The following is a 57,671-nucleotide window of genomic DNA, read 5'->3' on the forward strand; positions in this document are numbered from 1 at the left end:
GGAGCGGGTGTTCGAGACTCCTGCGGGAAAAGCGCGTCTAGGGGAGACCCCGCAGGCGAAAGCCGAGGAGGCTCCCCAACCGCCCGCGGAAAGCGAGTGCCTTACGTTCCAATCAACGGCCAAATTGTACAACTCATAAAAAATAGACAAACTCAATTTTCATCGAGTTTGTCTACAGTCTGAAACAGCCCTAAGGCTGTTTTTTTGATTGGAGGGAGGAGGTATGGAAATTACTATACATATTTTTTGTTATATATCTGTACCTAAAAATTTTTTGCGCGAAAATGAGTCATGTAAATTGAGAATTACACAGTTTTGACAATGATTTAATTCCTTTAACGTAATTTGGTATGTTATAATAATTTCTGGAAAAAGGAGTGATGAAGATATGACACCTGCTCTGCAAAAAATGTGGATATCCTTTATAGCTATGGGCTTTATGGTTATCTCTATATTTCTAATCTACATAAGCCGTTATAAATTAAAAGGTTTTTGGAGAGGCTTGACAGCAATTATCGCATACATACTTATGATTCTAGCCGGCTTGATCATCCTTATCGTTGTTCTTAGCGGGCCAACCACTTAATAGGTGAGGAGAAATGATGAAAAATTTTTTCAAAATATTATGTTTATTATGCATTGCCGTATCATTATCTGGCTGTTTATATCCAGAGAAGCAAAAAATGCAAAACCAACTGCCTTATAAAGAGCAGATACAATCCGTACAAAGTGCAGTCGATCAATTTCAGAAAGATGAAGGCGGCATACTGCCCATTGTTACAAAAGATGCAGAAACACCGATTTATCAAAAATATGTTATAAAGTTTTCTAAGATCTCACCGAGGTATCTGGCTGAACCGCCGGACAATGCCTTTGAATCAGGGGGCGTCTTTCAATACATCCTCGTTAATGCTGAAAAAGATCCGACTGTAAAGCTGTTGGATGTCAGGATGGCACAGAAGATTCAGGATGTTTCCTTGAGATTGACTGCTTATCAGCAAAGCAACGGATATCCGCCATTTAGGGAAAGGTTATCCGATAATGTCTTTACACTTGATTATGAAAAAATGGGCCTGAAGGAAGCTCCTACGGTCACGAGTCCATTTTCACAAAAAGACTTATACCTTGTAGTTGATGGTCAAGGTGATATTTTTGTTGATTATACCCCGGATTTACTTGAGGCATTGAAGAAGCATGATGGGGAAATCAAGCCAGGTGATGATATCCGGGACTTGCTAGTGCAGAGTTCGGAGTTCGTCCCTGCCTATTCATTGCCATATACAATTGATGAAAAAACAAATAATCCAATATTTCTTACAAAATAGGCATAACCCTTCTTCTGCAAAATATATTGTAGGGGAAGGGTTATTTCTTTATCTTTATTTCATCCTACATTTTAAATAACAACCCTTATATAAAATTTCTGGTGGAGGAAGGGATTGAACCAGGGAAATAATTGGAATAAATTTTTAGGACAACATCATAGATATATAGTGTCCTAAATAAAATCAAATGGATAAACGAAATCCCAAAACTCTAATTCGGGAGGGGATACCTTGGAAAAGGTAGATATTTTTAAAGATATAGCTGAGCGGACCGGTGGCGATATATATTTGGGGGTTGTCGGTGCCGTCAGGACTGGGAAATCCACATTTATTAAAAAATTCATGGAGTTAGTCGTTATTCCGAATATCCCGTCAGAGGCGGACCGTGCCAGGGCACAGGATGAATTGCCTCAAAGTGCTGCTGGAAAGACGATCATGACTACAGAACCAAAATTCGTACCGAATCAGGCAGCATCGATTCAGGTAGCTGAAGGTCTCGACGTGAACATCCGTTTAGTCGATTGTGTCGGTTATACAATACCTGGGGCTAAAGGGTATGAAGATGAAAATGGTCCCCGCATGATTCATACGCCTTGGTATGAAGAGCCGATTCCGTTCAATGAAGCGGCTGAGATCGGTACTCGCAAAGTAATACAGGATCATTCCACATTAGGCGTAGTCGTCACGACGGATGGATCAATAGGAGAAATTCCGCGAAGTGATTATTTAGATGCCGAGGAAAGGGTTGTTGAAGAATTGAAGGAGGTTGGCAAGCCATTTATCATGATTGTCAATTCCGTTCAGCCTCACCACCCAAATACGGTCGCACTGAAGGAATCCTTGCAGGAAAAGTATGATATCCCTGTATTGGCCATGAGTGTCGAAGGAATGCGGGAATCGGATGTTTACAGCGTACTTCGTGAGGCCCTGTACGAATTCCCTGTTCTCGAAGTCAATGTTAATCTCCCGAGTTGGGTAATGGTTCTGCGAGAGGATCATTGGTTAAGGGAAAGTTACCAGGAAGCGGTTAAAGAGACAGTTAAGGACATTAAACGCCTGAGGGATGTAGATCGTGTAGTCGGTCATTTCAATGAATTCGAGTTCATTGACCGTGCCGCGCTTGCAGGCATTGAGATGGGGCAGGGTGTTGCAGAAATCGACCTATACGCCCCAGATGAACTCTATGATGATATTCTGAAGGAAATTGTCGGTGTGGAGATTCGGGGCAAGGATCATCTGTTATCTTTGATGCAGGACTTTGCGTATGCGAAAGCAGAATATGATCAGGTGGCCGATGCATTGAGAATGGTCAAACAAACTGGATATGGTGTCGCAGCCCCTTCCCTTAACGATATGAGTCTTGATGAACCGGAAATCATCCGTCAGGGAGCCAGGTTCGGTGTCAGGCTAAAAGCTGTAGCTCCTTCCATCCACATGATCAAGGTCGATGTCGAATCCGAATTCTCGCCAATCATCGGAACGGAAAAGCAAAGTGAAGAATTGGTCCGTTATCTGATGCAGGATTTCGAAGACAATCCACTTTCCATATGGAACTCTGATATTTTTGGCAGAAGCCTAAGTTCCTATGTAAGGGAAGGCATACAGGTGAAATTAGCGATGATGCCAGACAATGCACGCTATAAATTGAAAGAGACACTGGAGAGGATTATTAATGAGGGCAGTGGGGGATTGATTGCCATCATCTTATAAAAAACGTTTTAAAGCTGGACCAACTCCATTAATGGATTGGTCTTTTTGCATGCTATGGACGGAAGGGTCACAAATAAAATATCACTTGCGGAGGCTTATAGTTGAAAAAAACTATTGTTTTTTAGTATAATCTTGAAAAAACCCTGTGGTTAAGCGATTTTCAGTAATATAATAAGTTTAATTTCTATAAAAAAGGGAAATGATGAATAGCGAAAGACAAAATTTATAATATATACAATTATTTATGAAAAGATTCCCATTATTTTTTGAATTCCCTTGCTAAGCTAATAGGATTTGTGATAATCTACATACAGAAAACGCGTTATAACAGCGATTTCAACCTATTTTTAAATTTATGGATGCATTATTTGGAAATTAATTCGGCTAGGTAATCCTTGATTTCCAGGGAATGAAAATTTGTAAACCGAAACTAATATCAAATCACTATTATAGTGTTGTAATAATGATTTTTTATAAAGAATCCTTTTGGGAGGAGGTGAATGGCATGAACAAAACAGAATTAATTAATGAAGTTGTGACAGCAACTGAAATTTCTAAGAAAGACGCTACAAAAGCTGTTGATGCTGTTTTTGATACAATCTTAGAAGCGCTAAAAAACGGTGATAAAGTCCAATTGATTGGTTTTGGTAACTTTGAAGTTCGTGAACGTGCGGCTCGTAAAGGTCGTAACCCACAAACTGGTGACGAAATCGAAATTGCAGCTAGCAAAGTGCCAGCTTTCAAACCTGGTAAAGCACTGAAAGATGCAGTGAAGTAATTCTACCATTACATACGGGTGCTTAACCGAAAAGGGCCGCGTGAAAACGCGGTCCTTTTTTTGCTTCTTAATTTCTATCTGTGATAATATAAAAGACAGTGAATATTTTAGAAACGCTGTAAATGGTGAATTTGTCATCAGTAAATAATCAGTAAGAAAAAACCGTTTCCGGCGAAGCTGCGTTTCTTGGGCTTGTCATTGCTGGAGGTAATGGGCCGCTTTAATTATAGGAAATATGGATATCAGGGTGTAATGCCTTGAATTTCTGAATACATAATATTAATGAATTTTTAGGAGGTACTATAAATGGCTAATGTTAATCATGCCAAAATAGAAGAAGCGGTTAAAATGCTTCTTGAGGCTGTAGGGGAAGACCCTACGAGGGAAGGACTGCTTGATACTCCTGGCCGTGTAGCCAGAATGTATGAAGAAATTTTTTCTGGACTTAATCAGGATCCAAAGGAATATTTCGAAACAGTTTTTGGAGAAGACCATGAAGAACTCGTACTTGTAAAGGATATTCCATTTTACTCTGTCTGTGAACATCATTTAGTCCCTTTTTACGGAAAAGCCCATGTAGCATATATACCGAAAAACGGTAGAGTAACCGGTTTAAGTAAATTGGCAAGGGCGGTTGAGGCTGTATCGAAGCGTCCACAACTTCAAGAGCGCATAACTTCAACAGTGGCTGACTCGATCATGGAAAAGCTTGAGCCTCATGGTGTAATGGTTGTAGTGGAAGCTGAACATATGTGCATGACCATGCGAGGTGTAAAAAAGCCGGGATCTAAAACAGTGACTTCTGCTGTAAGGGGAACGTTTGCGAAGGATCACCGTACTAGAGCTGAAGTGTTGGCATTCATTAAAGACTAAGGACTTGGGGGCAAGGGAAAATGAATGAAAAAAAGATTCTGAATGATTTTGTCGTAATCAAAGCCATTGAGGATAGTGTGAATGTCATCGGGTTAACAAGAGGAACCGACACCAAGTTTCATCACTCTGAAAAACTTGACTCAGGAGAGGTTATGATCGCACAATTCACGGAGCACACCTCGGCGATAAAAATCAGGGGACATGCAAAAGTTTATACTCCATTCGGGGAGATAGAAAGTGATTCTAAAAAGAATGCATCTGACAAATGATAGCTTATCTTTAATGGGTTAAATATTAAATCAATCATCTGATATCGCGTTTAACAAGCTGTAAATTTCCCGCATCCATTTTTTTGAAGAACAAAAGACGATGGTTTCCTTAGTTTTGGAAGTTTCTTTTTATAAACGTTGTCCATTTCATCTGGTTGTTTTTATGGTATAATAATGTGTATTTTACACGGACAGAAACCAATATGTATGAAAAAAATTATCTTTCGGGGATGCAAGGGTGATCTCAATTGTTAAACATAACGGACGACATAAGGCAATTAAAACGATTAATAGAAACGAAAGCTCAACATCCATATTTATTGAAGTATATACAAAAGCCAAGCTTAGATGAAGATAAACTGTTATTGCTTTGGGGATTGTTTAGCGATTTGGACGTTTTAAGCGAAAAACGGAATCAATACATCATTTCAACAATGTTAGTGCAAATAGCTCTGGATACCCATGAAATCGTATCGAATTCTGGTGAAGGAGTCGAGTTGCCTGAGGTTTTGAAAAATCGCCAACTACAAGTGCTTGCTGGCGATTACTATAGTGGCTTATACTATCAAGGGCTTGCCAGTGTAGGTAATGTTGATATGATCCGTATCCTTTCAAGCGCGATAAAAAAAATAAATGATAATAAAATCATCCTTTATCAACAAGGGTCCATTAATGATGTGCCAACGCTTTTAAAGACGATAAAAGCGATCGAGGCTTCGCTGATTCATAAACTGGCGGATTACTATAATCAGCCTGACTGGATAGACATATCGGAAGATCTGCTGCTTTTGAATCGGTTGCTTGCCGAGAAGAGGAGTTATCTGAAGTCGGGTCAATCGATAGTTTTTGATGTCCTAAGGGAAATGCCTTTTGATGACTCGATTAGTGGAACCATGCTGATATCAGAAAAAGAAGAACGGGTACGGACCCAATTCGACAAGTGCCTAAGGGATGCCAGGCAATCCGTACAGTGCTCGATGCGGAAGCTGTCTAAATTGGGTGATGAACTTCAGGAAAGAATGAATGTCATCTTGGAGCAAACAGAGAGTATAGCAAATTCATATGTGAAAGAAGGGTGAGTCATGGAGCAGTCTAAAGAGCAAAAAGTTCATCATGTCTTTGAAAAGATCTATGGAAACTATGACAAGATGAATTCCCTCATCAGCTTTAAACAGCATCTTAAATGGCGGAAGGCTACAATGGCCATCATGAATGTCCCAAAAGGCGCCCATGCACTTGATGTATGCTGTGGAACAGCGGACTGGACCATTGCCCTTGCTAACGAAGTAGGACCAGAAGGAAAGGTTGTTGGTTTGGATTTTAGTAAGAACATGCTGAAAATCGGCGAACAAAAGGTGAATGAACTCAATTTAGATCAAGTGTCCCTAAGGCATGGGAATGCAATGGAACTGCCTTTTGAGGACAATAGCTTTGATTATGTCACGATCGGTTTCGGGCTGCGGAATGTCCCTGATTACATGCAAGTGCTTAAAGAGTTAAACCGGGTAGCCAAGCCGGGTGGAATGGTCGTTTGCCTGGATACTTCACAGCCGACTATGCTTGGTTTTAAACAGGGCTATTATTTTTATTTCCGTTTCATCATGCCCATGTTCGGCAAATTATTCGCAAAAAGCTATAGCGAATATTCATGGTTGCAGGAGTCAGCTCGAGATTTCCCAGGCATGAAAAAGCTTGAAAGCATGTTCAAGCAGGCTGGAATGGAAAATGTCAGTTACAAGGCACATTTCGGCGGTGTTGCAGCAACACATTTCGGGTACAAGCCTTCAAAATAAGCATAATAGCAATGGACAAAGCTGGGTGGAATGTATGAAATTTAAAATGATGTATTCATTTTTGAATGCAGATTTGCAATTAATAGAAAAAGAACTAGAGGCCGCAATTGAAGCGGATTCCACTGTTTTAAGGGAAGCTTCCCTGCATTTACTGCAATCCGGTGGAAAGCGGATCCGTCCGGTATTCGTCCTATTGGGTGCGAAGTTTGGCAGTTATGATATCCATGTCGTAAAGCATGTTGCAGCGACATTGGAACTGATTCATACGGCTTCCCTTGTACATGATGATGTTGTGGATGATGCGGATTTACGCAGGGGATCTGCGACCATTAAATCAAAATGGGATAATCGTGTCGCCATGTATACAGGCGACTTCATTTTTGCTCGTGCACTGGAAATGATGGCGGTGATCGAGTCTCCTCTTGCGCATCAAATTCTCGCTGATACTATGGTTGAACTATGTCTTGGGGAAATTGAACAAATAAAAGATAAATACAATTTCGAACAGAATTGGCGGATATACCTTAGAAGGATCAAACGAAAAACGGCATTACTGATTGCATCCAGCTGCCAGTTGGGAGCAATTTCAGCGGGGGTTGAAGAGAAAGTTCACCAAAAGCTATTTAAATTCGGATATTATGTCGGTATGTCTTATCAAATCACAGATGATATATTGGATTTTACGGCTTCGGAAGAAGAGCTTGGGAAACCAGCCGGAAGTGATTTGATTCAAGGGAATATCACTTTACCCGTTTTGATTGCAATGGAAGATCTAAAGTTGAAAAAACTTATCGAAACAGTTCGGGAAGATACGCCAAAAGACGAAATGTCGCATATAATCAATGTGATAAAATCTTCCGGGGCCATTGAACAGGCAGCGAGAATCAGTGATATGTATTTAGAAAAGGCTTTTACTGAGTTGAAAGGTCTTCCTGCTATTAAAGCCAGAAAAACTTTATCCGATATCGCAAAAAATATCGGAAAAAGAAAGTTTTGATACTAGGAGTTGCGAAACTCATCAAACAATGGTAATATTCTAAAAGGATTGCCTTATAAAGGCAAATAACAATGATACATATTAGGAGTGACATTCATGGAAAGAACATTTTTAATGGTAAAGCCTGACGGCGTTCAACGCAATTTAATCGGTGAAATCGTTTCCCGTTTTGAAAAGAAAGGCTTCCTTCTTGCAGGAGCAAAATTAATGGTCATTTCCCAGGAATTGGCTGAGCAACATTACGGCGAGCACAAAGAACGTCCTTTCTTTGGCGAATTAGTGGACTTCATTACTTCAGGTCCTGTCTTCGCAATGGTTTGGGAAGGTGAAAATGTAATCGCTACTGCACGTCAAATGATGGGTGCTACTAACCCTAAAGATGCAGCAGCAGCAACAATTCGTGGTGATTTTGCCGTAACTGTTGGCAAGAACATCATTCACGGATCTGATTCAGCTGAAAGTGCTGTACGTGAAATTGGTTTATTCTTCAAAGAAGAAGAGCTTGTTGAGTATTCAAAACTTGTTAACGAGTGGGTTTATTAATTAATAAGATCATTATATAAAAAGCGGGTTCCATCGACATTATGCGATGGAATCCGCTTTTTTTGAATTGCTTTTTTATTTTGGCTCTTTTCGTAAAGATTGTTGTTTTTAAAACGAAACTATTTAAGGTTGATTGGAGCGGAAGTGCGAGACTCCTGCGGGAGCAGCGGGACAGGTGAGACCCCACAGGAGTTTACGCCGAGGAGGCTCACCGCCCGCCCCGCGGAAAGCGAGCATCTGGAGGGGAAATCAACCACAGCTCACTACCTGGTAAATAGCTACAAAGTATGTGAAAACAGCCTTTATTTTAGGGCTGCAATCGTAAGGGAATATTTTCAGTTTAAAGAAAATATGGCACTCTCCGATATATAAAGAGAAGAACCACTTAAAATAATTATGTACAGGGGAGTCGTAGGAATGCCTCAAGAATATGAAGAGTTCATTCGTAATATCAAAATGTTGACAGGCATTGATTTGGCATCATATAAGGAAGGGCAAATGAAAAGGCGACTAACATCTCTATATGAAAAAAGAGGTTATCATTCATTTCGTGAATACTATAAAGACATTCAAACCTGTCCCGGAGTTTTAAATGAGTTTTTGGATAGAATGACAATCAATGTTTCCGAATTTTATAGAAATCCGAAAAGATGGGAAGTGCTAGAGCGGAAAATCCTTCCCGGGCTATTAGGAAGCAAAAAAAAGTTGAAAATTTGGAGTGCGGCCTGTTCAACGGGTGAGGAACCATATACCATTGCAATGATATTATCGAATCTCGTTCCACTTAGCCAGATAGAGATTTTGGCGACGGATTTGGATGAAAATGTATTGGCGCGTGCGGTATTGGGGATTTATCCTGAACGGTCCTTAACTGAAGTGCCGGAAGAAATAAAAAGGAAATACTTTGAAAAAGAAGGGAGTTTTTATCGTGTCAATGATGAAATCAAGAAGAGAGTGACATTTGAAAAGCAAAATCTTCTTGCGGATCGGTGCGATCAGGAGTTCGATTTAGTCGTTTGCCGCAATGTTTTAATTTATTTCACTGAAGAAGCCAAAAGTTTATTATATGAAAAATTCAGTGCGTCTCTAAAAAGCGGCGGGATATTCTTTGTAGGAAGTACTGAGCAAATATTCACTCCTGGAAAATATCAATTTGAAACGGTCGACACATTTTTTTATAAGAAAAAGTAAATACTTGTTAAAAGGGGCTGAACCTGCATGCGCATTCAGTCCCTTTTCGTTTGCCATGGAATCAGGCAAACGTAGGACCCATGAATCGGAAAGATTAAACTATATCGAAAATGTTGGTGAACATGTAAAATAGAATGAAAAGTGATAAAATTCAAACAATATAGTTTTTACGTTTTACATATACCCACAACTCATAAAATTGTGGTATATTGATACATATACACTTTAAAGTGCTAAAAGGGGGCTGGAAGATGAGATATTTAACAGCGGGAGAATCGCATGGTCCGCAACTTACTACTATTATTGAGGGATTACCGGCAGGAATGCCGATTACGACTGAGGATATAAATCAAGAATTAGGACGCCGGCAAAAAGGGCATGGGCGTGGACGAAGGATGCAGATCGAGAAAGATCAAGCTTTTATATCTTCGGGAATCAGACACGGCTACACACTAGGATCACCGGTGGCTTTAGTGGTTGAGAACGACGACTGGAAGCATTGGACGAAGATCATGGGAAGTGAAGGGCTTTCAGAGGAAGAAGCTGAAGAAATCAAACGTAAAATCACCCGGCCTCGCCCTGGTCATGCTGATTTGAACGGTGGGATTAAGTACGGGCACCGCGATTTAAGAAATGTTTTGGAACGGTCTTCAGCCCGTGAAACGACCGTAAGGGTAGCAGCAGGGGCTGTCGCTAAAAAGCTTTTGTCTTTATTGGGGATAGAAGTGGCATCACATGTTTTGGAAATTGGTGGAGTGAAGGCAGAACCGCTAAAGTACGAAACGATTCAGCAATTGCAGCAGGTGACAGAAGAATCATCTGTTAGATGTTTTGATAAAAACGTAGAGCAGCAGATGAAGGACGCAATTGATGAGGCGAAACAAAAAGGGGATTCCATCGGCGGCATCGTTGAAGTCATTGTAGAAGGAATGCCGGTGGGTGTAGGAAGTTATGTGCATTATGACCGTAAGCTTGATGCAAAACTTGCCGCTGCGATAATGAGCATCAATGCATTTAAAGGGGTAGAAATTGGTCTTGGGTTTGAAGCGGCCCATCGATTTGGCAGTGATGTCCATGATGAGATCGCATGGGATGAAGAACAGGGTTATTACCGGAAAACCAATCGCCTTGGCGGTTTTGAAGGCGGTATGACTACTGGAATGCCGATAGTTGTGCGCGGTGTAATGAAGCCGATCCCTACTTTATATAAACCTTTGAAAAGTGTTGATATTGATACGAAGGAAGTGTTCGAAGCAAGTGTCGAACGTTCTGATAGTTGTGCAGTTCCTGCCGCAGCAGTGGTTGCTGAGGCAGTAGTGGCATGGGAACTGGCGGCTGCGATCGTTGAGCAATTCCCTTCAGATCGTTATGAGCAATTAGCAGAATACATTAGATCATATCGGAAAGAAGTAAAGGGGTTTTAAATCATGGAATCCATCCAAATAAAAACGGCTTCCAAGCAATATCCGGTTTTAATTGGCAAGAAGGCGATAAATGAATTACCCGAATTAATAACACAGGAATTAAATCATTTAAACAAGATTCTGATCATAACTGATGAGAAAGTGGCGGAATTGCATTTGCAAACCGTGAAAAACACCCTGATCAAGACGGGGAAACCGGTCCTGCATCATGTAGTGCCAGAGGGGGAGCATGCTAAAACATTCGATGTGTTTTATGAATGCCAAAGTTACTGCTTATCACAACAGATTAATCGAAAGTCGCTGATTATCGCCCTTGGTGGTGGTGCAGTCGGCGACTTGGCTGGATTTGTTGCGGCTACTTTTATGAGAGGGATTCCATTTATACAGGTTCCGACGACTTTGCTCGCTCACGATAGTGCGGTGGGCGGCAAGGTTGCCATCAATCACCCACTAGGAAAAAATATGATTGGTGCCTTTCATCAACCTGAAGCGGTCATATATGATCTTGAATTTTTAAAAACCCTGCCTCTTAAAGAATTAAGGTCAGGTTTTGCTGAAGTCATTAAACATTCCTTGATAGCCGATAATGAGTTTTATCTATGGTTAAAGTCGAATATTATGGATTTGAATGATATAACGGATGAGCAATTCCTAACAATGATTACAAAAGGGATTGGCATTAAAGCTAAAATTGTCGAAGAGGATGAGAAGGAAAACGGCATTCGTGCCTTTTTGAATTTTGGTCATACGCTTGGACATGCAGTGGAAGGTTCAATGGGATATGGAAACTTTACGCATGGGGAATCCATTTTAATCGGAATGGTATATGCTCTTAAATTAAGCAAAAAGAAAGAGGATCTCGATTTTAAACTAGATGAGTTTATTAATTGGGTATCTTCTTTAGGTTATCAAGTTACCATTCCAACCCGACTGGAAAGTGCAATTTTACTTAATTTAATGAAAACAGACAAAAAGTCAGTCAATGATGCAGCTACCTTTGTCTTGCTAAAGCAAGTGGGATCACCACTATTAATGGATATAGCCGACTCTGAGCTGATAGAGGAAATGGTTGATATGATATAGGGTTCAGGATAAGGGGGAACTATGTGTGATAAGAGGAATAAGGGGTGCCACAACAGTAGAAAAAGACTCAGAAATGGAAGTGATTGCCGCTGTCGAAAAGTTGATGGCAGAAATCATTCAGGTCAACGAGATTGACCCCGATATGGTGGCTTCTGTATTTTTTTCTGCTACGGATGAGATTCGTTCTGTCTTCCCTGCCAAAGCCTTGAGGAAATTCGAAGGCTGGACCTATGTACCGGTCACATGCATGAAAGAAATACCGGTGAGCAATTCCTTGCCATTTTGCATCCGGGTTATGATCCATGTAAATACGGCGAAATCTCAAAAAGAAATACAGCATGTATACCAGGCAGGGGCTACCGTATTACGACCAGATTTAAAACAAAAAAGATAGATATAAGATGATTTTAATATATGAATATGAATACGATTCTAACACTTTCTTACATTAAGTGAAAAAATATAGAGGTGATTGACATGAAATGGAATGAAGCGGTCCTATCCTTGAAGTCTTATCAACCGGGAAAATCCACTGATGAAGTGAAAAAATTATACGGGCTGGAAAAAATAACGAAATTGGCTTCAAATGAAAATCCTTTTGGCTGTTCTGAAAAGGTCAAGGAATCCGTTAGGAATTCAACCCATTCTTTTGCCATCTATCCGGATGGATATGCAACGATGCTTAGGGAAGCTGTTGCAAAACATACAGGTGTGAAAGAAACTCAGCTTATTTTTGGGAATGGATCTGATGAGAACATTCAAATCATTTCCAGAAGCCTATTGGGAGCTGGAAAGAATACGGTCATGGCAACAGGCACATTTTCGCAGTATCGCCATAATGCCACGCTAGAAGGTGCGGAAATAAGGGAAGTTCCTCATATAGACGGAGCTCATGATCTAGAAGGAATGCTAAAAGTTATAGATGAAAAAACGGCTGTTGTCTGGATTTGTACACCCAATAATCCTACTGGTAAATACATTTCGGAACAGGACTTATTATCGTTCATCGAAAAAGTGCCGGAAGATGTTCTTATCGTTCTGGATGAAGCTTATTGTGAGTATGCAACGGCTGAGGATTACCCGAGAACGAATCAATGGATTAATAAATTTAAAAACTTGATCATACTTCGTACATTTTCAAAAATTTATGGGCTTGCAAGTTTTAGGGTAGGGTACGGTTTGGCAGATGAGGATATTATTCAGAAACTAGATCCATCCCGGGAACCATTCAATGTCAACACATTCGCACAGAATATTGCTATCGTCGCTTTGGAAGATCAAGCTTTCATTGAAAAATGCAAGGAAGAAAATCAAAAAGGGCTCAAGCGGTACTATGAATTTTGCAATATGGAAAATTTAGCTTATTACCCGTCACAAGGTAATTTTATCTTTATCCATTTTAAACAGGATGCCGATGTGGTGTTTCAATATTTGCTTGAGCGCGGATACATTGCAAGATCGGGGAAATCCTTCGGCTTTCCTAACAGCCTAAGGGTAACGATTGGATCTACTGAAGAAAATGAAGGAATGATTAACGCTATTAAAACTTTCTTGAATGAAGTTGAGGCACCTTCTGATTCGCTGCTTTAACGTTTTTATCAAACCTAGAGGAGCATAAAAGATGCGGGGGAGAGAAGAGTGAAGGGAAAGGTTTTTGTAATAGGTCTAGGTCTAATTGGCGGATCATTGGCCATGGCCATACGCCATGCACATCCTGAAGCCGTGATTGTTGGTACGGACCTAAGTGAAAAGAATATTCAACTATCGATGCTATTGGGGATCATTGATGATTCTGTATCATCTCTAGAAGCGGGAGCATGTGAAGCTGATTTGATTCTACTTGCTGTGCCTGTCAATGAAACCGTCAAGATTTTAGCTCAATTAGCTAATATGGATTTAAAAAGCAATGTCATCATATCGGATGCAGGAAGTACGAAGGATACAGTGGTTAAGGCAGCAAAACCATTGATAGATAAAGGGGTGGCCTTCATTGGGGGGCACCCTATGGCTGGTTCACATAAAAGCGGCGCCGGGGCAGCCAAACTGCATTTATTTGAACATGCGTTTTATTTGCTAACTCCTGGAGATTCAATTGACGAAGAAAAAGTTGAGCAATTGAAAGAGTGGTTACAAGGGACAAGAGCGAACTTTTTGGTTGTCACCCCTGCTACACATGATAAGCTGACTGGAGTCATCAGTCATTTTCCGCATATTGTCGCATCAGGGCTGGTCAAGCAGGCAGAAAATTATAGTAAGGAAAATAAGTTGATTTCAAGGCTTGCAGCTGGTGGCTTTCGGGATATTACAAGAATTGCTTCAAGCAGTCCGGAAATGTGGCGTGACATTTTGTTACATAACCGCGATGTATTACTTGAATTAATGAATGATTGGCTGAATGAAATGGAGCATATAAAAGGGTTGGTAGCAAATGAAGATAGTGAAGAAATCCTTCGATTCTTTACTGATGCCAAGATTTTCAGGGATGATTTACCAACCGATGCGAAAGGCGCCATACCAGCGTTTTATGATTTATATATCGATATACCGGATTATGCCGGAATAATTTCTGAGATTACCGGATATTTGGCACAAGAAGGTATCAGCATTACAAACATAAGGATCATAGAAACAAGGGAAGAGATATATGGTGTGCTGGTCATCAGCTTCCAAACGGATGTAGATCGCATAAAAGCCGCAGATTGTATCTCAAGACATACAGATTATGAAACGATCCTGGCATAATATAATAAGGAAGGATGGTTGTATGAATACAAAAAAATTACAAACGAACATCCAATCATTACGTGGTTCGATTGCCATACCGGGAGACAAGTCCATCTCCCATCGTTCGGTAATGTTCGGAGCCCTTGCCGAGGGGGAAACGACAGTCACTAATTTTCTTCCAGGAGCCGATTGTTTAAGTACGATTTCCTGTTTTAAGCAGCTTGGAGTCCATATTGAACAAGAAGGCCAGCACGTCAGAATTGAAGGCAAAGGTTTTAATGGATTAAAGGAACCGGAAGAAGTGCTGGATGTCGGAAATTCTGGTACCACAATAAGGTTAATGATGGGGATCTTGGCAGGGCAGGATTTTTCGGCCGTGCTGGCAGGGGACGAATCGATAGCCAAACGTCCTATGACACGGGTAGTAAACCCTCTTCGTCAGATGGGAGCGGTCATTGATGGCCGTAAAGGAGCCGAATATACCCCGCTCTTCATAAGAGGAGGCAAGTTACAAGGGTTTCGCTATGAATTGCCTGTGGCAAGTGCGCAGGTCAAATCAGCAATAATCTTGGCAGGCTTACAGGCTGAAGGGGAAACGGTCATTATCGAACCAGAGGAGACCCGTGACCATACTGAACGAATGATCCAAGAGTTTGGCGGGAAAATCGAAAAGGACGGTCAAACGATCAAAGTAAGCGGAAATCAAGTCTTCAAAGGAACCACCATCCATGTGCCGGGTGATATTTCTTCAGCGGCTTTCTTCATGGTGGCTGCAGCGATTACGGAAAATAGTGAAGTAGTATTAAAGAATGTGGGCCTTAATTCGACAAGGACTGGAATCATCGAAGTCATGAAATCGATGGGGGCAGATATTACGATAGAGAAGAAGACGAGTGAAGGTGAACCTGCAGGAGATATCACTGTCAGAAGCTCCCGCTTACAAGGAACCACCATCAGCGGTGAACTAATTCCCCGTCTCATCGATGAAATACCGGTAATTGCACTTCTTGCAACACAGGCTGAAGGGATAACGACAATCAAGGATGCAGCAGAACTTAAAGTGAAAGAGACCAATAGAATTGATACGGTCGCAAATGAGCTTTCCATCCTGGGGGCAGATATAACTCCGACAGCAGATGGATTGATTATCAATGGACGTAAAGCCCTCAATGGGGGCAAGGTTACAAGTCATGGAGATCATCGTATCGGGATGATGCTCGCTGTCGCGGCTTTAATAACGGATGGGGAAGTGGAACTTGCTGACCCTGATGCCATAGATGTATCATACCCACAATTTTTTGGGCATTTGACACAATTGATAAAGTAAATATATAAAAAGTTTACAAACCTTATTTGGTTTGTAAACTTTTTTTTACTTGCTTGAAAGTGTTGAAAGCGCTAACATACAGGCTTTTATGCCTCTATTATTCAAGAAAATTATGAAAAAGGGGTCCCTGATCAAAAAGGAGATTGACCGTAGAATGGAGAATTAACTAGTAACCTTTTTTTAATGAGAATGGAGGGGACTTCATCAATGGAATACAGGGCTACAGTATGGTAAACTAATGAATACTGTTTACTATGCATCTCACGATTACAAGGGTATTTGGTTCTTTATGGCAGAGAAGATGACATTATGGCGTGAGTGTGTATGACTAGAAACCAAGTCTATCATGCAAAAGGAAGGAATCAACAATGAACACAGTGGAACAAGTTGTACAGCATTTAAAAAAAGGGGAATTAACTGAAGCTCTTAAACATATAAATCGAATTAAATCATCAGAGTCAGCAGAGGACATATTGATGCTGGCCGAGGAAATGCTCCAGCTTGGTTTTGTGGAGGAGGCAAAGGATCTATTTGAACATCTATTGGAACTTTATCCTGATGAAGGAGAATTGATTGTTTCGTTGGCGGAAATCCTGATTGACATGGACCAGGAAGATGAAGCGATGCTAATGCTTGAAAAAGTGAGTGTAGATGATGAAGTATATCCAAGTGCTTTACTTTTAGAAGCGGACCTTTATCAATTACAGGGGATGGATGAGGTCAGTGAACGAAAATTGCTTCAGGCCAAGGAAATACTTCCAGATGAAGTCATCATTGATTTTGCGCTAGGTGAACTGTACTTTCATCAAGGAAGGGATCAGGAAGCCATTGCAAATTACATAAGGGTTTTGGAACAGGAACAAGAAATCGCAGGAGTCAATGTCAATCAGAGACTTGCTGAAGCATTAAGCAGCTCCGGAAAGTTCGAGGAGGCCCTTCCGCACTTTGAAAAGGCCTTAAATGAGGGACTTGAAATCAATACCCTATTTGAATATGCATTTACAGCATTTCAGGCAGGCCTTTACGAGACATCCGTTCGTAAGTTTACAGAACTGAAAGAAATGGATCATGAATACCATTCCCTATATTTATATCTGGCAAAGAGTTATGAACATCTTGAAGATTTGGAAAATGCCTTGAAAGTGGTCAAAGAAGGAATCAAGGCTGATGAATTCAATAAGGAACTTTACTTCTTCGGCGGAAAGATAGCCTTGAAAAGCGGACTTGAAGAAGAGGCGGAAAATCTATTTAAAGAAGCTCTTGCCATAGATCCAGGTTATTTGGAAGCTGCACTCACCCTCTTGAAATTGTATATGCATCATGAAAGGTATGAAGATGTATTGGAGTGTATTGGTGAAGTTAGGAGATATGGAGAGGATGATCCGCAGTTTGAATGGATCGCTGCTGTATCTTATCAACACACCGAACAATTTAAAGAGTCATTAACCAGCTATCATAAAGCATATAATTCATTCAAGGACAATCAAGATTTCCTGGAAGACTATGGTTTCTTTTTAATTGAAGAAGGAGACAGAGCCACATCTAGAGAAATATTTAATAAGCTGCTTGAGATAAACCCAGCGAATGATGAGTATGTGATGATTTTGGAGCGGCTAGGTGAAAGTACAGATGGAATGTAGATAAGGGAAATAAAACTAAATCTAGACAGAGGAGGGAATTCATGGTGGCTGCCCCTGTTTCTGTGAATGAGAAGAAGGATTTTATTCGGTGGTTTTTAAATCATTATCAACTGAAACGAAGAGAATGCGTGTGGATATTGAATTACTTAATGAGTCATGATCAACTAATGAAAAAGGTTCATTTTGTAGAAAATGCCCAATATTGCCCACGTGGACTAATAATGTCGACACATTGTGTGGATGAGGTCCCTTTCAGGTTCTATAAGTCTAATATCATGACGACCGATGCAGAGAAATCTTTTCACGATATCCGCTTAAATCGGGATGAAGATATTTATATTCAGCTCAACTTTAAATCATCTTACTCTTCCTATCAATATGCAGCGGTACTGGAAAGCAATCCCTTCATGCCGAAATCTACGGCAGCGAACGAAAAGGATCAGCTGCTAGCTGAACAATTTTTAGAAAGAAGCATGTTGTATTTTCAGAGGGACCGCCTGCTTAAGGAAATCGATGAAGCACTTGATAAGCATGATGAACAAGCATTTAAAAACTTAACAGAGCAATTGAATCAATTAAAAGTACTTGGATGAAATAAAATGACCTTTCCGTAATCAGGAAAGGTTTTTATTTTTTATAAAAGATAGATAAAATCAACATTTTTGTAAAGACTATGGGTATATGGTAAAGATGTTATAAAAATAATGGTAAAATGATAAGGAGTTGATTTGAAAAATCGGGAGTGAAGAAAAAACATGAAATGGACAGCAAAAGATCTTGACATGTATATAAAGTCAAAAGAGTATGTGGATACTGTTTTAATTCCTTTGGTTCCCTTATCTTTTGGGGGGCAAATGAAGCAAACGGGCTCAATGAATGAATTTCTTACCATTTTAAGCTTGGAAATTGAAAAGCAGATGAAAGGGAGAATTCTTTTATTGCCAACATTCCATTATTTAAGTGATGAAATGGATAAGGTAGAGCGGTTAAATCGTTGGGCCAAGGAAGTGAAAGAAAAAGATTTCAAGCATATTTTTTTCCTAACTTCAGATTTTGAGTGGAAAAAGGAAGAGAGGGAATTGGAAAATAATTTAGTATGGATTCCTGCCATCCCCCTGGAGAGTCTTGAAACTGAACAAGCAAGGGAAATGATTAACCAGCAGGTTCTCCAAATCCTTGATGTTTTCACTTATAATTGGAAAAATGAAAAAAAGTAGGATTTTTCGCATTATTTGACACATAGTTGCCACCTTTTGGGTTTTACAAATATTGACCTTGGTAAATTATTGAGATATCATGGAAATGTCCTAGTTTTATAGTGTTGCTATTTATTGGTCCTTTGGGCTCTCAGTATAGTAATAGAGGGGGGGAAAACGCATGAGCAAGCATAATGTTTCACGACGTCAATTCCTTAATTACACACTTACTGGCGTTGGTGGATTTATGGCGGCCGGTATGTTGATGCCTATGGTTAGGTTTGCAATTGATCCTGTATTATCAGCAGATAAAGGCGGGGATTATATTGCAACTAAACAGAAGGTTAGTGAACTGACTACCGAACCGACCCGTGTCGACTTTACTTTTAAGCAGGTCGATGGGTGGTATGAGTCTGAAGAAACAAATACAGCTTGGGTTTACAAAATGGATGATGGTACTATCGTTGCTTTATCTCCAATCTGTAAGCATTTAGGCTGTACGGTAGCGTGGAATACGGATAAGTCTAATCCGAATCAATTTTTCTGTCCTTGCCATTATGGCAGGTATACGAAAGATGGAGTGAACGTGAAAGGGACACCGCCGGTTAAACCATTGGATGTCTATGCCACGAAAGAAAAAGATGGAATTCTTTATTTGGGTCAACTAAAACCGCATGGGGAGGCGTAAACATTGCTAACAAAGTTATATGACTGGGTGGACGAGCGTTTAGATATTACGCCATTATGGCGGGATATTGCTGACCATGAGGTTCCTGAACATGTTAACCCCGCACATCATTTTTCTGCATTCGTATATTGTTTTGGCGGGTTAACTTTCTTTATTACGGTCATCCAAATCTTGTCGGGCATGTTCTTGACGATGTACTATGTCCCGGACATTAAAAACGCTTGGGAATCTGTTTATTATTTACAAAATGAAGTTGCCTTCGGTCAAATTGTCCGTGGTATGCATCACTGGGGAGCAAGTCTAGTTATTGTTATGATGTTTTTACATACTCTTCGTGTCTTCTTCCAGGGAGCATACAAAAAACCGCGCGAATTGAACTGGATGGTCGGCGTATTGATTTTCTTCATCATGCTGGCATTAGGGTTGACCGGTTATTTATTGCCATGGGATATGAAAGCGCTATTCGCAACGAAAGTTACTTTGACAATCGTCGAATCGGTACCGTTAATGGGACCGGCACTAAAGACATTGATAGCAGGAGATCCAACCATCGTTGGAGCACAGACATTGACACGATTCTTTGCAATTCATGTATTCTTCCTGCCTGCAGCATTATTTGCTTTACTAGCGGCTCATTTCCTAATGATCCGAAAACAAGGTATTTCAGGTCCACTATAAAAGAATTATGAACCAAGATCCAAAAAAACCTTTTCATAAAGGAGGGGAATTGTTCAATGCATCGTGGGAAAGGTATGAAATTCGTAGGTGACTCGCGTATCTCCGCAGACCGTAAACCGAATATTCCGAAAGATTATTCAGAGTATCCTGGGAAAACTGAAGCATTTTGGCCTAATTTCCTTTTAAAAGAATGGATGGTCGGAGCTGTATTTCTTGTAGGTTATCTATGCCTGACAATCGCACATCCGTCACCATTGGAAAGGATAGCAGACCCTACGGATACAGCTTATGTTCCGCTGCCGGACTGGTATTTCCTTTTCCTTTACCAATTACTTAAGTATACTTATGCTTCAGGACCTTATAATGCAATAGGGTCCATGGTAATACCTGGTTTGGCTTTCGGGGCATTGCTCTTGGCACCTTTTTTAGACCGTGGCCCAGACCGGAGCCCCGCGAAACGTCCTTTTGCTGTAGGCTTCATGCTATTGGCAATGGCAGGGGTATTCTATTTAACATGGGAGTCCGCAGCCCATCACGATTGGGAAGCTTCTAAGAAGCAAGGAGCAATTGTGGAAGGTGCAGACATTGATAAAGAGAGCGATGGGTATAAATTGATGGATTCCAATGGCTGCATTAGTTGTCACGGAGCAGAATTAACTGGTGGAGCTGGAGCGCCAAGCTTAATTGACACTGGATTAAAGCCAGAAGAAATCTCTAAAATCGCTGTCAAAGGACAGGGTGCCATGCCAGCTGGCATGTTCAAAGGTACAGATGAGGAATTGGCAACATTAGCTGAATTTGTATCTGGATTATCAGCAAAATAATATAACCATCAACAGCATTTTCTTTCATATGCTGCAAATGAAAAGCTGACGACTACGGTTGTCGGCTTTTTTATTGGTAAATTGAAGCGTAAAAGAAAATAATTTGAAATGAAGCTTGGTTTTCAAGTTGATGACCTGTAAAATGAGTGTACATAAGAATGTAAGAGAGGGTTAAAGAATGAATGTTATCTACAGCTGGCTTGCGAATCGGCAAATGCTCGTTTTGTTATTAGTAATAAATATATTTGGAACCGCTTTTGGATATTATTGGTACGGCAGTCAATTGGAAAATACTCCGGCCATTTTTTTGGCATTTGTACCGGACAGCCCGACAGCAAGCCTATTTTTTGTATTTGTATTATTGGCGTTCCTATTAAAAAGAAATTTTGGACTTATGGAAGCGTTGGCGATAATAACACTTTTCAAATATGGTATATGGGCAGTCGTTATGAATTTACTGACCTTGGTGACAACAGGATCATTGCCATGGGAAGGCTATATGCTAATGGCTTCTCATTTGGGGATGGCGATTCAAGGGATATTATATGCACCATTTTATCGAATAAAACCATGGCATTTGATAGTGGCAGGGATTTGGACCATACATAATGACATAATCGATTATGTTTTTGAAATGATGCCTATATACCGTGATCTATTGGTATATATGAATTCGATTGGTTATTTTACATTCTGGCTCAGCATACTTTCCATTTTTGTCGGCTGGTACTTTGGGTATAGAAAAAAGCGGATCACCCTATCCTTCATCCATTAAAAAGTTAACCCCGCGTATAGCTTTGTAAAAGCGGGGTTAACTTTTTTATGTTGAACGAGGTCTACTCATGTTTTTTCTTTCATATCGTTTTAGTAGAGATATGAGGAGGGACGAGTAGCATGTTGAAAAAATTCATATTAACCATTGCTGTTTTATTTGTCGTCTTACATTTCCCTGTCTATGCAGAATCCTCTTCAAGTTTGGAGCAATTAGATAACATTTCCGATAGAGCCTTGGAAATGACCAAGTTGAAGCGATATGGAGATTCGGAAAAGATGCTGACGTTTTTTTCTGATCGGTTTTTAAAAGAGACAGCGAAAGAGCAGATACTTGACATGGACGAACTTCGAATTATCACTGTAGCTCATAACGAGGCGTTGATGACAATAAAGGATATGAATAAGGGAGACTCCGAAAAGATTAATTCTGTCACAAAGTTCCGGCTTGTTGTCGATGCGGTAAAGTCTACCCATCAGCCCCTTTGGACAGAGATGGAGGATCAAATGATGAATTCTTTCCAGCAGACAAAGGATGCCGCAATCAATCAAGACACAATTACATTCAATAGCCAATTGAACTTATTCCTTTCACAATATGAAATGATATATCCAAGCTTGAAAGTCGACCTTTCTAAAGAAACGATGCAGCAACTGGACACGAGAATTCAATACATCAACCAATACCGCCCGGAAGTGATCAGAGATGAAGAAAGTCAAAAGGAACTTGATGCGTTACAAAACGAACTAACCTCCATTTTTGATGATATGGGAGAAGATGATGCGGATCCTTCCCTTTGGTGGGTCATCATATCAACAGGCAGCATCATTATCATGACGCTTTCTTATGTAGGCTGGAGAAAATATAAAGGTGATAGGGAAAAGCCAAGGAAAGGACATAATGATTAAAAAGACATGGGAAGAGAACACTATATTTGACAGGGGTTCCTTCATTCCATAGAATTAAGAGTAATAATAGTTATAGGAGGATACCATGTATTTCATTTATTTGGCGATTATCATTTTAATCCCGATTTATGCACAAATGAAAGTGAAAAGCACGTATAAAAAATATTCAAAAGTACAGGCTTCTTCTGGTATGAATGGTGCTGAGACGGCACGGGCCATTTTGGATCAAAATGGACTGTTTAATGTCAGGGTCGAAGAGACACCTGGAATGCTATCGGACCATTATGATCCAAGGGATAAAACGGTGCGTTTATCAACGGATAACTATCACGGCCATTCAGTTGCAGGTGTAGCTGTTGCAGCCCATGAAGTGGGACATGCGATTCAAGATAAAGAAGCATATGCATTCTTACGTTTCCGTCATGCTTTAGTGCCTGTCGCTAACTTCGGTTCCAATATATCTTGGATCTTAATTTTAATCGGGGTGTTAGCCAGAATTCCAGGCTTACTAATAGCAGGTATCGTATTTATGGCAGCAGCAGTATTATTTCAAGTAATCACTCTGCCAGTGGAGTTCAATGCTTCCTCTCGGGCAATGGATCAACTCGTTTCTGTAGGAGTTATCCGTAATGACGAAGAACGGGAAACGAAAAAAGTATTAAGTGCAGCTGCGATGACTTATGTTGCTGCCGCTCTAGTTGCCGTACTGGAACTAGTTCGTCTTCTGCTTATGTATTCAGGAATGAGAGAAGAGGATTAATTTAGAAGGAGGACGCCATCATTATGGCGTCCTCACAGACTGTAGACAAACTCGATGAAAATCGAGTTTGTCTACATTTTTTTTGAGGGTTTTAAAAATTCGAACGTTGATTAGAACGTAGGGCACTCGCTTTCCGCGGGCGGTCCGGGATATCGTGAGTATAAATCTCCCAAACACCATTTGTAAGACATGTTCATTTTTATCACAGTGTACAGAAAGCAAAGACCATCAAAAAGTGGTGACGCGCCATATCTGGGAAGAAAATATGGAAGAAGCAGATCACCTGAGTCATCATCAAGATGTAAAAACTATCTATGCGAAACGCAAGGAAACGATTGAGCGTGTATTCGCAGATGCAAAAGAAAAGCATGGTATGCGTTGGACAACTTTAAGGGGACTTAAAAAATTGTCGATGCAGGCGATGCTTACTTTCGCTGCCATGAATGTAAAGAAGATGGCCAATTGGACATGGCAAGGTCCAAAAATGGCCTAACATAGTGGGCTCGTAGAGACCCAAGCTCTTAATCTTGAGCAAAATTCCAAGAAAATATCAAAAGGGGTTCGGAATTAATACATTCCGAACCCCTTTTGTCGACAGCCTGAGGACGCCATAATTATGGCGTCCTTTTTTAAATTAATATGCGTTTTTAAAAACCTATAAAAATATTTGTTGTACACTGCTTATAAAATTCAGTATTCGGGGAAACATTCAAAAGGATTACATTCAATTCGGTAATGCCTCTGCCAATCGATTATCTTTCAATCGGGTTCTTATTCTCATCAAGGGTAAAGCCCTCACCTAATACGTCATGCACTTCACTTACAGATACGAATGCATGGGGGTCAACCGATGTTATGGCATTTTTTAAGCGGACAAGCTCATTTTTCCCAACAACACAATAGAGCACTTCCCGGTCATTGCGTGTAAAGGACCCATATCCCCTTAATACTGTTACGCCCCGCTCCATATCATTCATGATTTTTTCTGCAATTTCCTTGTTTTTCTCACTAATGATCATGGCACCTCTAGCGGCATAAGCTCCTTCTTGCATAAAGTCGATTACTCTAGCACCTATAAATACGGCAACGAGGGTATACATCGCTTGCCGGTAATCCAGGTAGGTAAGGATGGACAGGCCGATAACTACGGCATCAAAGATGAACATGGTTCGTCCCATGCCAATTCCCAAGTACCGGTGGGCAAAACGGGCAATGATATCTACACCGCCTGTAGTCCCCCCGTAACGAAAGATGATGCCCAACCCGACACCAACAAATACCCCGGCAAACAATGCCACCAGCATCAAATCGTTTCCGAGATTGATTTCGATTTGATATTTCTCGAAAACCCATAACCAGACGGAGAGGCCAACCGTTCCGATAATCGTATAAAAGAAAGATGTGCGACCTAAATATTTCCAGCCTATTGCAAATAAGGGAATATTCAAAACCAAATTAGAATAAGAAGGATTTATCCCAATAAGTTGATATATAATCAAGGTGAGACCGGTGAATCCGCCTTCGGCCAAATGGTTCTGCATGTTAAAGTGCACAAGTCCAAAGGCGAAGATTCCAGCCCCAAAAAGGATGAATATAGTATTTTTCAATTTTAAGCCCAAAAGCATGTCCATACCTCCAAAGGTTTGCATATCATCAATTTACTAATTATAACTAATTAACCAACTATGAGCAATTTTGATTCTCGAACGTATCTGTTGTCATATGTTTCACTTTTAGCTAACATGGAGAAGGTATAATGTGTGAAAACGAAAATCAAGAATGGGTGATTATATGGAAAATCACAAGACGATCCAACAAATGCAAGCGGAAGTCGACCAATACATAGGACAGTTCAAAGAAGGATATTTCAGCCCACTGGCCATGCTCGCACGGATGTCTGAAGAACTTGGGGAATTGGCCAGGGAAGTCAATCATTATCATGGCGAAAAACCAAAGAAAGCAACTGAGGAAGAGAATACCGTAGAAGCGGAATTGGGGGACATGCTTTTTGTTTTAATTTGTTTTGCCAATTCTTTAGGGATTGACCTTCAAAGCTCACATGATAAGGTCATGCATAAGTTTACAACCCGTGATAAAGATAGATGGACAAAAAAAGAAGAGAAAATGGAGGGTGAAGGTAAAGATGAGTAAAGTAAAAGTGATTGTGGCTGGTCCTTGTGGCAGAATGGGAAATGAAGCGGTGAAGCTTGTACATAGGACAGAAGGATTTGAATTGGCAGCTGTCATAGATCGTAAGCATAACGGGGTAAGCCTCTCCACAATAGAAGGTTTTCAAGGTATTGAAGCACCTGTTTATTCGGATATAAATGAATGTTTTTCTTCTGTAAAAGCTGACGTATTGATTGATTTAACCACACCTGAAGTGGGGATGTTTCATACCGAAATGGCACTTAACCATGGCATCCGGCCTGTAGTGGGAACGACAGGTTTTACAAAGGAAGATTTAACGAAGCTGGATTCTTTAACAAAAGAAAAGGGCATCGGTTGCATCATCGCGCCAAACTTTGCAATTGGAGCCATTTTGATGATGAAGTTTTCACAAATGGCTGCAAAGTATTTCCCGGATGTGGAAATTATAGAAATGCATCATGATCAAAAACTGGATGCACCTTCGGGGACTGCTTCCAAAACGGCAGATATGATTGCTGCTGTACGTGAAATGAAACAACAGGGGCACCCTGATGAAAAAGAAACCATTCAGGGGGCAAGAGGGGCAAATGTAGATGGCATGCATATCCATAGCGTACGGCTTCCGGGACTGGTTGCTCATCAACAGGTGCTTTTCGGTAGTGATGGAGAGCTATTGACGGTTCGGCATGATTCCTTTAATCGGGCATCCTTCATGTCAGGGGTCAAACTCGCGGTCGATACCGTCATGAAATTGGATATTCTTGTATACGGCCTGGAAAATATTATCGAATAGGGATGGGAGATATACGATGAGGATTGCCTTAATTGCCCATGATAAGAAAAAGGAAGATATCATTCAATTTGTAACAGCTTATAAAGCTGTATTCGAGCAGCATGAATTATTTGCTACAGGTACGACCGGAAAACGAATTATGGAAGAAGTATCACTGCCTGTCCATCGCTTTCATTCGGGACCTCTTGGTGGAGATCAGGAAATAGGTGCAATGATTGCACGCGGAGAAATGGATATGATCCTATTTTTCCGCGACCCTTTGACATCACAGCCACATGAACCTGATGTATCAGCGCTTATACGCCTTTCCGATGTCTATGAAATCCCCTTAGCGACCAATATGGGCACGGCAGAAGTACTGATACAAGGTTTGAAACATGGGTATATGGATTGGCTTAAACTACGGAAAAAACAAGGTGAGATAAATGATAAACAAAAGTAATATAGATATCCTGGCTTTCGGCGCACATGCGGATGATGTTGAAATCGGTATGGGAGGCACGATTGCTAAATATGTGCAACAAGGCAGGGAAATTGTCATTTGTGATTTGACAAAAGCTGAAATGTCATCCAATGGAACCGTTCCATTACGGCAAGAGGAAGCACGAAATGCTGCAGAAATCCTTGGGGCGAAGAGGATTTCCCTTGATTTACCTGACCGGGGTTTATATATGAAAGCGGAGTACATAGATCAAATCATTAAGGTGATCCGTAAATATAAACCTGCACTTGTTTTTGCACCTTTTTTGGAAGATCGCCATCCCGATCATGGAAACTGTGCCAAATTAGTGGAAGAAGCAGTTTTTTCGGCAGGAGTCAAAAAATATATGGAAGAAAATGGACCTGATTCTCATCGTGTCCAAAATATGTACTATTATATGATAAATGGTTTTCACAAACCGGACTTCGTAGTGGACATCACTTCTTCAATAACGAAAAAGCTGGATAGCCTTAGAGCATATGGCAGCCAATTCGAAAAAAGTGATGTAACTGTTGAAACCCCGCTAGTGAATGGCTATATCGAGACTGTGGAGGCACGGGAGCGGATGTTCGGAAAAGAAGTGGGTGTCGCCTATGCGGAAGGATTCATGACAAAAAAACCGCTACTGATCGATGCCGACTTGTTAGGAGAAAAATAATCTTATGAAATTAAAAATTGGAATTACCTGTTACCCTACAGTTGGGGGTTCTGGTGTCGTAGCAACTGAATTAGGCAAGATGCTTGCAGAAAAAGGACATGAGATACATTTCATTTCTTCAAGCCTTCCTTTTCGCTTGAATAAGATGTACTGCAATATTTTTTATCACCAAGTTGAAGTGAACTCGTACTCAGTCTTTCAATATCCACCATATGACCTGGCACTTGCGAGCAAGATTGCGGATGTCGTAAAACGGGAGAAATTAGATATCCTTCACGTTCATTATGCGATTCCGCATGCTGTCTGTGCAATCCTTGCAAAGCAGATGTCAGGTAATGAAGTAAAGATTGTGACCACACTGCATGGTACGGACATAACGGTATTAGGGCATGATCCCTCATTGACCAATTTGATAAAATTCGGGATAGAGCAATCCGATGTAGTTACAGGGGTATCTAATTCTCTTGTGCAGGAAACGCATGATTTAATCGCTCCGGATAAGGAAATAAAAACCGTTTATAATTTTATTGATGAAAGGGATTACCATAAAACGAATTCCGAATATCTAAGGGATGAATACGGTATCAGGGAAAATGAAAAAGTGGTCATACATGTATCGAATTTCCGTTCGGTCAAGCGTGTGAAAGACGTCATCCAGGCGTTTTATTTAACTCAAAAGGATATGCCCGCTAAGCTTCTGCTCGTAGGGGACGGTCCGGAAGTTACAACCGTATTGAAATTGGCTAAAGATTTTGGAATCGATGAATCGGTTTTGTTTCTTGGTAAGCAGGATAACCTTGCCGAATTATATTCAATCAGTGATGTGATATTCCTGTTATCGGAAAAAGAGAGTTTCGGACTTGTGCTGCTCGAGGCGATGGCATGTGGAGTTCCTTGTATCGGAACGAATATCGGAGGGATTCCGGAGGTCATCGTTGATGGTGAGACTGGTTATATTTGTGAATTGGGAGATGTTAAAACGGTTGCTGAAAAAGCGATTGGGCTTTTAAGCGACCCGGTTTTACATAAACGTTTTTCAGAGGCTGCGCTGAAAAGGGCCAACACCGATTTTCACTCGGATACAATCATGTCAGAGTATGAAGCCATCTACATTAAAGCACTTGAAGGAAAATCTATGAAATAAGGAGGGGATGCTGATGGATCAGTTATTCTTAAAATCAGTACCCATTCTTGAATTAATTGAAAAAGCAGGATTCGAGGCCTATTTCGTTGGTGGCTCTGTGAGGGATTATATCCTCGGCAGTCCCATCAACGATGTGGACATCGCTACTTCCGCAACACCCCAGGAAATCAAAAGGATTTTTCCAAAAACGGCTGATATCGGGATTGACCATGGAACAGTGCTTGTAATTGCGGATTCGGGTACATACGAAATTACGACTTTTAGAACAGAAAGCGATTATTCGGACTTCCGGAGACCTGATTCTGTGCAATTTGTCCGTTCTTTGACTGAGGATTTACAAAGAAGGGATTTTACAATGAACGCAATGGCAATGGATAAGTCCGGTAATATTATCGATCCATTTAATGGTAGACATGATTTAGCAGAAAAAAGGATTATCACGGTTGGCAACCCGCACGAAAGGTTTCATGAGGATGCTTTGAGAATGATGCGTGCATTAAGGTTCGTCAGTCAACTTGATTTTGAACTGGATCAAGAATCTTTTGATTCCCTTAAAGAGAACGCCCAGATCATCAGTGAAATAGCTGTCGAAAGAATCCTGGTTGAATTTGAGAAGCTATTGACCGGCATCAATAAAAAAAGGGCTTTCTCACTCTTGCTAGAAAGCGGATTATATCAATACCTTCCTCAATTCTCCAGTAAGAAGGATCATTTAGGGAAATTACTAAATCTTCCGCTTCATCAGCTAAAAGCCACAGAAATATGGTCTATAATCATGGTTCATACAAGTGATCAGGACATGGAAGAGGCATTAAGGGCATGGAAGCTGCCATTGAAAACAATAAGGAACGTTCAACGTATCATACAGCTGGTGAAGAAAGAACCATCCTTTGAAAATTCAACCATCGATGTATTTCAGGCAGGTCAGGGCATAACTGTACAAGCTGCTAAAGTCAAGGCAGCCCTGACAGGGAGAAATGTAACGGATGCAGAGGAGAACGCCCATCACCGATATAATGAACTCATTATAAAGGATATGTCGGATCTTGCCGTTAAAGGGACGGATTTATTAATTTGGCATCAAGAAAAACCAGGTCCATGGGTGAAAGAATACTTGGAAATAATATTGAAAGCTGTCTTGAATGAAGAATTAAGAAATGATAAAGAAGAAATAAAGAGGTGGCTGGAAAAATGCAATCTGAGTTAAGAACAAAGCTGATGGAAGCCCTCTCAAAAGCAGATGGTGCATTTAAATCCGGTCAGGAAATTGCTGAATATATTGGCTGTTCGCGTACAGCGGTCTGGAAGCATATAGAAGACTTGCGCAGTGAAGGTTATAATGTTGAAGCCGTTAGGAAAAAAGGCTATCGGATCATATCAGCGCCGGAAAAAGTGTCCGAAAGCGAAATACAACTTGGTCTGGAAACAAAAACAATCGGCAAGATGATCCACTATCAGGAAACAGTGGAATCCACTCAAAAAATTGCGCATCAATTAGCGAATGAAGGAGTTCAGGAGGGGACGCTCGTCGTTGCCGAGGAGCAGTTATCCGGAAAAGGAAGATTGATGAGATCTTGGCATTCCCCAAAATTCAGCGGTATTTGGATGAGTCTAATCCTAAGACCGAAAATTCCGATTCATGAGGCTCCTCAACTGACATTATTGGCCGCGGTCGCTGTGGCACAGGCGATAGAGGATACAACTGATTTAAAACCACAAATAAAATGGCCGAATGATATTTTGGTGAATCGTAAGAAAGTGGTAGGCATCCTGACGGAGATGCAGGCGGAATCGGATAGGATCCATTCTGTCATTATCGGGATTGGAATGAATATCAATCAGAAATTGGTGGATTTTCCGGAAGATCTGCACGGAAAAGCGTCGTCCCTTTTCATAGAAAGTGGAGAAACGGTTTCAAGGTCCAAGGTCATTCAAAGAGCATTGTTTCGTCTGGAAAACTTGTACGACCTCTATTTAAATGAAGGCTTCATGCCAATAAAGGAATTATGGGAGAGTTATGCGATCAGCCTTGGACAGGTTATCAAAGCCAGTACTGTCAATGACACGATTGTTGGAAAGGCATTGGGCATAACGGATTCAGGCGTTTTACTCCTTGAAGACGGAAAAGGAACCGTACATTCGATTTATTCAGCAGATATTGAAATTCAGTAGATTTTTGTCAAATTCGTGAAAAATAAATAGAATTTTTGAATTTGGCTTGATATAATTCAAGTGGGCAGTATCTCATGTGAACTGCACCCCCATAAATACCAAATTATTTGAAAATCTGCCTTGATCCAGAGAATTGGACTGGGACGGAGGGATGAAACTTCTGATGGAACAAAGGGATTGGCTAAAAAGACAAGTGCTGTTTATTGAACGATATATGGTTTTTAAACCATTTTTCGTTGGAAACAGTTACTTTTTTAGTCAGTCTTTTTTTTGCGTATGAATGTATAGACACCAGTTTTTGTAACGCTGATGTTTTCATCTCCTCCATCAAAAAGGAGGAAACGTAATGAAATTGTCCGGGGATTTTTTGAAAATGAAACAAAATCAAGAGAAAATTGTCATGCTTACGGCATATGATTTTCCGTCAGCAAAGTTAGCGGAACAATCAGGTGTAGACATGATTTTAGTCGGCGATTCTTTAGGAATGGTCGTTTTGGGTTATGAATCAACCATCCCTGTTACGGTGAATGACATGATCCATCATACAAAGGCAGTAAAACGCGGGGCCCCAAATACATTTGTCGTGACCGATATGCCCTTTATGAGCTATCACCTTTCTATGGATGAAACACTCAAGAATGCAGCCCGTATCATGCAGGAAGGTCATGCTGATGCCGTGAAGCTTGAAGGAGCAGATGATGTTGTTGAAAAAATATCAGCATTGACAAAGGCAGGCATTCCGGTTGTAGCCCATCTTGGCTTGACTCCTCAATCAGTCGGAGTTCTTGGCGGATATAAAGTGCAAGGAAAAGACGCCGATGCTGCGGCACAGCTCGTGGAAGATGCGAAAAAGTGTGAAGCGGCGGGGGCGATGGCAGTAGTATTTGAATGTGTACCATATCAAGTGGGAGAACTCGCAACACGCAATTTGGGAATCCCGACCATTGGAATTGGGGCAGGTGCAGATACGGATGGTCAAGTCCTCGTTTATCATGATGTCATCAGGTATGGAGTAAATCGCGTTGCAAAATTCGTAAAAGTTTATGGAGATGCCAATGAACTGATTGGCCAATCGATAAACAGGTATGTGAATGAAGTGAAATCCAAAGATTTTCCGTCGAAAGAACATTCATTTACGATGAAGGAAGAGCAGCTTACAGAACTTTACGGAGGGAAAAGATGAAAACTTTTACATCAGCAGCTGAGTTGCAGCAGGCGCTCCGAGAGGAAAAAAGCCATCATAATAGCATTGGCTATGTGCCGACAATGGGCTTTTTACACCAGGGGCATGCCACCCTTCTGGAAAAGGCGCGCAATGAAAATGATATTGTGGTATTGAGTATTTTTGTTAATCCGTTGCAATTTGGACCAAATGAGGATTTTGAAACATATCCACGTGATTTGGTGCGGGATGAGAATGTCGCAGCAAAGGCCGGAGTGGATTATCTCTTCTACCCAACAGTCCACGAAATGTATGGTGAAGAACCATCGGTCAAAGTTGTTGTCCAAAGCAGGACGGATTGTTTATGCGGAAGACAAAGGCCTGGACACTTTGATGGTGTAGCGACAGTCTTAACGAAGTTCTTCAATATCATCCTCCCTGATAGGGCTTACTTCGGTAAGAAGGATGCCCAGCAAGTTGCCGTGATAGATGGATTGATCCAAGACTTTAATTTCCCGATCCAGCTTGTTGCTGTAGATACCGTACGCGAAGAAGATGGGTTAGCGAAGAGCTCGCGAAATGTAAACCTATCAGTTCAGGAACGCATGGAAGCTAAAGAGCTCTACCAAAGTTTATTAAAGGCAAAAGAGGCGGTTGAATCAGGTGAAAGAAATGCTGCAGCCGTCACTGCTCTAGTAAGTGAACATATTGGTGCCCATACAAGTGGAGTGATCGACTATATTGAAGTCTATCAATACCCGGAACTTAAACCAATTGAAACGCTATCTGGACACGTCATCATTGCAATGGCAATTAAGTTCAAGCATGCAAGGCTAATTGATAATATCACTATAAATATAGAATAAATAATGATAGGGGGGAAATTAAATGTTTCGAACGATGATGAATGGAAAAATCCACCGTGCAAGGGTAACTGAAGCTAATTTGAACTATGTTGGCAGTATTACAATTGATGAAGACATAATTGATGCGGTGGGTATTCTGCCCAACGAGAAAGTCGCCATCGTGAATAATAATAATGGTGCGCGACTTGAAACGTATGTAATTGCGGGTGAACGGGGGAGCGGTGTTGTGTGTTTGAACGGAGCGGCAGCAAGACTGGTTCAGCCGGATGATATCGTGATTATCATTTCTTACGTGATGGTATCCGAGAATGAACTGGGAGATCACAAACCAAAAGTTGCGATTATGGATGAAAACAACAAAATCATTGAGCTGATTTCAAACGAACCTGCAGCAACAATCATGTAAGCGGAAGGCCGGCACACGTGCATGAATCATGCATACGGGTGCCGGCCCTTTTCGTCTAATGTTGAATGGTGGAATCGTGGGGAGCCTGTTTTTTAGAATGGGCATGATGAACGGCTTGTTTCCTTTATTACGATTATTATGGTATAAAAAAGATAAGAGAATTCCATCAGGAAGTGGAGAAAGCGAAGTTTGAGGTGTACAATTCATGACGCAACGATATGTAGTGGTCGATTTGGAAACAACAGGGAATTCCCCGAAAAAAGGGGATAGGATTATTCAATTTGCTGGCGTGGTCATCGAAAATGACCAAATTGTCGATGAATACTCGACATTCATCCACCCTGGTCAGGAAATTTCCTTGTTTATTGAAGAATTGACCGGAATAAGCAACGAGACGGTAAAAAATGCACCTGACTTTGAAGATGTCGCAGAAAATATTGCCCGGCTGATAGAAGGGGCTTGTTTTGTTGCCCATAATGTTTTATTTGACTTATCTTTTTTACAGGAGGAACTAGTACGCTGTGGATTTGAGCCGTTTTATGGTTCCACCCTTGATACAGTGGAGTTAGCAAAAATATTAAAACCAACATCCGATGGATACAAGCTGCACCAACTGGCTAAAGAAGAAAACCTAGATCATTCCAGGCCCCATCAAGCGGATAGTGATGCATATGCCACCGCTTTATTATTGTTGGAATTGAAAAAAAAGTTGATGAAACTTCCAGTGATGACGCTTAAACAGTTATATCGATTATCTTATTCCTTACAAAGTGAGATTTCCGAATTGATAGATGCTTGCATTGCAAGCAAACTTGCTAAAGCAGAAGTCCATTCACCTGAACTTATAACTTATCGGGGCCTTGCATTTAAAAAGGCAGTCGTTGAAAGTGATCATAAAGACACGGAGTCAGAATTCCCGCTCGATAATGAGGAAAAAATAGCCTTGCTTCAACGTGCATTTCCGGCTTTTGAAGCAAGAAGCGGACAGCTTGATATGATGAACATGATTCACCATTCCTTCGAATCCAGCCATGATGCAATCATTGAAGCTGGGACAGGTATTGGAAAATCCTTAGGTTATCTGCTTCCAGCCGTTTATTTTGCAAGAAAACATCAAAAACCGGTCGTCGTTTCGACATATACGCTTCAGCTACAGGATCAACTTCTCCAAAACGAGGTTCCTAAGCTGAAGGCAATCCTTCCCTTCACCTTTCAAGCTGTTTTGTTAAAGGGGAGAAGTAATTATTTGAGTTTGGCAAAGTTTGAAAGGGCATTGCGTGAAAAGGAAGATAATTATGAAACGGCATTAACGAAAATGCAGATATTGGTTTGGCTTACTGAAACCGTAACAGGAGATAAAGATGAATTGAATCTTACAAGCGGTGGTCAGCTGTTTTGGAATAGACTGCAAAGTGATGGTCTTACATACGCCGGTTTAAAACAGCCCTGGCTTGAATTGGACTTTTTTGAAAGGGCCAAAAGAACGGCGGCCAAGGCGGATATCATCATTACTAATCATTCATTTTTAATGACGGATCTACTGACAGAAGACGCCTTGATTCCCAAGAAAGGGTATCTGATACTCGATGAAGCACACCATTTGGAACAGGCTGCATCTAAACAACTAGGAAGCAGGCTTAACTATATTTCGGTGAAGACGGTTTTGAACAGAATAGGGACATCAGATCAAAAGCAATTATTGTACAAATTGGACAGATTACTCTTAAATAAGGGACTGACAGATGGGAAGCCTACGTATGAATTAGACCAAAAGCTGAATGATTTCTCCTATGAATTCGAACAGCTATTTTATTACATCTCCAATCAGGCGGAAAAACTTTCACGTTCCATGAGTCCGAAACGGCTTTCATTTAAAATTGATGATGGCAGATGGGGTAAAGCGATCCTGGTGGCTGAGCGATTGGTGGACTTGTTAGGGTATATCATTACGGAGTTAGAGAAAAGATTGGCTCTTTTATTGAATAATGAGTCCCCCTTAGGGAAAAATTCATTGTTTTACTTAAATGATATCGAAGTCCTGCTTGGACAATTGCAGGACACAAGGGACTCCTTACATGAATTTTTCATTAAGCCGCATGAAGAGAATATATATTGGCTTGATTATACGAATGCGGCACCTCAGCATGGGGTGACACTGACGGTTCAGCCGATTGCAGGAAGTAAATGGTTGTGGGATTCCTATTTCGGGCACCAAAAAAGTGTGGTAATGACATCAGCAACCCTTGTCGTGAAGGATTCTTTCAATTATTTTAAAGAGCAACTCGGTTTAGAGAATGAGCCAATGCAGACAGCAAGGTTTCCTTCGCCTTTTCCATATAAGGAACTCGTAAAGGTTCTGGTTCCAAATGATATACCGGATATCAATTGCTTATCAATGGAGGAATTTTCCGAAACCGCGGCAAACCACATTATTGCCGCAGCTCAGGCAGCCAAAGGCAGGATGATGGTATTATTCACCTCACATGAGATGCTGCGGGCAACCTATTATTCCATCAAAGACACTGGGGTTCTGGATGAGTTCACCCTCTTTGCACAAGGGATTTCTGGTGGAAGCCGTATGAGACTGCTCAGGAATTTCCAAAACTTCGAGAAAGCCGTCCTTTTTGGGACAACAAGCCTTTGGGAAGGAGTCGATATTCCAGGCGAGGATTTATCTTGTTTAATCATCGTCAGGCTGCCTTTTTCTCCACCGGATGAACCAGTGACAGCAGCAAAATGCCAACTTCTCGAGAAGCAAGGGCGTAATCCTTTCTCAGCGTATTCTTTACCAGAAGCTCTGTTAAGGTTCCGACAAGGATTCGGCAGGCTTATACGAACTCCAGAAGATAAAGGGATTTTGGTTATTCTCGATCGCCGCATCGTCACTGCCAAATATGGTCCTGAATTTCAAAAGGCCATTCCGCAAGTCGACTGGCACCAAACCTCAATAATAGAAATGGCTGATATGATAGAAGAGTGGATTTAATGAACCTTTAGATTATTCATTAAGCTAATAGAATTTTTATGAATTTATAAAGAAAAATAACTTTTGAACTGGTATAATGTGAAAGGTGGTAAAGCCTTCTAATCCTATTCATACCAGTGGTTGTTGACAAATTTTAAAATGGAGGGGCGTTTTCATGGAGAGTAAAATAGAAGTAATTTCGACAGTCAGGTTGCAACATTCTCCTGATCTGTATAAAATTGTGGATTCTTTGAACCGAACATTGAAAAAAGATGACTTAATGTTCGGTCTGGCATTGGATTCCGAAGATCAAGAAAAAGCGATATTTACAATTTATCGTACATAGAAAGAGGGAAAAGCAGCTTTGAAAAAATGGTTGATTATTGCTTCTATCCTAGTCCTTTGTTTTATCGGATTTGTCAGCGGTGCATATATTAAAGCGATGCAGCCTAAAAAAGAAGCTGGTAATGAGGCTTTTAAACAGGCGAAGGAAAAGGCCGGCCTTGTGACAATGGATGAATTCTACCTTTATAATGGGAAGGATTCATACTCCGTCATCATTGGTAAGGGAGAAAAAGGAACTAAAAAAATAGTCTGGCTTCCTGAGGACAAGAAGAAAGAAATAGTAGTGGAAAACTATAAAGATGGAAAATCAAAAAAAGAAATCTTAAGCATTGTCAAAGATAAACTCAATCCCCAAAAAATCATTTCAGTTAAGCTGGGCATGGAAAAGAATGTTCCTCTTTGGGAAGTAACTTATCTTGATAAATCCGAGCGTTTTAACTATGATTATTATGATTTTAAAACTGGGAAATGGCTTAAGTATTATCGAAGCATTTAGAAATGGAGGATTAATTTAAAATGAAATTAGCTAACCGAGTTCAGTCATTAACGCCATCAACAACATTGGCCATCACGGCAAAAGCAAAGGAACTTAAGGACCAAGGTCTTGATATTATTGGTTTGGGTGCTGGTGAACCAGACTATAATACGCCCCAACATATTATAGATGCAGCCTTTCAATCCATGAATGAAGGTCAAACTAAATACACGCCATCAGCTGGTCTGCCGAAGCTAAAAGAGGCAATTGCAGCTAAATTGAAGCGTGATCAAGGCTTGGATTACAAACCTTCTGAAATTGTAGTAGGCTCAGGTGCAAAGCATGCACTTTACACATTGTTTCAAGCGATCCTGGATGAAGAAGACGAAGTCATCGTTCCGATACCTTATTGGGTAAGTTATCCTGAGCAAATCAAGCTTGCTGACGGAAAGCCAGTTTATATTGTCGGTACGGAAGAAAATCAATATAAAATCACTAAGGAACAATTAGAACAAGCGATTACCGAAAAAACGAAAGCGGTTATCATCAACTCGCCAAGCAATCCAACTGGCATGCTTTATTCCAGGGAAGAACTAGCGGCTATCGGGGAAGTTTGCCTAGCTCATGATATATTGATCGTTTCCGACGAAATTTACGAAAAATTGGTTTATGGAAATGCTAAACATACATCCATTGCAGAGATTTCACCTGAATTGAAAAAGCAAACGATCATCATCAATGGTGTTTCTAAATCGCATTCGATGACAGGCTGGAGAATTGGTTATGCCGTTGGTGAAGAGTCCATCATTAAAGCAATGACGAATCTTGCTAGCCATAGCACATCAAATCCTACGACAACTGCTCAATATGGAGCGATTGCCGCGTATGAAGGTTCGCAGGAGCCCGTGGAAGAAATGCGTCAGGCATTCGAAAGCCGCTTGAATAAGGCATATGATAAATTGGTTGAGATTCCAGGTATAAGCTGCATTAAACCACAGGGAGCATTTTACTTATTCCCGAACGTTAAACATGCAGTTGAATTAACTGGCTACAGCAATGTTGATGATTTTTCGACTGCGTTGCTGGAGGAGGCTCAAGTGGCTGTTATACCGGGTTCAGGATTTGGTGCACCTGATAATATCAGGCTCTCTTATGCAACTTCATTGGAATTGCTGGAAGCAGCCATTGAAAGAATCCATTCATTCGTTAAATCAAAAATGTCATAAAAAATTTAACCTGCAGACTACCTGGCTACAACGGGGTCTGCAGGTTTTTTTTGTTTAAAAAAATCGAATTAGTACATATGGGAAGAAGGCATGATAATGCATTCTTGGTTATTTCAAAAGGCGAGTAAAAAAAGACATGCTCAAGGATTCCCAGGAATTGAAAAACCCCTCCCTTCGCCATGGGAGTTTTTCTCATATGCATACGTAACCGATCATAATGCGAATCAGGATTTGTAAATAAAAAAATGAAAATCATATATGATATTTAATAAAAACCGATTGCAATCATATATGATTTCATATATGATAAAAATATGGAAGATAAAAACAAAAACCCCAGCAAAAAGCAAATTGCCTATGAGCACCTTCGTAAATTAATTTTGGATGGAACATACGGTTCCGGACAGCGAATCATTATCGATCAAATGGCAAAAGAACTTGGTTTAAGCCCTATTCCTGTCAGGGAAGCGATCAGACAACTGGAGTCTGACGGGCTTATTCAATATAAGCCTTATAGTGGAGCAGTGGTTACAAGCATTAATGAGAGCGAATACATTGAAACCCTTTCTGTTTTATCTTTGCTTGAAGGCTATGCAGCTGCCCTCAGTTCTTTAACGATGACTGATCATGATTTTGATAATCTAATTAAATTAAACAAAGAAATGGAAAAAGCGCTCCATCACTTTGAATTAGAGCTGTTTGGTAAGTTAAACGAGTGTTTTCATGCTGAAATTTATGAAAAGTGCGGAAATTCCTTTTTAATGGAGGAAATTAAACAGGCGCAACAAAGAATGAATAGAGTCAGAAAATCCATGTTCACCATGGTGCCGCAAAGAGCAGTCCAATCCATTCGTGAACATGAAATCATCATAAAGCTTCTACAGGAAAAAGCTTCTTTTGAAGAAATTGAATCATTGGTAAGAAAGCATAAATTGAATGCCATCAGTACATTCAAGCAAAGGGCGGAATCTAATCACGATCAGGCACTATGATGACCTAGGCTTTGTTTTATGATAGTCGATCGATTATTTATAAAAACAAAGCCGATTTTTTTACTTATATTTTTCCGAATATTCAAATAATGAAAGGGTGGCAGAAAAAATGTATGAGGATATCAAAAGTCGTTTAAGAGGATCCATCGCTCCAGTAATCACTCCGTTCGATGACAAGATGGAAGTGGATGTAAAAGCAATTGAAAATCTAGTAAACTGGCATATTGAAAGCGGTTCCCATGGAATCTCGGTATGTGGCACTACCGGGGAGCCCAGTTCACTATCGATTGAAGAGCGGGAATTAGTGATGGAAACGGCAATTAAAACAGCAAATGCCCGTGTTCCGGTCGCACCAGGTACTGGCTCTGCCAATCAGAAAGAAACGTTACATTTGACAAAAAGGGCACAAGAAATGGGGGCGGAAGCTGCTTTAGTGATCGTTCCCTATTACAATAAGCCAAATCAACAGGCACTTTACAATCATTTTAAAACGGTTGCTGATTCTGTTGACATCCCGCTTATCGTCTATAATATTCCTGGAAGAACGGCGACGAATTTAGAAGTGAAGACATTGGCACGTCTTGCTGAAGATTGTAAGAATATTATTGGTGTAAAGGAATCTAATAAGGATTTCGAACATGTAAACCGTGTCTTATTGAATTGTGGAAGAGACTTCCTCTTATATTCGGGTATCGAATTATTATGCTATCCAATGCTGGCTATCGGAGGAGCAGGACATATTAGTGCTACAGCCAATATCACCCCTAAGGAGGTGGCGGAAATTTATAACCATTGGGTGGAAGGTGATGTGGATAAGGCTCTTGACCTACATTATAAATTAATGCCATTGAATGATGTTTTGTTTAAAGAAACCAATCCAGGACCATTAAAAGCTGCGATGGGGATGATGGGAAAAATCAATCCTGCATTAAGGCCGCCTATGGGCCCGCCTTCGGAACCATTAGAAAGGGAACTGCGTGAAACCCTTCAATCATACGGATTGATTGACCAAGTGATTGAATCATAATTGCTAGATTGGGAAGATTGCAGGATCCGAACGATTATTGTCTTCTTCCATAATATATTTTTTAAAGGAGGATTTATCATGCCAACTTTTCCAGTGCAAGATGTCCAGCATTACATCAATGGTCAATTTGTTGATGGTGCTTCAGGAAAAACATTTGAAAATCTAAGCCCTTTTAATAATCAAGCAATCAATAATGTGGCAGAAGGGGTTAAACAGGACATTGATCAAGCGGTGGCTGCTGCAAGAGATGCATTCGATAACGGTCCATGGAGAACGATGAAAGTGGCAGAAAGATTGAAGTACATTAATAGGATCGCTGAATTAATTGAAGAAAATGCCGAAGAAATTTCCTATTTGGAATCACTTGACACTGGGTTGCCGATTAGCCAGACAAAAAAACAGGCAGCAAGGGGAGCGGAGAATTTCCGTTTCTATTCTGAAATGGTGAAAAGCAGGCTTATAGGAGAATCGTATCAAATGGATAACACTTTCATCAATTATACGATTCATAAACCGATTGGAGTGGCGGGATTAATCACTCCTTGGAATGCGCCTTTCATGTTAGAAACCTGGAAAATCGCCCCGGCCCTTGCAACAGGTAATACTTGTGTCCTAAAACCGGCGGAATGGTCTCCATTGACAGCTAATAAATTGGCTCAAATCATTGATCAATCCGGTTTACCAAAAGGCGTATTCAATATCGTTCACGGTTTTGGGGAGACAGCAGGGGCGTCCTTGGTTGCCCATCCTGAAGTCCAATTGATATCCTTTACCGGGGAAACGGCGACCGGCACTGAAATCATTAAAAATGGTGCGGATACAATGAAACGTTTTTCCATGGAACTCGGAGGTAAATCACCAGCGATCATTTTTGAAGATGCCGATCTAGAAAAGGCCCTGGATTCAGTGGTTTGGGGAATCTATTCATTCAATGGGGAGCGCTGCACAGCTAATTCCAGGTTATTTGTCCATGAATCGATAATAGACCAGTTCGTTGAAGAATTGAAGGAACGTGTTCATAATATCAAAATTGGAAATCCAATGGAACCAGGAACGGAAATCGGACCGCTGATCCATCGAAACCATTTTGATAATGTCTCCCGTTATCTGGATATAGCAAAAGATGAAGGGGCAGATATTGTAAGCGGTGTCATACCGAGTGAATTCAAGGAAGGGAATTATATCGCCCCGACGCTTCTCTTGAACTGTACAAATGATATGACGGTGGCACAGGAAGAGATTTTTGGACCAGTCATGGCAGTCATTCCTTTTAAGTCGGAAGAGGAAGTATTGGGTATGGCCAACGATGTAAAGTATGGGCTTGCTGCTTATGTATGGACCAATGATATGAAGCGTGGGCATAGATTTGCTCAAGCAGTCGATAGTGGTATGGTCTGGGTGAATTCACAAAATGTGAGGGATTTGCGGATACCTTTTGGAGGATCGAAATATAGTGGGGTAGGACGTGAGGGTGGCCATTATAGCTTTGAATTCTATACAGAAACACAGGTTATCCACGTGGCAATTGGAGAACATCATATTCCAAAGTTTGGGGATTTCAAACAAAATGCCGTTTCTTCTGCTGAAAAATAATCCGGTTTTCATTAATGAAAGGGAGAATACTATGAATTTTTCTATTATTCGTGTTGCGAGAACGATACTTAATGTAACAGATTTAGACAAATCAAGAGCCTTTTATGTGGATGCTTTAGGTTTTGTTGAAACGGAACGAACAAATGATCACATATATTTACGTGGTTTAGAGGAAGCGCATCATCACTCGCTTATCTTGCAAAAGGCAGAAAAGCCAAGCGTGGAAGTGATAGGATACAAGGTTGAAAAAGAGGAAGACCTTAAAGAATTGGAAACTATTTTCCTTTCCAAGGGAATGAAAATGAAGTGGATGAATGAAGGAACACAGCATGCACTGGGCAAATCACTCCGAGTTCAGGACATTTCAGGCTTGCCAGTGGAATTTTTCAGCAAAATGGATAAAGCCGAGAGATTGCTGCAAAAATTCGATTTGCATAGAGGTTCAAGGGTCCAAAGGATCGATCATGTGAATTGTAGTGTTCCAAATGTGCAAAAAGCCCATGATTTTTATGTGAAAGAATTAGGCTTTGCCTGCTCGGAAGATACTGTCGATGAGTCGGGTCAATTATGGGCCACGTGGCTACATAGAAAACAAACGGTCCATGACCAGGCATTCATGAACGGAATCGGTCCAAGACTTCATCATGTAGGCTTCTTTCTGCCAGATCCCCTTGCGCTTATCCATGCGTGTGATGTGCTGGCATCACTCGGATATGCAGGGTCGATCGAACGCGGGCCCGGAAGACATGGCCTATCCAATGCATTCTTCCTATATTTAAGAGATCCTGACGGTCACAGGATCGAATTATACAATGGGGATTACTTAACGTCTGACCCAGATACCGAACCGATTCATTGGAATCTGGATGATCCAAGGCGTCAGACATTCTGGGGGGCAAAAGCTCCGGATTCATGGTTTGATGAGGCTTCTGCTGTCCTTGATATAATATCAGGTCAAGAAGTTTCTCTTGAAGAACCGATACTGGAAAAAAGCAAGCCTGAATTCATCATCTGAATGAAGCGGGGATTAGGGTGAAGGGGCGAGCGTCCCATTAAAACTAACTTGACACTCAAGCATTTATAAGCCAAAAAGCATTGCATTACAGCAAGATTTGAAATTGGCGGTCATGACATTTTTTCCACACGCAAGACAAATCATGGATGGCGATCAACACCCCAACATGACTCCATTAGAGCAAAAAGTAATGCAGGAAATAGGTGTAGGAACCTTTATAGTCGTTAAGGGCCAAGTCTATAAAGAAAGTGCACGCCTACTAAAAGATGTGGTCTGGGGCAGGGCAGCAGTGGGTACTTACTGCTGCCCTATCTGTAAGCGTCCGACGGAAGGAATTCGGGTTGTGAATCGAGGAGCAAAAGGAGCCTGACCTTAGAACCTCTTACAGTAGATTTTTTTTATCCCCTGACTTGCAGTTCATTTGAAATCTTTACAATGGCCTTGCAATTGGATGAGGAGGGGAGCCTATATCCCATTGAGGAGAGCTGCTTACAATGGTGAAGATCAAGACTTTTGCTAGGTTACCGTCCTTGGAAATATAAATGCCAGAAGAGGTGTGAAGTGATGGTACAGTTTGAAAAACACAACCCTGAAGAATCGGAACAAACCAATCTATTGGATTATGAAAAGATTGTTGTTTCCAAAGAGTTTCAGCAGATGATTTCCGATAAAAAGAAATTTGTCATTCCTTTTACGATTTTTTTTATGGGGTATTCCCTTCTTCTGCCCTTCTTAGTTTTTTACACAGATATCCTGGATCACCCTTTCATTGGAGACATAACATGGGCGTGGGTGTACGGTGTCTCCATTACGGTTATGTCTGTAGGGGTTTGCAGCATATATGTAAGGAAATCAGAAAGAATCGATGAACAAATTAAAAAAATCATCGAGAAAGAAGGGCTTTAACATGAATTGGACAGTTATTATTCTATTTGCGCTAATGTCGATAGGCACCCTTTTCATCACGTATTTCGCATCCAAAAAAACTAAAACGGCAGGTTCTTTTTATACGGCAGGGGGCGGGTTGACAGCACGGCAAAATGGACTAGCATTGGCCGGGGATTTTATGTCTGCTTCCACTTTTTTAGGATTGATTGGGGCATTTTCCCTAACGGGGTATGATGGTTTTTTCCTGATGTATGGGGCACTTGTTTCATTCCTGGTCGTTTTATTCCTAGTGGCTGAACCTTTACGGAACTTAGGAAAATACACATTGGCCGATATGGTGACTACGAGGTTTAAGTATAAACAGGTCCGGGGAGTGACCGCCTTTAATACTCTGGTGATATCAGTCATGTACATGCTGGGTCAACTTGTTGCGGCAGGTGCTTTATTTAAATTGCTTTTAGACATCCCGTATAATGCATCTGTTATCATCGTAGGTATTGCAATGTTGGTATTTGTTCTATTTGGAGGGATGACTGCAACGAGTTGGGTGCAGATCATTAAAGCCATCCTGTTAATTGGCGGGGGGTTTATATTATTCATGATTGTCATGTGGAAGTTGAATTTTAATTTCGTCGGAATTTTCTCGGATATGAAAACAGCGACACCTATGGGTGCAGATTATTTGAAGGCAGGTATTAAATATGCCAGTGGTTGGGATGCAGCTTCCTTGTCACTAGGCCTTATTCTAGGAACAGCAGGTCTGCCTCACATTTTAATACGTTTTTTGACTGTCCCGAATGCACAAGTGGCAAGAAAGTCGGTTGTTTGGGTGATGTGGATTATGGGTGCTTTTCACATCATGGTCATTTTTCTCGGGTTCGGTGCAGCGAAGTTGGTTGGAACATCGAATATCATTGCTGCAAACCCAGCAGGGAACATGGCTGCACCATTATTGGCCCAACTTGTGGGCGGGGACATTTTATTCGCCTTTATTGCAGCGGTTTCCTTTGCAACGATACTCGCAGTAGTTGCGGGAATCGTGTTAACAGGTGCTACGGCTTTTTCACATGACTTTTATAATGAAATATTAAAAGATGGAAAAGCGACGGAAAAACAGCAAATGACGATGGCAAGATGGGCTTCCGTAGGTGTGACGGCGCTTGCGATCGTTTTATCATTAGGTCTGCAGGAATTCAATGTAGCGTTTCTAGCATCGATTGCCTTTACATTGGCCGCAAGTTCGAATTTGCCAGTCATCCTTCTTACAATCTATTGGAAAAAATTCAATAAAACCGGTGCAATAGTCGGTATGATGACTGGTCTTTTAGGTACACTTTTGCTCGTAGCCTTAAGTCCAAATGTCTGGAACCCTGTTCCGGGAGCCACCATAATTACAGGTAACCCGATTTTCCCTTTGAATTCACCAGGGATTGTGTCCATTCCGCTTGGGTTCCTGGCATGTTATTTAGGTGCTCTGTTCGGTAACCGCCGGGCAAATTTAAAAACGGTAACAAAAGATAATTTTAATGAAATCCTTGTAAAGTCCAATACTGGACATGACGTTAAGGGTGTTGTGCGACATTGAAGGATGTAAAAGCATACCTGCCCTTGTGAATGAACTGGGAAAAATCAGCCATCTATCTAAAGGTGGTTTTCCCCCTTTTATTGGATAAAATTCAAATCCACACAAAATTGATCGATGAATGAGTATAAATGAAATGAAGATCCATGGATAATGGCAACTCATTCAGAAAAAGTTTCTAGAAATTTGACGGCGCCTTTGGAAAGATAGCGGTCTTCGAGCCATATAAGGGCAGCTTCCGACTTTACTGCACAATCTTTGAATTCGACTATTTTTATACCCTGAGTTGAAAAAGATTTAGAGGTGGTGCGCGGCATGATAGTAGCACCTATTCCTTCTTTCACTAAAGATAATATCATTGCTGCATCAGGACATTCACATACAATGGCAGGTTCAAATCCATGTTTGAAGCATTCATCCACGATAAGTTCATAAGTACCTTGACCGCTAACCCTATGCAGCAATAAAAGGGGAAATTCTTTAATATGTTTAAATTCAATGGAGTCTGGGATATCCCAATCTTTTGGGGTGACAAGCACAAAATCTTCCGGCTGAAGGTTAATCGCTGAGAATTGCTTACCATTAATAGGAAGCCGTACAATGGCCAACTCGATTTCCCTGTTTATTAAGCCTTCCGTCAAACGGAACGTATCTCCTTCCATTAACTTGAAGCGTATGTCAGGGTATTCTGCTCTGAAGGTTCTCATCCTTTGCGGAATGTAAGAAAAGCAAGTTTTTACAGAACCTATGGAAAGAGTGCCCTTTACCCCTTTACTGACTTCCTTCACTTCCAGTAGGGATTCTTCAAACTGGTTTAATAGAGCTTCAGCTTTTTTATATAGGACCTTGCCAGTTTCAGTGAGTTCAAGTTTCTTTCCATTCCGATCGAAAAGCTTTTCACCGATTTCCATTTCCATTAATTTAAGCTGCTGGCTAAGAGGCGGTTGGGCCATATGTAATTTTTTTGCGGCTTTTGTTACTTGTTTTTCCTGAACGATGGTCACAAAATACTTTAACTGCCGGATGTCCATTATATACACCTCATACATATGATTTACATATACATATTGAATTTTTTAAGTATTATATATATATCATAACACATGGTATATTTTGTTATAGGAATTAATTAAATATTTGGGATTTTTTTAATTGTAAGCGCTTCATTTATTTTAAAGGGGGATGCAATCATGCCGGCAAAAACAGGTGAAGAATATATTAATAGGGTAGACAACGCAAAGGCGAACGTATGGATAAATGGGGAGCAAGTAAAAGATAAAATCAGTGAACACCCAGCTTTTAAAGGGGTCATGAAAACACAGGCCGAATTATATGACCTCCAGCATGATCCCGGGAAAAAAGATATCATGACTTATATTTCACCAACCTCCAATGAAAGTGTAGGGGCCTCATTCATGCAGCCCCGGACTAAGGAAGATCTTGAAAAAAGGAGGAAAATGATTCAAGAATGGGCAAGACATAATAATGGTATGATGGGACGTTCCCCTGATTACATCAACAGTGGGATGATGGCGTATGGTTCTGCGGCGGATATGTTCGGCACTCAGGATTCGGCATTTGCTAAAAATATGAAAGACTACTATGAGCTCTGCCGGGAAATGGATTTGTCGTTGACACATACGCTGATTCAACCCCAGGTTAATAGGGGAGTTAGTGCGGCAAAGCTTCCGGACCCTTACATCGCTGCACGGATTGCTGGCAAGGATTCAGAAGGGCTAATTATAAAGGGAGCCAGATTATTAGCTACACAAGGCGGAATAACGGATGAAATCATGGTTTTTCCTTCAACGTTGCTTAAACAATCAGAAGAAGAAAACCCTTATGCATTCGCATTCTCCATACCGAATAATACACCGGGGGTAAAATTCATCTGTCGTGAATCATTCGACTATGGCAAATCCAATTTTGACCATCCACTTGGCTCACGATTTGAGGAAATGGATACTATAATCGTTTTTGATGATGTAGTCGTTCCTTGGAACCGGGTATTCGCATATGGGGATGTCGGCATTTGCAACCAGGCTTATAATGAAAGCAATGCGGTTGTTCATATGACCCATCAGGTGGTATCGAAGAATATTATCAAAACCGAGTTCATTCTGGGTATTTTGCAACTAATGGTGGAAACGATCAATATTGGGCAATACCAGCATGTTCAGGAGAAAATTTCGGAAGTCATCATAGCACTTGAAACGGTAAAAGCCTTCATTACAGCTTCGGAGGCAAACGCAAAAGTGGATAAGTGGGGAATAATGACACCAGATTTCACACCGTTAAACATTGCCCGTAATTATTATCCAAAGATTTACCCTAGATTCAGTGAAATCATGCAGCTTCTTGGGGCTAGTGGCTTAATGGCGATACCAAATGAAGCCGATTTCAATTCGGAGCTTCGACCGGATTTGGATAAATACCTTCAATCCGCTAATGGCGGGGCGTATGACAGGGTTAAACTGTATCGTCTCGCATGGGATGTATGCATGAGTTCATTTGGAACTAGGCAAACACTATATGAGCGCTTCTTTTTTGGGGATCCGGTTCGCATGGCCAGCGCTTTATATTCTGGCTATGATAAACAGGAATATGTGGACCGTGTCAAGGAGTTCTTAAACCGTGCTGAAAATCTTGCAGAAATCAACTGACCCTGTAGCAGTATGTAACCATAAAGGCCTTCCAGATGCTCAGGAAGGCCTTTAAATATGAAATCTTTTATTTAAATCGGTTATGGATATTATTCTTTTTATATGTGCCAAAATCACTGAATTCCGTAAGCTCCATGGAAAGGGCAAGATATCTCTTTGAGAAGAGGGCTGCCAAATGGGACTCCAGCGTTTCAAAAAGGTGGTCACATACTTTGGTTTTATCCTTGTCATGGCGTCCAGCGCCAATTTTTAGTATGGCATGAACAAAGGCATCATCCTCTGAACCATCGGCAACACGATAATGCTTTAATTCAATGGCTCGAGATCGAATGCCGCCAATTGGAAAGATGGAAGGATAGGAGATTAATACATCATTCACTTTCTTTAACAAACCGTCAATCTGGAGTTCATCTTTGATATTATCGGTATATTCTATAATTATATGAGGCATGTGATCCTTCCCTTCCGTTAATTATGAATTTTTAAATGCGACCGATCCCCGTCTTCTCTAAATATATCGTCACCGACTATTGTGCTAACGAGTTTTCCGATACCTTCAATTTCAGTGGTGATTTCATCACCTACAGCAGTATCCGCCAATCCTTCGGGTGTGCCTGTCAATATGATATCGCCTGGACTCAATGTCATGAAGCCGCTGAAATATTCAATTAAATCAGCAATGCTGAATATCATGTCTTTCGTGTTGCCTTCCTGAGTCAATTTTTTGTTGACGTATGTCTTGATGGAAAGATTCGAAGGATCTGGAATATCTTCGGCATCCACTAGCCACGGTCCAATTGGGGTGCAGGTATCGCGATTTTTGACCTTTAAGTTTGGCCGGTAGTAATTCTCCAGATAATCCCGTATTGCATAATCATTTGCAATGGTATATCCACTTACATACTTAAAGGCGTCTTCTTTTTTTATGTTCTTCGCCTTTTTACCGATGACGACTGCCAGTTCACATTCATAATGCATATAAGATGCATCAGAAGGCCGTCTTGTCTGTCCCCGGTGCCCGATAAAGGTATTTGGCCCTTTTAAGAACGCAAGGGGTTCTTCCGGGGCTTTAAAAGCCAGCTCCTTCGCATGGTCGGCATAATTCAAGCCAAGCGCGAATACAGTACGGGGTTCCACCGGGGGAAGCCAGACAACATCTTGCTCATTGACAATCCGGCCATCCGTCAATTGGAGCCGGCCATTATATTCACTTGCTAGATGTATGGCACCTGCATAGGCTACACGGGCTCTCTTCATAAAACCCCCTCCTTTGATAGCTTTACTTCCGAAATGATTGTATTTTCCAAATATCCGATTTCGTCAATTTCAATTCTAATATGATCATCGGCTTTTGCCAGTGGTGCATTCTCAGGAACTCCAACTAGAAGGACGTCACCCGAATTCAGAGTCATGAAGTCTGTTACATCCTCAATGAGGTGGGAAATGGAGCGAATTAGATTTACAGTTGAATTTTCTTGCCTGAGCTCCCCATTTATAAATACACGGATTCCTAATGAATCGGGGTTGGATATGGATTCCTTGGATACGACCCAGGGACCGATCGGGCAAAATCCATCTCGGGCTTTATAACGGATCGCAGGACGGTAAACGCTTTCATGCGGAATGCTAATATCATTGACGATCGTAAAACCTTCTATATAATCCGATGCATGTTCTTTCTTGACCCTAGTGGCCGTTTTATTGATCACTATTCCAAGGGCCGCCCCGATTTCCAATTCAGGTATACCATTTGGAAGGGGAACTGGAGTTGAAAAAGAAGAAAACGTGTTTCTAGGTTTAATATAAAGGATCGGCCCTTTAGGAGGCTCATTATAAGGAGGGTGGCCGATCTTTTCCTTCAATGCTTCCAATGATCCTTTATAGTTTAATAATGTCCCATATACAGTCCCTGAAATAGGGATATCCAACTTTATTTGGGATACATCGTATTTATCACCGTTCATTAATATATAACCGTTCGACAATACATCCATTTCTTCCGAATAATCTGACTTCCTTAGTTTCACTCTTGCTTTTGCCATGGACAATCCCCCCTTGATTTTTTATTAATCATATATGATATCGTATATGATTTTTTGTTTAAGTTCAACATTTTTAGATTATTTAGTATAATTAGGTAAAAATTGTTAGGGGGAAGGTTGGTTTCAACAGAAAAATGCCTTGAACATTTAGTTAGGATGGAGCAAATACCATATCAACAAATTCGTTAGTGAAAAAGTGTGCAATATGGCGGATACACCTCGAAAAATTGATAAGAGTGATATAAAAGGCATGCAACCTGATTTATTTGCTTGTAAGCAGGGCAATGGGTATAATAAGTAGAGTAAATTCCTAGTGAGTTAAGCTATTTTTGGAGGGAAATCCCGTGAAAATTACAATAAAAGATGCTAGCAAATTCGTCGATCAAGAAGTTACCATTGGAGGCTGGCTTGCCAGCAAACGTTCCAGTGGTAAAATTGCATTCCTTCAAATCCGTGATGGCTCAGGTTTCATTCAAGGTGTCGTCGTGAAAGCTGATGTGGGTGAAGAAATTTTTGCACGTGCGAAATCGGTTTCGCAAGAGACATCCTTGTATGTAACAGGTGTCATTCAAAAGGATGAACGCTCGCCGTTCGGTTTTGAGCTACAAGTGAAAGATATTGAAATCATTCATGAATCATTGGATTATCCCATTACACCTAAAGCACATGGTCCTGAATTCTTAATGGATAACCGCCATTTGTGGCTGCGTTCAAAACGACAGCATGCAGTCATGAAAATCCGGAATGAAATAATCCGTGCTACATATGAATTCTTTAATGAAGAAGGTTTCGTTAAAGTCGATCCCCCAATTTTAACAGGAAGCGCACCAGAAGGAACGAGTGAATTGTTCGCCACTAAATACTTTGATGAGGATGCATACCTTTCACAAAGTGGTCAGCTTTATATGGAAGCGGCAGCAATGGCACTAGGGAAGGTATTTTCCTTTGGACCTACTTTCAGGGCGGAAAAATCCAAAACAAGACGGCATTTAATCGAGTTCTGGATGATTGAACCAGAAATGGCTTTCATCGAATTCAAAGAAAATCTGGAGGTTCAGGAACAATTCGTATCTTCCATCATCCAATCTGTTTTGAAAAACTGTCAGCTTGAGTTGAATACGCTGGGCCGTGACACAGCGAAGCTTGAACAAATTAAAGCTCCATTCCCTCGTATTACATATGATGAAGCCATAAAGTTCCTTCATGAACAAGGATTTGATGATATCCAATGGGGTGATGATTTTGGAGCACCGCACGAAACTGCGATAGCAGAAAGTTATGATAAGCCAGTCTTCATAACTCATTATCCAACCAAAATCAAACCTTTTTATATGCAGCCTGCTCCTGACAGGGAAGAGGTCGCTCTTTGTGCCGATTTGATTGCTCCGGAAGGGTACGGAGAAATAATTGGCGGCTCGGAGCGGATTCATGATCAGGAATTGCTTGAACAGAGAATCAATGAGCATGGCTTGAGCGAAGATGCTTACAAATGGTATATGGAATTAAGAAAATACGGATCTGTACCGCATTCAGGCTTCGGTTTGGGGTTAGAACGTACCGTTGCTTGGATCAGTGGTGTTGAACATGTCCGTGAAACCATTCCGTTCCCACGTCTATTAAATCGTTTATATCCTTGATCTCGTAATGAAGCGGTTATCTTGCCATATTGGGCAGATAACCGTTTTTTGTTAAAATTATAAGCTTATTAGGGGAGCCATATTCATGTTATACTTAATCAGAGGTGTCCAATAACATGAATAAAGAACATTTATATGCGTGGTTTAAGGAAGGAACGATAACGATTCCATCCTTTTTGTTGACTAACTATAAGACAATGGGACTGAATGAACAAGAAATGGTCCTATTATTACAATTGCAAAGCTTTATCGATAAAGGTAACCATTTCCCTGCACCATCCCAACTATCTGACCGAATGACATTACAGGAAACGGAATGTCTATTCTTAATCCAGCGTTTGGTTCAAAGGGGATTTGTTGAAATGGTGGTTGAAGGAAGTCAAGAAATCGGACAGGAAAAATATTCGTTGGCTCCACTTTATGAAAAAATGATGGACTGCTTCTTAAAAACTTTGAAACAGTCAGAGTCAGCTGAGGTCCAAAAAGCGGGAGAGAGCCTTTATACGATTTTTGAACAGGAGTTCGGCCGCCCTTTATCTCCATTTGAATGTGAAACATTGGCAATGTGGATGGAGGACGACCATCAACCTGAAATCATTAAGACAGCTCTTAGGGAGTCAGTCATTTCCGGTAAATTGAATTTCCGATACATTGATCGAATTTTGTTCGAGTGGAAAAAGAATGGAATTAAAACCTTGGAACAGGCAAGGGAGCAAGGAAAAAAATTTAGAGTGCATCAAAAGAGGGACCGAAAAACGGAAACTGCACAACCATTGAAAGATGTGCCCTTTTATAACTGGCTCGAGCAGTAATGTAAATTGAAGGAGAACCAATATGTTGAATAAAGCTCAAGTTCGATATTGTCTGGATACAATGGGTGAAATGTTTCCAGATGCCCATTGTGAACTGAATCACTCCAATCCATTTGAATTGGTGATTGCTGTTGCTCTGTCAGCTCAATGTACGGATGTATTAGTGAATAAAGTCACGAAGGATTTATTTCAAAAATATAAAAGGCCTGAGGATTACATAAGCGTTCCGGTAGAAGAGTTGGAAAATGACATTCGCTCAATCGGTTTGTTTCGTAACAAGGCTAAGAACATTCAAAAGTTGTCGCGAATGCTGATCGAAGAATACGGTAAAGAAGTTCCCAGGGATCGTGATGAGCTTGTTAAATTGCCTGGCGTGGGCAGAAAGACGGCGAATGTAGTCGTTTCGGTTGCGTATGATGTGCCAGCGATAGCTGTAGATACCCATGTAGAGAGGGTTTCCAAGCGCCTGGGATTATGCCGCTGGAAAGATAGTGTCCTCGATGTTGAGAAAACGTTGATGGCTAAGATACCGAAGGATGAATGGTCCGTTACGCATCACCGTCTGATATTCTTTGGACGCTATCATTGCAAGGCACAGTCACCAAGATGTGAAACCTGCCCACTCCTAGATGTATGCCGTGAAGGAAAAAAAAGAATGAAAAGGAAAGAAGCCAATTGACGCAGTCCATATCATTAAAAGTCCCGGCCGAATTGGACCATCCGTTCTTTTTCCCTGAAAAGGAAACCATTTTGGAAAAAGAATGCTATACAGGATGGAATGGATCAATCCCATTCGAGGCTTTCCCGTATGAGATACTTTATTATAATAATGTAGTGTCGTATGCTCCTTGGACCAAGGGGGCAATGCATATAAAGGAACTACTGGAAAAATGGAAGGGAATAGATACTGAATGCAGCATACTATTTTCAGAGCGAAAAGCGGGAAGGACCTTGGGACTCATGAAGCAGGGTATCGGTTTATTTTTAAATGCAGTCTTCTGGATGCATGGAAAGCCAGTGGTATTGAGTGACTGCCGAGTGCAAATAGAGTCCTTTCATAATATTCCGGTGAACGCGGCTGAAAGGGTTTCTTTCATCCTTGCAAGACCCGCTTCTTTCCATTCTTATAGACAACTTAGTGAGTTGTTCCGAGAATTTGAGAAACTATATGTGAAGCTCATGATCATTAATAAGAATAAAAGAAACGTCTAAGCTTTTAGCTTAGACGCAAACTGTAGTCAAACTCGATAAAAAATTGAGTTTGTCTACAGTTTTTTTGAGGGTTTGTAATTTAAACATTGATTGGAACGTAGGGAACCAAGGGGGTCCGCCCTCGGCGCCCTTTGCGCCTGCGGTGTCTCCCTTGGACACGCTTTTCCCGCAGGTGTCACGCACACCCGTTCCAATCAACTTTGTTTTAACATTTAGACAGAACCCCGTTTGCCAACAGTCTTTTTTGTTTTAAAAGAAGAACTTGAGGTGAAAGTATTCCGAGGTAGGACGCTTAAGTATAGATCCAGTTATTTTTAGTCAAACTGACATTCATTAACTATACCTTCGGAATTCGCGATGGCCAGAAATGGTCTTTCTCTATAGCTATTTCAAATCCAATAAAAAATGAAAAAGGTTTCGGAATGAGTACATTCCGAAACCTTTTTGTCTACAAACTGCTCTAAGCATTAGCTTAGACGTTTAATAGTCAATCTTTGTTTTCTTTATTGTTGTCTTTCTCTTTTTCTGGATCAGGGGCCGGGTTAGGGTCAGGGATTTCGCCTGGTTTTTCTTCCTCTACAGTCCCAGGGTCGGTGACAATATCCCCACCTTCAACGTCTCCATCATCCTTATTGCCTTTTCCATCATCAGGATTGTTTCCATTTCCATTATTATCAGTGTTTCCATTATCAATTCCATTATCAATTCCACTGCCGTTGCCATTGTTGCCGTTGTTATTTTTATCTTCGTCTTGCTTATCTTTTTCACCTTCAGCAGGAGTTTCTTGTTCCGGATTTTCACCCTCTGCCGGATCTTTAATCTCCTCGTCAGTACCCTTAGGATCTTCCGCTTCTGCAGGGATTTCGACCGATGTACTGGCAGGATCACTTTGTTGGTTATCCACTATGGCTACCACTGAGAAAGTATATTTACTTCCAGGGGTTGGATTAGGGATCGTTAAACTAGTATCCTTCGATTTTTTTAACACGCTCTGTGCTCCGCCATCAACGGACATCATAACCTCGAATTTGGCATTACCTTTAGGATATGACCATGATAGATTGATTTCATTACTTTCCTTATCGTAAGAAGCGTTAATGCCAGGTGAATCGACTTTCTCATATTCTGTCGTCACTTGTGTTGGCTCGTGACCTTTAACATAATATTCATAAGTGATTTTATCGCTTGGTGTATATTGATTGGCTTTAACAGCTGGATTGGAACCTTTTATGATTCCAACCTTCACAACACTGTCAGGTTGATTAAAGTCTTTCGTTTCTTTTGACTGAGCCATATGTTCCATCAAGTTCTTGAAAATTGATTTAGGGATCCTTTGAGATGAATCGCCAAGATATTCCATTTTATTGCCTGGTGCATTATCATATCCAGCCCATACTGCGACTGTATAATTGGTTGTATAACCCGCCATCCAGCTATCTTTTACACCGGAGGCTGGGATGTTGTTCCGTGCACGCTGGTCAGGCGTGAAATTGGTTGAACCCGTTTTACCGGCTACTGGAAGATTAGGTATATTGGCTAGCCTTCCTGTTCCATAAGGTTCTTTAATGACGCTCTTCAACATGTCCGTCACGATGAAAGCCGTGGAATCTTTCATGACCGGTTTCGATTCCGTCTTGTTTTTGATGGTGGTTTTGTCACGTAAAACAATCTTTGTCACACTATGCGGTTTATTATAAATACCGTTGTTTCCGAATGAACTGTATGCACCGGCAAGTTCAAGCGTAGAAACGTCTTGACCGCCTCCAATTGCAGCAGATTCACTTATTTCATTCTTGAAAGGCATGCCAAGGTCAACGGCAAAATCACGCGCCCGGTCCAAGCCGACTGCTTGAAGCGTCTTTAAGGCAGGGATATTTAATGACCGTGCTAGTGCTTCGCGAGCTGTTACAGTACCATAATGTCTCCCGGAAGCATTTTTAAGCGGTGTTCCATCACTGTAGGTATATTCCTCATCTTTGATTGGATGGTAGGTGGACCAATTTAAATATTCTACGGCAGGACCATAATCCAGAATTGGCTTAATGGTCGAACCAGGTGAACGCTTGGCGTCCGTTGCATAATTCCAGCCGCGTTTAACCGTCGTGTTCCTGCCGCCGCCAACTGCTTTAATTTCACCAGTTTTAGTATCTATTAAGGTAACTCCAGCTTGGAGATCTTTACTTGGATAATTGATGATTTCATTACTGTTCAACATTTTATAGACATATTCTTGGGCATCTTTATCAATGGTCGTATGGATTTCCAAACCATCGGTAAAGACGTTATAGTCACCCATTTGTCCGACTTCCTCAATGACCAAATCGATGAATGCATCATAAGCAGTCGTGTCTTTTTTGCTTTTATCGATTTCTTGAAGTCCTTCTGTTATATCGATGCTTTGTGCATTTTTCATTTCCTGTTCAGTGATATATCCATGTTTATTCATTAAGTGAAGGACAATATCACGGCGTTCTTTCGCGCGTTCTGGGTGTAAATAAGGGTTATAACGGCTTGGGCTTTGCGGTAAACCTACAAGCATGGCCACTTCATTCAATTTCAATTCGCTTAGTTCTTTTCCATAATAAGTATGGGAAGCAGTTAATATCCCGTTTGCACGATTTGCAAAGAAAATCTTATTCACATACATTTCGAAAATTTCTTGTTTTGTATATTTTCTTTCCAGCTGTATGGCTAGCCACATTTCCTGGACTTTCCTTTTAATGGTCTTATCAGGTGTTAAATAAGAACGCTTGATAACCTGCTGCGTCAATGTACTTGCACCCTCTGAGCCGAATCCGTGTTTGAAGTTGGCTATGACGGCACTGCCCAGACGCAAGAAATCCACCCCGTGGTGTTTATAAAAGCGTGAATCTTCCGTAGCCAGGAAAGCATCTTCGACACGTTTGGGAATGTCTTCATAATTTACATAATCCCGGTTTTCTGTTCCGACTTCGGCTAGCAATTTACCATTTTCATCGAGAATTTTGGATGTGACTGGATCTTTTAAAAGCTTTTCATCAAGTTTTGGAGCATCGCTTATAAAGTAAGCCATTGCAGCTCCTCCGCCAACCAAGCCTATAATTCCGATTGTAACAAGTATAAGGAAAATGCGCTTAAGCATATTGGTTGGCTTCTTAGGACCTTTGTTCGGTTCCTTTTTTTGTGTCTGCCCCTGCTTTCGGCGTTCTTCTCTAGTATTATATTTTTCAGCCATTACAGCTAACCTGCCTTTCTAAAAAAACTAAAAATTTTCTGAGATGAGCGAATCTACTACTTTAATATAGTCAATTCTCGGTTGAAAGCCAAGAGTAATCTTTCGTGAACAGCTTTCAACTTCTTGAAGAGTTATAGATTTGCGTCCGCCGTCTTTCATTCTCTTCCAATAAAAACTAAGTTGTTCAGAACCCATTAGATATATATCATCCATTGCGGAAAACCGGATGATGACAAATGCAATTCCGTCATGCTGAACGATGTGTTTCATATGTTCAATTTGATGGTCATGAAAATTTTTCAGAGGGAACGAACTGCTGTTTTTCGTTTCCTTTGCCTCAAAATCAATGTACCTTCCTTTATAAACACCATTGTAATCGGTGGTCGATGCTTGTTTGAAGTAGGCTTCTTTAATGACTGCAGCACTTCTCTTCGGGTAATGGACATCAACAATTTGAATGGGTGTCGGTTTTTTATGAATGACGGCAATGCCGTGTGCTAAATAAAACTGATTGGTTTCGTTCAAATCGTCTTCCAATGTTTTTCCCCGGTTGCTATAACTGATTTTTTTTAGTGGGCTTTTCTTTTCTTCCAAAGCCTGCGGTACAAATCTTCGTCCATTGGGATAATGAAATGCCACTTTTACCC

General features: G+C 40.8%; 59 protein-coding genes and 2 pseudogenes. 54 read left to right on the top strand and 7 right to left on the bottom strand.

The window, feature by feature from the left end:
- The 28 genes and pseudogenes from ACFX4X_RS13445 to ACFX4X_RS13580 all read left to right on the top strand — a co-directional run.
- A pseudogene (locus ACFX4X_RS13445) lies at nucleotides 1-183 on the top strand (hypothetical protein); the annotation flags it as partial.
- A 205-nt stretch (nucleotides 184-388) separates the two neighbouring features.
- Nucleotides 389-586 (top strand): DUF2768 domain-containing protein, encoded by a 198-nt coding sequence (locus tag ACFX4X_RS13450; protein ID WP_061463882.1) that lies wholly within the window; start codon nucleotides 389-391, stop codon nucleotides 584-586.
- 13 nt (nucleotides 587-599) lie between these two features.
- A complete protein-coding gene (locus ACFX4X_RS13455) occupies nucleotides 600-1,325 on the top strand; it encodes a hypothetical protein (RefSeq protein WP_375166216.1) in 726 nt (241 codons plus the stop codon).
- Between the two features lie 231 nt (nucleotides 1,326-1,556).
- Nucleotides 1,557-3,035 (top strand): stage IV sporulation protein A, encoded by a 1,479-nt coding sequence (spoIVA, locus tag ACFX4X_RS13460; protein WP_061463881.1) that lies wholly within the window; start codon nucleotides 1,557-1,559, stop codon nucleotides 3,033-3,035.
- 505 nt (nucleotides 3,036-3,540) lie between these two features.
- Entirely contained in the window at nucleotides 3,541-3,813 is a 273-nt protein-coding gene (locus ACFX4X_RS13465) for an HU family DNA-binding protein (RefSeq protein WP_034308023.1), read from the top strand.
- A 306-nt stretch (nucleotides 3,814-4,119) separates the two neighbouring features.
- Nucleotides 4,120-4,686 (top strand): GTP cyclohydrolase I FolE, encoded by a 567-nt coding sequence (folE, locus tag ACFX4X_RS13470; RefSeq protein WP_061463880.1) that lies wholly within the window; start codon nucleotides 4,120-4,122, stop codon nucleotides 4,684-4,686.
- 20 nt (nucleotides 4,687-4,706) lie between these two features.
- Nucleotides 4,707-4,955, top strand: coding sequence for a trp RNA-binding attenuation protein MtrB (gene mtrB / locus ACFX4X_RS13475; protein ID WP_061463879.1), 249 nt, complete (start codon nucleotides 4,707-4,709; stop codon nucleotides 4,953-4,955).
- Between the two features lie 248 nt (nucleotides 4,956-5,203).
- Complete coding sequence (locus ACFX4X_RS13480; protein WP_284470312.1) at nucleotides 5,204-6,034, top strand: heptaprenyl diphosphate synthase component 1; 831 nt, start codon at nucleotides 5,204-5,206, stop codon at nucleotides 6,032-6,034.
- 3 nt (nucleotides 6,035-6,037) lie between these two features.
- The gene (locus tag ACFX4X_RS13485) at nucleotides 6,038-6,748 is read left to right on the top strand and encodes a demethylmenaquinone methyltransferase (protein WP_061463877.1); all 711 of its coding nucleotides are present in this window, start codon (nucleotides 6,038-6,040) and stop codon (nucleotides 6,746-6,748) included.
- A 34-nt stretch (nucleotides 6,749-6,782) separates the two neighbouring features.
- Nucleotides 6,783-7,745: a heptaprenyl diphosphate synthase component II gene (gene hepT, locus ACFX4X_RS13490; RefSeq protein WP_377384124.1), complete on the top strand. Its 963-nt coding sequence runs from the start codon at nucleotides 6,783-6,785 to the stop codon at nucleotides 7,743-7,745.
- A 96-nt stretch (nucleotides 7,746-7,841) separates the two neighbouring features.
- The gene (gene ndk, locus ACFX4X_RS13495) at nucleotides 7,842-8,288 is read left to right on the top strand and encodes a nucleoside-diphosphate kinase (RefSeq protein ID WP_034308008.1); all 447 of its coding nucleotides are present in this window, start codon (nucleotides 7,842-7,844) and stop codon (nucleotides 8,286-8,288) included.
- Nucleotides 8,289-8,705: 417 nt separating this feature from the next.
- Nucleotides 8,706-9,479 (top strand): CheR family methyltransferase, encoded by a 774-nt coding sequence (locus ACFX4X_RS13500; RefSeq protein ID WP_377384127.1) that lies wholly within the window; start codon nucleotides 8,706-8,708, stop codon nucleotides 9,477-9,479.
- 251 nt (nucleotides 9,480-9,730) lie between these two features.
- Nucleotides 9,731-10,903: a chorismate synthase gene (gene aroC / locus ACFX4X_RS13505; RefSeq protein WP_377384129.1), complete on the top strand. Its 1,173-nt coding sequence runs from the start codon at nucleotides 9,731-9,733 to the stop codon at nucleotides 10,901-10,903.
- A gap of 3 nt (nucleotides 10,904-10,906) precedes the next feature.
- Nucleotides 10,907-11,986, top strand: a complete 1,080-nt coding sequence (gene aroB / locus ACFX4X_RS13510; RefSeq protein WP_377384132.1) for a 3-dehydroquinate synthase — start codon at nucleotides 10,907-10,909, stop codon at nucleotides 11,984-11,986.
- Between the two features lie 25 nt (nucleotides 11,987-12,011).
- Nucleotides 12,012-12,380, top strand: a complete 369-nt coding sequence (aroH, locus tag ACFX4X_RS13515) for a chorismate mutase (RefSeq protein ID WP_061463872.1) — start codon at nucleotides 12,012-12,014, stop codon at nucleotides 12,378-12,380.
- 83 nt (nucleotides 12,381-12,463) lie between these two features.
- Nucleotides 12,464-13,576, top strand: a complete 1,113-nt coding sequence (gene hisC, locus ACFX4X_RS13520) for a histidinol-phosphate transaminase (protein WP_377384136.1) — start codon at nucleotides 12,464-12,466, stop codon at nucleotides 13,574-13,576.
- Nucleotides 13,577-13,624: 48 nt separating this feature from the next.
- Entirely contained in the window at nucleotides 13,625-14,728 is a 1,104-nt protein-coding gene (locus ACFX4X_RS13525) for a prephenate dehydrogenase (protein ID WP_284470317.1), read from the top strand.
- A gap of 22 nt (nucleotides 14,729-14,750) precedes the next feature.
- Nucleotides 14,751-16,037, top strand: coding sequence for a 3-phosphoshikimate 1-carboxyvinyltransferase (aroA, locus tag ACFX4X_RS13530; RefSeq protein WP_089363158.1), 1,287 nt, complete (start codon nucleotides 14,751-14,753; stop codon nucleotides 16,035-16,037).
- A 368-nt stretch (nucleotides 16,038-16,405) separates the two neighbouring features.
- On the top strand, nucleotides 16,406-17,677 hold the full coding sequence (locus ACFX4X_RS13535; protein ID WP_377384140.1) for a tetratricopeptide repeat protein: 1,272 nt from the start codon (nucleotides 16,406-16,408) through the stop codon (nucleotides 17,675-17,677).
- A gap of 41 nt (nucleotides 17,678-17,718) precedes the next feature.
- The gene (locus tag ACFX4X_RS13540; RefSeq protein WP_061463867.1) at nucleotides 17,719-18,270 is read left to right on the top strand and encodes a ReoY family proteolytic degradation factor; all 552 of its coding nucleotides are present in this window, start codon (nucleotides 17,719-17,721) and stop codon (nucleotides 18,268-18,270) included.
- Between the two features lie 162 nt (nucleotides 18,271-18,432).
- On the top strand, nucleotides 18,433-18,894 hold the full coding sequence (locus ACFX4X_RS13545) for a YpiF family protein (RefSeq protein WP_377384144.1): 462 nt from the start codon (nucleotides 18,433-18,435) through the stop codon (nucleotides 18,892-18,894).
- Nucleotides 18,895-19,054: 160 nt separating this feature from the next.
- On the top strand, nucleotides 19,055-19,561 hold the full coding sequence (locus tag ACFX4X_RS13550; RefSeq protein WP_061463865.1) for a QcrA and Rieske domain-containing protein: 507 nt from the start codon (nucleotides 19,055-19,057) through the stop codon (nucleotides 19,559-19,561).
- Nucleotides 19,562-19,564: 3 nt separating this feature from the next.
- Nucleotides 19,565-20,239: a menaquinol-cytochrome c reductase cytochrome b subunit gene (qcrB, locus tag ACFX4X_RS13555; protein ID WP_034307974.1), complete on the top strand. Its 675-nt coding sequence runs from the start codon at nucleotides 19,565-19,567 to the stop codon at nucleotides 20,237-20,239.
- A gap of 56 nt (nucleotides 20,240-20,295) precedes the next feature.
- Nucleotides 20,296-21,063 (top strand): menaquinol-cytochrome c reductase cytochrome b/c subunit, encoded by a 768-nt coding sequence (locus tag ACFX4X_RS13560; RefSeq protein ID WP_061463864.1) that lies wholly within the window; start codon nucleotides 20,296-20,298, stop codon nucleotides 21,061-21,063.
- Between the two features lie 178 nt (nucleotides 21,064-21,241).
- Nucleotides 21,242-21,838, top strand: a complete 597-nt coding sequence (lhaT, locus tag ACFX4X_RS13565) for a lipoprotein heptaprenylglyceryl N-acetyltransferase LhaT (protein ID WP_061463863.1) — start codon at nucleotides 21,242-21,244, stop codon at nucleotides 21,836-21,838.
- A 119-nt stretch (nucleotides 21,839-21,957) separates the two neighbouring features.
- The gene (gene ypjB, locus ACFX4X_RS13570; protein ID WP_284470321.1) at nucleotides 21,958-22,743 is read left to right on the top strand and encodes a sporulation protein YpjB; all 786 of its coding nucleotides are present in this window, start codon (nucleotides 21,958-21,960) and stop codon (nucleotides 22,741-22,743) included.
- An 85-nt stretch (nucleotides 22,744-22,828) separates the two neighbouring features.
- On the top strand, nucleotides 22,829-23,503 hold the full coding sequence (locus tag ACFX4X_RS13575) for a zinc metallopeptidase (RefSeq protein WP_061463861.1): 675 nt from the start codon (nucleotides 22,829-22,831) through the stop codon (nucleotides 23,501-23,503).
- A gap of 147 nt (nucleotides 23,504-23,650) precedes the next feature.
- Nucleotides 23,651-23,996, top strand: a pseudogene (locus ACFX4X_RS13580) (transposase); the annotation flags it as partial.
- A gap of 259 nt (nucleotides 23,997-24,255) precedes the next feature.
- Here the strand turns inward: ACFX4X_RS13580 and ACFX4X_RS13585 are convergent.
- Complete coding sequence (locus ACFX4X_RS13585; protein ID WP_061463860.1) at nucleotides 24,256-25,128, bottom strand: YitT family protein; 873 nt, start codon at nucleotides 25,126-25,128, stop codon at nucleotides 24,256-24,258.
- Between the two features lie 166 nt (nucleotides 25,129-25,294).
- Here ACFX4X_RS13585 and ACFX4X_RS13590 point away from each other — a divergent pair, with 166 nt between their 5' ends.
- The 21 genes from ACFX4X_RS13590 to ACFX4X_RS13690 all read left to right on the top strand — a co-directional run bounded on the left by ACFX4X_RS13590 (nucleotide 25,295) and on the right by ACFX4X_RS13690 (nucleotide 45,447).
- Nucleotides 25,295-25,654, top strand: a complete 360-nt coding sequence (locus ACFX4X_RS13590; protein WP_061466131.1) for a nucleotide pyrophosphohydrolase — start codon at nucleotides 25,295-25,297, stop codon at nucleotides 25,652-25,654.
- A complete protein-coding gene (dapB, locus tag ACFX4X_RS13595; protein ID WP_377384150.1) occupies nucleotides 25,647-26,447 on the top strand; it encodes a 4-hydroxy-tetrahydrodipicolinate reductase in 801 nt (266 codons plus the stop codon). Before ACFX4X_RS13590 ends, dapB begins: the two co-directional genes overlap by 8 nt.
- Nucleotides 26,448-26,463: 16 nt before the next feature.
- Complete coding sequence (locus tag ACFX4X_RS13600; protein ID WP_061463858.1) at nucleotides 26,464-26,889, top strand: methylglyoxal synthase; 426 nt, start codon at nucleotides 26,464-26,466, stop codon at nucleotides 26,887-26,889.
- Complete coding sequence (gene bshB1, locus ACFX4X_RS13605; protein ID WP_377384153.1) at nucleotides 26,873-27,586, top strand: bacillithiol biosynthesis deacetylase BshB1; 714 nt, start codon at nucleotides 26,873-26,875, stop codon at nucleotides 27,584-27,586. The genes ACFX4X_RS13600 and bshB1 overlap by 17 nt, the downstream gene beginning before the upstream one ends.
- Nucleotides 27,587-27,590: 4 nt before the next feature.
- The gene (gene bshA, locus ACFX4X_RS13610; RefSeq protein WP_089363163.1) at nucleotides 27,591-28,730 is read left to right on the top strand and encodes an N-acetyl-alpha-D-glucosaminyl L-malate synthase BshA; all 1,140 of its coding nucleotides are present in this window, start codon (nucleotides 27,591-27,593) and stop codon (nucleotides 28,728-28,730) included.
- A gap of 13 nt (nucleotides 28,731-28,743) precedes the next feature.
- Nucleotides 28,744-29,937 (top strand): CCA tRNA nucleotidyltransferase, encoded by a 1,194-nt coding sequence (locus tag ACFX4X_RS13615; protein ID WP_377384157.1) that lies wholly within the window; start codon nucleotides 28,744-28,746, stop codon nucleotides 29,935-29,937.
- Nucleotides 29,922-30,902 (top strand): biotin--[acetyl-CoA-carboxylase] ligase, encoded by a 981-nt coding sequence (locus ACFX4X_RS13620; protein ID WP_061463854.1) that lies wholly within the window; start codon nucleotides 29,922-29,924, stop codon nucleotides 30,900-30,902. The genes ACFX4X_RS13615 and ACFX4X_RS13620 overlap by 16 nt, the downstream gene beginning before the upstream one ends.
- Before the next feature lie 346 nt (nucleotides 30,903-31,248).
- Nucleotides 31,249-32,085 carry a 3-methyl-2-oxobutanoate hydroxymethyltransferase gene (gene panB, locus ACFX4X_RS13625; RefSeq protein WP_089363167.1) on the top strand — a complete coding sequence of 279 codons (837 nt, stop codon included), beginning with the start codon at nucleotides 31,249-31,251 and terminating at the stop codon, nucleotides 32,083-32,085.
- Nucleotides 32,082-32,930 carry a pantoate--beta-alanine ligase gene (gene panC / locus ACFX4X_RS13630; protein WP_377384160.1) on the top strand — a complete coding sequence of 283 codons (849 nt, stop codon included), beginning with the start codon at nucleotides 32,082-32,084 and terminating at the stop codon, nucleotides 32,928-32,930. The genes panB and panC overlap by 4 nt, the downstream gene beginning before the upstream one ends.
- A gap of 22 nt (nucleotides 32,931-32,952) precedes the next feature.
- A complete protein-coding gene (gene panD / locus ACFX4X_RS13635; protein ID WP_089363169.1) occupies nucleotides 32,953-33,336 on the top strand; it encodes an aspartate 1-decarboxylase in 384 nt (127 codons plus the stop codon).
- A 205-nt stretch (nucleotides 33,337-33,541) separates the two neighbouring features.
- A complete protein-coding gene (dinG, locus tag ACFX4X_RS13640) occupies nucleotides 33,542-36,322 on the top strand; it encodes an ATP-dependent DNA helicase DinG (protein WP_317777785.1) in 2,781 nt (926 codons plus the stop codon).
- Nucleotides 36,323-36,476: 154 nt separating this feature from the next.
- Nucleotides 36,477-36,647 carry a YpmA family protein gene (locus ACFX4X_RS13645; protein ID WP_064505144.1) on the top strand — a complete coding sequence of 57 codons (171 nt, stop codon included), beginning with the start codon at nucleotides 36,477-36,479 and terminating at the stop codon, nucleotides 36,645-36,647.
- An 18-nt stretch (nucleotides 36,648-36,665) separates the two neighbouring features.
- A complete protein-coding gene (locus ACFX4X_RS13650; RefSeq protein WP_284470328.1) occupies nucleotides 36,666-37,142 on the top strand; it encodes a cell wall elongation regulator TseB-like domain-containing protein in 477 nt (158 codons plus the stop codon).
- A 20-nt stretch (nucleotides 37,143-37,162) separates the two neighbouring features.
- The gene (locus tag ACFX4X_RS13655; protein ID WP_377384165.1) at nucleotides 37,163-38,347 is read left to right on the top strand and encodes a pyridoxal phosphate-dependent aminotransferase; all 1,185 of its coding nucleotides are present in this window, start codon (nucleotides 37,163-37,165) and stop codon (nucleotides 38,345-38,347) included.
- Nucleotides 38,348-38,661: 314 nt separating this feature from the next.
- Complete coding sequence (locus ACFX4X_RS13660; RefSeq protein ID WP_125162236.1) at nucleotides 38,662-39,339, top strand: GntR family transcriptional regulator; 678 nt, start codon at nucleotides 38,662-38,664, stop codon at nucleotides 39,337-39,339.
- A gap of 109 nt (nucleotides 39,340-39,448) precedes the next feature.
- Entirely contained in the window at nucleotides 39,449-40,366 is a 918-nt protein-coding gene (hpaI, locus tag ACFX4X_RS13665) for a 2,4-dihydroxyhept-2-ene-1,7-dioic acid aldolase (protein ID WP_061463846.1), read from the top strand.
- Between the two features lie 78 nt (nucleotides 40,367-40,444).
- Entirely contained in the window at nucleotides 40,445-41,959 is a 1,515-nt protein-coding gene (hpaE, locus tag ACFX4X_RS13670) for a 5-carboxymethyl-2-hydroxymuconate semialdehyde dehydrogenase (RefSeq protein ID WP_377384169.1), read from the top strand.
- Between the two features lie 31 nt (nucleotides 41,960-41,990).
- Entirely contained in the window at nucleotides 41,991-42,974 is a 984-nt protein-coding gene (hpaD, locus tag ACFX4X_RS13675; protein ID WP_089363227.1) for a 3,4-dihydroxyphenylacetate 2,3-dioxygenase, read from the top strand.
- Between the two features lie 112 nt (nucleotides 42,975-43,086).
- Complete coding sequence (locus tag ACFX4X_RS13680) at nucleotides 43,087-43,344, top strand: nucleotidyl transferase family protein (RefSeq protein ID WP_377384172.1); 258 nt, start codon at nucleotides 43,087-43,089, stop codon at nucleotides 43,342-43,344.
- Nucleotides 43,345-43,538: 194 nt separating this feature from the next.
- Nucleotides 43,539-43,880 (top strand): DUF485 domain-containing protein, encoded by a 342-nt coding sequence (locus tag ACFX4X_RS13685; RefSeq protein ID WP_377384175.1) that lies wholly within the window; start codon nucleotides 43,539-43,541, stop codon nucleotides 43,878-43,880.
- Nucleotide 43,881: 1 nt separating this feature from the next.
- Nucleotides 43,882-45,447, top strand: coding sequence for a solute symporter family protein (locus ACFX4X_RS13690; protein WP_377384177.1), 1,566 nt, complete (start codon nucleotides 43,882-43,884; stop codon nucleotides 45,445-45,447).
- A 158-nt stretch (nucleotides 45,448-45,605) separates the two neighbouring features.
- Here the strand turns inward: ACFX4X_RS13690 and ACFX4X_RS13695 are convergent, their stop codons facing one another.
- Nucleotides 45,606-46,475: a LysR family transcriptional regulator gene (locus tag ACFX4X_RS13695; RefSeq protein WP_284470335.1), complete on the bottom strand. Its 870-nt coding sequence runs from the start codon at nucleotides 46,473-46,475 to the stop codon at nucleotides 45,606-45,608.
- 159 nt (nucleotides 46,476-46,634) lie between these two features.
- Between ACFX4X_RS13695 and hpaB the strand changes: the two genes are divergently transcribed.
- Nucleotides 46,635-48,107 carry a 4-hydroxyphenylacetate 3-monooxygenase, oxygenase component gene (hpaB, locus tag ACFX4X_RS13700; RefSeq protein ID WP_284470336.1) on the top strand — a complete coding sequence of 491 codons (1,473 nt, stop codon included), beginning with the start codon at nucleotides 46,635-46,637 and terminating at the stop codon, nucleotides 48,105-48,107.
- Nucleotides 48,108-48,174: 67 nt separating this feature from the next.
- Here hpaB and ACFX4X_RS13705 read toward each other — a convergent pair whose 3' ends face one another.
- The 3 genes from ACFX4X_RS13705 to ACFX4X_RS13715 are packed head-to-tail and all read right to left on the bottom strand — an operon-like array spanning nucleotide 48,175 to nucleotide 50,149.
- Entirely contained in the window at nucleotides 48,175-48,558 is a 384-nt protein-coding gene (locus tag ACFX4X_RS13705; protein ID WP_089363179.1) for a 5-carboxymethyl-2-hydroxymuconate Delta-isomerase, read from the bottom strand.
- Between the two features lie 17 nt (nucleotides 48,559-48,575).
- A complete protein-coding gene (locus tag ACFX4X_RS13710) occupies nucleotides 48,576-49,364 on the bottom strand; it encodes a fumarylacetoacetate hydrolase family protein (RefSeq protein WP_289337378.1) in 789 nt (262 codons plus the stop codon).
- Nucleotides 49,361-50,149: a fumarylacetoacetate hydrolase family protein gene (locus tag ACFX4X_RS13715; protein WP_289320134.1), complete on the bottom strand. Its 789-nt coding sequence runs from the start codon at nucleotides 50,147-50,149 to the stop codon at nucleotides 49,361-49,363. Before ACFX4X_RS13715 ends, ACFX4X_RS13710 begins: the two co-directional genes overlap by 4 nt.
- A gap of 344 nt (nucleotides 50,150-50,493) precedes the next feature.
- Here ACFX4X_RS13715 and asnS point away from each other — a divergent pair, with 344 nt between their 5' ends.
- From asnS to ACFX4X_RS13735, 4 genes are all read left to right on the top strand, one after another.
- Nucleotides 50,494-51,786, top strand: a complete 1,293-nt coding sequence (gene asnS, locus ACFX4X_RS13720) for an asparagine--tRNA ligase (protein ID WP_377384183.1) — start codon at nucleotides 50,494-50,496, stop codon at nucleotides 51,784-51,786.
- Between the two features lie 116 nt (nucleotides 51,787-51,902).
- Complete coding sequence (locus tag ACFX4X_RS13725; RefSeq protein ID WP_061463835.1) at nucleotides 51,903-52,598, top strand: DnaD domain-containing protein; 696 nt, start codon at nucleotides 51,903-51,905, stop codon at nucleotides 52,596-52,598.
- Between the two features lie 22 nt (nucleotides 52,599-52,620).
- Complete coding sequence (gene nth, locus ACFX4X_RS13730; RefSeq protein ID WP_284470339.1) at nucleotides 52,621-53,277, top strand: endonuclease III; 657 nt, start codon at nucleotides 52,621-52,623, stop codon at nucleotides 53,275-53,277.
- Nucleotides 53,274-53,810, top strand: a complete 537-nt coding sequence (locus ACFX4X_RS13735) for a YpoC family protein (protein WP_377384187.1) — start codon at nucleotides 53,274-53,276, stop codon at nucleotides 53,808-53,810. Before nth ends, ACFX4X_RS13735 begins: the two co-directional genes overlap by 4 nt.
- A gap of 487 nt (nucleotides 53,811-54,297) precedes the next feature.
- On the opposite strand, the gene ACFX4X_RS13740 is transcribed toward ACFX4X_RS13735, so the two are convergent.
- Both ACFX4X_RS13740 and recU read right to left on the bottom strand, forming a co-directional pair.
- Entirely contained in the window at nucleotides 54,298-57,024 is a 2,727-nt protein-coding gene (locus tag ACFX4X_RS13740; RefSeq protein ID WP_377384190.1) for a PBP1A family penicillin-binding protein, read from the bottom strand.
- A 27-nt stretch (nucleotides 57,025-57,051) separates the two neighbouring features.
- A complete protein-coding gene (gene recU / locus ACFX4X_RS13745) occupies nucleotides 57,052-57,663 on the bottom strand; it encodes a Holliday junction resolvase RecU (RefSeq protein ID WP_377384192.1) in 612 nt (203 codons plus the stop codon).
- Nucleotides 57,664-57,671: the final 8 nt, after the last annotated feature.

Source organism: Peribacillus sp. YIM B13481 (genome assembly GCF_042787985.1).
Taxonomy (GTDB): Bacteria; Bacillota; Bacilli; order Bacillales; family DSM-1321; genus Peribacillus; species Peribacillus simplex_A.

What these genes read in the sequence shown, in the direction of transcription:
- ACFX4X_RS13450 (WP_061463882.1), top strand. Translation starts at nt 389, where the DNA reads ATGACACCTGCTCTGCAAAAAATGTGGATATCCTTTATAGCTATGGGC.
- ACFX4X_RS13455 (WP_375166216.1), top strand. Translation starts at nt 600, where the DNA reads ATGATGAAAAATTTTTTCAAAATATTATGTTTATTATGCATTGCCGTA.
- ACFX4X_RS13465 (WP_034308023.1), top strand. Translation starts at nt 3,541, where the DNA reads ATGAACAAAACAGAATTAATTAATGAAGTTGTGACAGCAACTGAAATT.
- folE (WP_061463880.1), top strand. Translation starts at nt 4,120, where the DNA reads ATGGCTAATGTTAATCATGCCAAAATAGAAGAAGCGGTTAAAATGCTT.
- mtrB (WP_061463879.1), top strand. Translation starts at nt 4,707, where the DNA reads ATGAATGAAAAAAAGATTCTGAATGATTTTGTCGTAATCAAAGCCATT.
- ACFX4X_RS13485 (WP_061463877.1), top strand. Translation starts at nt 6,038, where the DNA reads ATGGAGCAGTCTAAAGAGCAAAAAGTTCATCATGTCTTTGAAAAGATC.
- hepT (WP_377384124.1), top strand. Translation starts at nt 6,783, where the DNA reads ATGAAATTTAAAATGATGTATTCATTTTTGAATGCAGATTTGCAATTA.
- ndk (WP_034308008.1), top strand. Translation starts at nt 7,842, where the DNA reads ATGGAAAGAACATTTTTAATGGTAAAGCCTGACGGCGTTCAACGCAAT.
- ACFX4X_RS13500 (WP_377384127.1), top strand. Translation starts at nt 8,706, where the DNA reads ATGCCTCAAGAATATGAAGAGTTCATTCGTAATATCAAAATGTTGACA.
- aroC (WP_377384129.1), top strand. Translation starts at nt 9,731, where the DNA reads ATGAGATATTTAACAGCGGGAGAATCGCATGGTCCGCAACTTACTACT.
- aroB (WP_377384132.1), top strand. Translation starts at nt 10,907, where the DNA reads ATGGAATCCATCCAAATAAAAACGGCTTCCAAGCAATATCCGGTTTTA.
- hisC (WP_377384136.1), top strand. Translation starts at nt 12,464, where the DNA reads ATGAAATGGAATGAAGCGGTCCTATCCTTGAAGTCTTATCAACCGGGA.
- aroA (WP_089363158.1), top strand. Translation starts at nt 14,751, where the DNA reads ATGAATACAAAAAAATTACAAACGAACATCCAATCATTACGTGGTTCG.
- ACFX4X_RS13535 (WP_377384140.1), top strand. Translation starts at nt 16,406, where the DNA reads ATGAACACAGTGGAACAAGTTGTACAGCATTTAAAAAAAGGGGAATTA.
- ACFX4X_RS13540 (WP_061463867.1), top strand. Translation starts at nt 17,719, where the DNA reads ATGGTGGCTGCCCCTGTTTCTGTGAATGAGAAGAAGGATTTTATTCGG.
- ACFX4X_RS13545 (WP_377384144.1), top strand. Translation starts at nt 18,433, where the DNA reads ATGAAATGGACAGCAAAAGATCTTGACATGTATATAAAGTCAAAAGAG.
- ACFX4X_RS13550 (WP_061463865.1), top strand. Translation starts at nt 19,055, where the DNA reads ATGAGCAAGCATAATGTTTCACGACGTCAATTCCTTAATTACACACTT.
- ACFX4X_RS13560 (WP_061463864.1), top strand. Translation starts at nt 20,296, where the DNA reads ATGCATCGTGGGAAAGGTATGAAATTCGTAGGTGACTCGCGTATCTCC.
- lhaT (WP_061463863.1), top strand. Translation starts at nt 21,242, where the DNA reads ATGAATGTTATCTACAGCTGGCTTGCGAATCGGCAAATGCTCGTTTTG.
- ypjB (WP_284470321.1), top strand. Translation starts at nt 21,958, where the DNA reads ATGTTGAAAAAATTCATATTAACCATTGCTGTTTTATTTGTCGTCTTA.
- ACFX4X_RS13575 (WP_061463861.1), top strand. Translation starts at nt 22,829, where the DNA reads ATGTATTTCATTTATTTGGCGATTATCATTTTAATCCCGATTTATGCA.
- ACFX4X_RS13585 (WP_061463860.1), bottom strand. Translation starts at nt 25,128, where the DNA reads ATGCTTTTGGGCTTAAAATTGAAAAATACTATATTCATCCTTTTTGGG.
- ACFX4X_RS13590 (WP_061466131.1), top strand. Translation starts at nt 25,295, where the DNA reads ATGGAAAATCACAAGACGATCCAACAAATGCAAGCGGAAGTCGACCAA.
- dapB (WP_377384150.1), top strand. Translation starts at nt 25,647, where the DNA reads ATGAGTAAAGTAAAAGTGATTGTGGCTGGTCCTTGTGGCAGAATGGGA.
- ACFX4X_RS13600 (WP_061463858.1), top strand. Translation starts at nt 26,464, where the DNA reads ATGAGGATTGCCTTAATTGCCCATGATAAGAAAAAGGAAGATATCATT.
- bshB1 (WP_377384153.1), top strand. Translation starts at nt 26,873, where the DNA reads ATGATAAACAAAAGTAATATAGATATCCTGGCTTTCGGCGCACATGCG.
- bshA (WP_089363163.1), top strand. Translation starts at nt 27,591, where the DNA reads ATGAAATTAAAAATTGGAATTACCTGTTACCCTACAGTTGGGGGTTCT.
- ACFX4X_RS13615 (WP_377384157.1), top strand. Translation starts at nt 28,744, where the DNA reads ATGGATCAGTTATTCTTAAAATCAGTACCCATTCTTGAATTAATTGAA.
- ACFX4X_RS13620 (WP_061463854.1), top strand. Translation starts at nt 29,922, where the DNA reads ATGCAATCTGAGTTAAGAACAAAGCTGATGGAAGCCCTCTCAAAAGCA.
- panB (WP_089363167.1), top strand. Translation starts at nt 31,249, where the DNA reads ATGAAATTGTCCGGGGATTTTTTGAAAATGAAACAAAATCAAGAGAAA.
- panC (WP_377384160.1), top strand. Translation starts at nt 32,082, where the DNA reads ATGAAAACTTTTACATCAGCAGCTGAGTTGCAGCAGGCGCTCCGAGAG.
- panD (WP_089363169.1), top strand. Translation starts at nt 32,953, where the DNA reads ATGTTTCGAACGATGATGAATGGAAAAATCCACCGTGCAAGGGTAACT.
- dinG (WP_317777785.1), top strand. Translation starts at nt 33,542, where the DNA reads ATGACGCAACGATATGTAGTGGTCGATTTGGAAACAACAGGGAATTCC.
- ACFX4X_RS13645 (WP_064505144.1), top strand. Translation starts at nt 36,477, where the DNA reads ATGGAGAGTAAAATAGAAGTAATTTCGACAGTCAGGTTGCAACATTCT.
- ACFX4X_RS13655 (WP_377384165.1), top strand. Translation starts at nt 37,163, where the DNA reads ATGAAATTAGCTAACCGAGTTCAGTCATTAACGCCATCAACAACATTG.
- ACFX4X_RS13660 (WP_125162236.1), top strand. Translation starts at nt 38,662, where the DNA reads ATGGAAGATAAAAACAAAAACCCCAGCAAAAAGCAAATTGCCTATGAG.
- hpaI (WP_061463846.1), top strand. Translation starts at nt 39,449, where the DNA reads ATGTATGAGGATATCAAAAGTCGTTTAAGAGGATCCATCGCTCCAGTA.
- hpaE (WP_377384169.1), top strand. Translation starts at nt 40,445, where the DNA reads ATGCCAACTTTTCCAGTGCAAGATGTCCAGCATTACATCAATGGTCAA.
- hpaD (WP_089363227.1), top strand. Translation starts at nt 41,991, where the DNA reads ATGAATTTTTCTATTATTCGTGTTGCGAGAACGATACTTAATGTAACA.
- ACFX4X_RS13680 (WP_377384172.1), top strand. Translation starts at nt 43,087, where the DNA reads ATGACATTTTTTCCACACGCAAGACAAATCATGGATGGCGATCAACAC.
- ACFX4X_RS13685 (WP_377384175.1), top strand. Translation starts at nt 43,539, where the DNA reads ATGGTACAGTTTGAAAAACACAACCCTGAAGAATCGGAACAAACCAAT.
- ACFX4X_RS13690 (WP_377384177.1), top strand. Translation starts at nt 43,882, where the DNA reads ATGAATTGGACAGTTATTATTCTATTTGCGCTAATGTCGATAGGCACC.
- ACFX4X_RS13695 (WP_284470335.1), bottom strand. Translation starts at nt 46,475, where the DNA reads ATGGACATCCGGCAGTTAAAGTATTTTGTGACCATCGTTCAGGAAAAA.
- hpaB (WP_284470336.1), top strand. Translation starts at nt 46,635, where the DNA reads ATGCCGGCAAAAACAGGTGAAGAATATATTAATAGGGTAGACAACGCA.
- ACFX4X_RS13705 (WP_089363179.1), bottom strand. Translation starts at nt 48,558, where the DNA reads ATGCCTCATATAATTATAGAATATACCGATAATATCAAAGATGAACTC.
- ACFX4X_RS13710 (WP_289337378.1), bottom strand. Translation starts at nt 49,364, where the DNA reads ATGAAGAGAGCCCGTGTAGCCTATGCAGGTGCCATACATCTAGCAAGT.
- ACFX4X_RS13715 (WP_289320134.1), bottom strand. Translation starts at nt 50,149, where the DNA reads ATGGCAAAAGCAAGAGTGAAACTAAGGAAGTCAGATTATTCGGAAGAA.
- ACFX4X_RS13725 (WP_061463835.1), top strand. Translation starts at nt 51,903, where the DNA reads ATGAATAAAGAACATTTATATGCGTGGTTTAAGGAAGGAACGATAACG.
- nth (WP_284470339.1), top strand. Translation starts at nt 52,621, where the DNA reads ATGTTGAATAAAGCTCAAGTTCGATATTGTCTGGATACAATGGGTGAA.
- ACFX4X_RS13740 (WP_377384190.1), bottom strand. Translation starts at nt 57,024, where the DNA reads ATGGCTGAAAAATATAATACTAGAGAAGAACGCCGAAAGCAGGGGCAG.